The following is a 55,465-nucleotide window of genomic DNA, read 5'->3' on the forward strand; positions in this document are numbered from 1 at the left end:
ACCCCCGCCATCCCCATGCTCCGCCGATGCGCGATGGAGTGGGGCCCAGCTGCGTGGCGCTGCCCAGCCAGGGCGCGGGCAGCCTGCTCGACTTTCTGGTGCAGCGGTTGCCCGCCGTATCGCGCGAGGACTGGGTGCAGCGCATGGAGGCTGGCGAGGTCATCGACGAGCACGGCCAGCCCGTGCGGCCCGACCGCGCCTTCCAGCGCGGCCTGCGCGTGTACTACTACCGCAGCCTTCCGGCGGAGCCGCAACTGCCATTTGCAGAAACGGTGCTCTACCAGGACGAGCACCTGGTGGTGGCCGACAAGCCGCACTTCATGCCCGTCACCCCGTCGGGCCGCTACCTGCACCATACGCTGCTGGTGCGGCTCAAGCACCGGCTGGGCCTGCCGGAGCTGTCGCCCCTGCACCGCATCGACCGGGACACGGCGGGGCTCGTGCTGCTGTCGGTGCAGCAGCGCACGCGCGGCACCTACCAGGCCTTGTTCCGCGACCGGCAGATCACCAAGCGCTACGACGCCATCGCGCCCTGGCGGGCCGACCTGGCGTTTCCCCGCGACCACATCAGCCGGCTGGAGGAAAGCCCGCAGTTCTTTCGCATGCACGAAGTGCCCGGCGCCCCCAACAGCCACACGCACATGCAGGTGATGGAGGTGTCCCCGGCGGGCGACTGGGCGCGCTACCGGCTGACCCCGGTGTCGGGCAAGCGCCACCAGCTGCGGGTGCACATGGCGGCGCTGGGGCTGCCGCTGCGCAACGATCCGTTCTACCCGGTGGTCAACGACCCGCCGGAGGGCGACTATTCCCGCCCGCTGCAGCTGCTGGCGCGGTCGCTGGAATTTGTGGACCCGGTCACGGGCACCGCGCGGTGCTTTGAAAGCGCGCAGCGTCTCGGGTGGTGACCGCGGCGCGCGCCGCGGTGCTCAAGTCAACTCAACTCAGCGGAAGGGAACGGGCCGCACCGGCGCCTTGGCGGGCGCACCCTTGTGCAAGCGGGAGAGAAAGAACTCGCCCAGCGCACGCTGGGTGTCCGGGTGCAGGCGCCAGGCCGTCCAGCCCAGGCCCAGGCTGCGCAGGTACACCGTGACGTGGGCGTCCTCCAGCGGGTACTGGATGGCCAGCGTGGGGTTGTCCTGCGTCATCACCGGCACGCCGGCGCCTTCGCTGTCCTTGGGAGCGGGCGTGACTTCGGGCGTCATCTGCGAACGCAACGTGGCCAGTTCACGGATCAGGCTTTCCAGCTCAGTCGCCGAGAGGGTCTTGTTGATTGCCAGGGTAGCCTGCGTGCGGTCGTCGCTCAGTTGCATGGGGTGTTTCCTCTTCGCGGAGTTTTCAAAAAAGCCTCCATTGTGCGGCCTGGCCGCCCCCGGGTTGCGGCGGCGGGCGCCGGGACGTGGCTACAATACGCCTGCGCTGAAATTCCGGGCCGTCTGTGCCGGGGTTTCAACAGCCGGTTCGTACACCGCAGGCCCTGGCCGGGCGGTGTGCCCCAGGCGGGTGTAGTTCAATGGTAGAACGGCAGCTTCCCAAGCTTCATACGAGGGTTCGATTCCCTTCACCCGCTCCAGCATTTCCCGATCTCTCCCAACCTCTCTTAAGCCCACATACCGTGGGCTTTTTTGTTTCTCTTGGCTCCGGCACCCCGGCAAGCGCGGGCGTCTCTCCTCAATCCATTCTCCGAACGGGCCCTCCGACAGTGGCCGTGGCATAACTATGCCTGTGGCTTGGGGAAACGCGGCCGCAGAATGATTTGCGCAACAAAGCCTCTCCTGGGGAAAACAATGGCCAAAAAGACACCTGAACAGAAAGCGGCAGAGCAATTGCGCTACACCGCTGCATGTGGCGCTGCCAATGCCGCCGAGCTGGAACCATTTTTGACAGATCCGAACCAGGCCGTCCGGGCCACTGCTGCGATGAATCCGGATGCAGACGCGGAGATACTGGATCGCTTTGCGAACGACAGGTTCTGGGGTGTGCGTGTGGAGGTGATCCGTAATGCCAATGTCGGCAAACACACCCTTCTAAGGTTGCTGGAGGCGGATGTTGGAAAGCGAGGCGTGGTACACCACGAGGCGCGCGCAAAGCTGGAACAACTGGGCGTTGCCTTTGGGGAGGATGGGATGCCATCCGGTGCTTAGGGATCCTCCGCACGAATCGTCGCGCAGTGTGCATCTGCGGTCTCGGGCGGTCTGCTGCGCAAGCAAAGCCTCGCAATAGCACCCGCTATTGCTGCGTTTTGCGCCTTGCAGCCCCTCCCGATCCGCAGCGCACACTTTCCGCTCGATTCGTGAAGAGCTTCCCTAAAAGCCCGGACGCTTGACGCAATGCCTCTTCGTCTCTGCCAGAGAGCTGCGGTGGTCACCGCTGCGGCGTTGACAAAGGTCCTGATCGAAGGCATCGCAGAGGCTTGTGCAGCGTTGCTCTCACAGCTTGCACGCTTGCCTCCGGTGGGTTCTTTCCCTTCCCCCCGCTCTTTCGTTGGGTTCCTCACGGGCTCCTCACGTGTTGGCCGCCTGGCGGCGTGGTCGGTCTCCAAGACGGGGCATTGGCCGACGCGGTGCCGGTGGCGTTCTTGCCACCATGCCTGCACGGCACCCGCGGCAGGGTGCCTTTCAGGCAGAGGGAAGGAATGGCGTCGCAGGACCACAACAACACCCCCAAGAAACCTCCGGCCCGCAAGGCCGTGTCCGACCGGGAGGCGCGCGCACAGCGGGAGCTGGGCATCGTGGGACCGCATGGCGAGCTGCAGCTCGCATCCGTCACCATCGACGGCTACAGCCTGGAGCTGCGCGAGGGCGACGGCTTTGTGGGCGACGTGGCCAGCCGCACGGCGTTTCGCCACATGCTGCAGGCGTGGCGCACGCTGTTCACGTCCATGGTGGGCAAGGACCCGCTCGGCCAGCGACCCACGCGGCGGCTGAGCAAGCACCAGCTGGACGCACTGCTGCGCAAAAAAGGCCCGGCTGCGCAGGCCATCCAGGCGGCTGTGGAGGATTACGCGCTGCAGCTGGCCCACGTGGTGCAGCGCTTTTTGCGACACCGCAGCTGGCGCGGGGTGGAGCGCATCATCATCGGCGGCGGTTTTCACCAAAGTGAAGTGGGTCGCCGCGCGGTGGAGCGTGCGCGCCAGATCCTGCGGGAAGAGGGCGTGGGCGCCGAATTGCGCACGCTGCACCACCACTCCGATGAAGGCGGCCTGATCGGCTGGGTGCACCTGGCCCCGGCCGCGCTGCTGCACAGCTACGACGCCATCCTGGCCGTGGACATCGGCGGCACCAACGTGCGCTGTGGCGTGGTGCAGACCCACCTGCACCGCGCCCCCGACCTGTCCCGGGCCGAGGTGGTGCGCCGCGAGAAATGGGCCCATGCCGACGACAAGCCGCGGCGCGACGAACTGCTGGAGGGCGTTGCCGCCATGCTGGAACGCCTGATGGCGCATGCCAGGAAAAAGGAGATCCGCCTGGCGCCGTACATCGGCGTGGCCTGTCCGGGCCTGGTGGTGGAGGACGGCTCGCTCGCGGGCGGCACGCAAAACCTGCCGGGCAACTGGGAAAGCACCCGTTTCCATCTGCCGCGGTACCTGTGCGAGCGGCTGCCGCACATCGGCCAGGGGCGCACGCAGGTGTGCCTGCACAACGATGCGGTGGTGCAGGGCCTGTCCGAGCTGCCGTTCACGCAGGACGTCAGGCGCTGGGCCGTGCTGACCGTGGGGACGGGCCTGGGCAACGCCAGCTACACCAACGTCGCGCCGCAGAAAACTGATTGATTTTGGCCTCTAGCGCTTGACTGGCAAGCGCTGAATGCTATCAATAATGCAGCAAATGAGCGCCGCGCCGCCTCACTTCAGCACGTCGCCCACGCACAGGTACTTGATCTCCACGTAGTCGTCCATGCCGTAGTGCGAGCCTTCGCGGCCCAGGCCGGACTGCTTGACGCCGCCAAACGGCACGTGCTCGGTGGCCAGGATGCCCACGTTGATGCCGACCATGCCGTACTCCAGCGCTTCGCCCACGCGGAAGATGCGGCCCACGTCGCGGCTGTAGAAGTAGCTCGCCAGGCCGAACTCGGTGGCGTTCGCCGCATCAATGGCTTCCTGCTCGGTCTTGAACTTGAACACCGGGGCGAAGGGACCAAAGGTTTCCTCGCGGGCGCACAGCATGTCGGCGCTGGCGTTGGCGATCACGGTGGGCTCGAAGAACTGGCCCGAGCCCAGGCTCTTGAGGCGCTGGCCGCCGGCCACCACCTGGCCGCCCTTGGCCAGGGCGTCGTCCACATGGCGCTGCACCTTTTCCAGCGCGGCTTCCTCGATCAGCGGACCCTGGTTCACGCCGTCCTCAAACCCGTTGCCCACCTTGGCCGTCTTGACCTTGGCGGCGAACTTGGCCACGAACTCGTCGTACACGCCTTCCTGCACGTAGAAGCGGTTGGTGCACACGCAGGTCTGGCCGGCGTTGCGGTACTTGCTGGCAAAGGCGCCTTCCACCGCGCTGTCCACGTCGGCATCGTCAAACACGATGAAGGGCGCGTTGCCGCCCAGCTCCAGCGACATCTTCTTGACCGTGGGGGCGGACTGCGCCATCAGGATGCGGCCCACTTCGGTGCTGCCCGTGAAGCTGATGTGGCGCACCACGTCGCTCGCACACAGCACCTTGCCGATGGCAATGGAGTTGCTGCTGTCGGCCGGCAGGATGTTGAATACGCCGGCCGGGATGCCCGCGCGCAGGGCCAGCTCGGCCGCGGCCAGGGCCGTGAGCGGCGTGAGTTCGGCGGGCTTGATGACCACGGGGCAGCCTGCGGCCAGGGCCGGGGCCACCTTGCGCGTGATCATGGCCAGCGGGAAGTTCCACGGCGTGATGGCCGCGCACACGCCGATGGGCTGCTTGAGCACCAAGAGGCGCCGGTTGTTGTCGAACTGGGGCAGGGTCTCGCCGTTGACGCGCTTGGCTTCTTCGGCAAACCACTCCACGAAGCTCGCGCCGTAGGCCACTTCGCCCTTGGCCTCGGGCAGCGGCTTGCCTTGCTCGGCCGTCATGATGCGGCCCAGGTCGTCCTGGTTCGCCATCAGCAGGTCGTACCACTTGCGCAGCAGGTTGCTGCGTTCCTTGGCGGTCTTGGCCTTCCAGGCGGGCCAGGCGGCGTTGGCGGCGGCAATCGCGGCCTCAGCGTCCTGCGGGCCCAGGTTGGCCACATCGGCCAGCTTGGCGCCGGTGGCGGGGTCGTTCACGTCAAAGCGGCTGGCGCCGGCCACCCACTGGCCGTTGATGAGGCCATCGGTCTTGAGCAGGCTGGGGTCATTGAGCTGTGCGAGGGGAGAGGTCTTCATGTCCATGGGTTTTCTCAGTGTCGTGAAAAAAGAGAGGGCTCACGATAGGTGACGCCGGGCAGCACGCATAGCATCTCATACAGCAGGTTGGCTGCCAGCAAGGCCGTGTTGCCGCTGGTGTCATAGGGCGGGCTGACTTCCACAAGGTCGCAGCCCACCACGTTCAACCCACGGCAGCCGCGCACGATCTCCAGCCCCTGGGGCACGGTCAGGCCGCCAATTTCGGGGGTGCCTGTGCCTGCTGCGTAACTGGGGTCCAACCCGTCGATGTCAAAGCTGATGTACACCGGTTGCCGGGTGCCGATACGCTCACGTACCCGGGCCATCAGGGGCACCAAGGACTGGTACCAGACCTCATGGGCCGGCACCACCGTAAAGCCCTGCTGGCGCGGCCAGTCAAAATCATCCGCCGCATAGCCGGTGCCGCGCAGGCCGATCTGCCACACCTTGTCACCGACCAGCAGGCCTTCCTCGATGGCCCTGCGAAACGGTGTCCCATGGGCGATCTTCTCGCCGAACATGTCGTCATTGATGTCCGCGTGCGCGTCGACGTGGATCAGTGCCACCGGGCCGTGGCGCTTGGCAACAGCCCGCAGAATGGGCAGGGCAATGGTGTGATCGCCGCCCAGCGTCAGGGGGATGCAACCTTGTCCGAGCACTTCGCCGTAGAAGGCCGTGATGATGTCCAGCGATTTGGACAGCGAGTAGGTGTTGATGGGCACATCGCCCAGGTCTGCGACCTGCAAGGCGTCAAAGGGCGCGGCGCCCGTGGCCATGTTGTAGGGGCGCAGCAGGCACGATTCGGCACGGATCTGGCGCGGCCCGAAGCGCGTTCCCGACCGATTGGAGGTCCCAATGTCCAACGGCACGCCGATAAAAGCCGCATCCAGCCCGCGGGCCGAGGTGGCCACGGGCAGTCGCATCATGCTGGCCAATCCCGCGAAGCGGGGCATGCTGTTGCCGCCCAGGGGCTGGTTGAGTTGGGGAGTGGAGGAGGTCATGAAGGATTTCCCGGCTCAGACTTTGCGGCCGCGAAGCCACTCCAACGCCAGCAGCAGGCTGGTGGTGAACAGGATCAGCAGCGTGGCCACAGCGGCGATGGTGGGCGAGATGTTCTCGCGGATGCCGTTGAACATCTGCCGCGGCAGGGTGGACTGGTCGGCCCCGGCCAGGAACAGCGTGACCACCACTTCGTCGAACGAGGTGGCGAAGGCAAACAGCGCACCCGAGATCACGCCCGGTGCAATCACCGGCAGCGTGATGCGGAAGAAGGTGGCCAGCGGCGTCTCGCCCAGGCTCAGCGAGGCGCGCACCAGGTTGTGGTTGAAGCCCGCCAGCGTGGCCAGCACGGTGGTCAGCACGAAGGGGGCGCCCAGCGCCGCATGCACGATGATGAGGCCGAAGTAGCTGTCCGCCAGGCCCAGCGGCGCGAAGTAAAGGTAGGTGGCCACGCCCACCACGATGATGGGCACCACCATCGGGGCGATCAGGATCGTCATGACGGCGCCCTTGAAGCGGAAGTCCGCCCGCGACAGCCCCACGGCGGCCAGTGTGCCCAGCACGGTGGCGATCACGGTGGCCGCCGGTGCCACGATGAAGCTGTTGCGCGTGGCGCGGACCCATTCGGGCGAATCGAACAGGTGCTGGTACCACTTGAGCGACCAGCTGTGGATGGGGTAGGCGAGGAAGGAGCTTTCCGAGAACGACAGTGGCACCATCACCAGGATGGGCGCCAGCAGGAACGCCAGCACGGCCACGCACAGCGCGCGCACGGCCCACCAGCCGAGCTTGTCGGGCAGGGTGGCGTAGAGGGGAAATTGGGGCAGATAGCGGCGCATGGGAAGAGATCGTTGGGTTGTGCGGACAAGTTTGAAAACAGCAGTTCTGATGCTCATGGCCCTTGCAACTGGCGCACCCCGGGGCAGTGCACCCGTGGAACCGGCTTTGCCGGGCCGCCGGGTGCGTCCCCCTGGGGGGAAGGCGCCGTAGGCGACTCAGGGGGGTGTTTCCTTTCTCATCCCAGACTCAGTTCGGCCTTGCCGATGCGGCGGTACACGCCGTAGAGCACCAGCGTGGCGGCCAGCAGCAGCGCGCCCAGCGCGCAGGCCATGCCCCAGTTGACCTCCACGTTGGTGTAGCGCGCGATGTAGTAGCTCAGCATCTGGTCGTCGGCACCGCCCAGCAGCGCGGGCGTCACGTAGTAGCCGATGGCCAGGATGAACACCAGCAGCGCGCCGGCACCGATGCCGGGGTAGGTCTGCGGCACATACACGCGGAAGAAGGCTGCGATGGGCGAGCTGCCCAGCGACACCGCGGCGCGCTGGTAGGTGGGCGGCACGTTCTTCATCACGCTGTACAGCGGCAGGATCATGAAGGGCAGCAGGATGTGCACCATGGCGATCACGACGCCGGTGCGGTTGAACAGCAGCGCCAGCGGCTCGCTGATGATCCCCAGGCCCATCAGGCCACGGTTGACCAGGCCTTCAGACTGCAGCAGCACGATCCATGCGGCCACGCGCACCAGAATGGAGGTCCAGAACGGCACCAGCACCAGGATCATCAGCACATTGGCCTGGCGCGCAGGCAGGCTGGCCAGCCACCAGGCCAGCGGGTAGCCCAGCAGCAGGCACACCAGCGTGACCACCAGGCTGATGTGGAACGTGCGCAGCAGGATGCCGCCGAAGGCCCGTTGCTCCTCGGGCATGCGTTCGACGTGGCCCTGCGCGTCGCGCTGCAGGTCCACCGAGGCGAGCAGGTAGTCCGGCGTCCACCGGGCGCCGTTCTTGGCGATGGCCTGCCACAGCGGGGCTTCGGCCCAGCGCGCGTCCTTCTCCAGCAGCTGCGCGCGGATCGAATCCGGCGTGCCTTCCAGCGGCAGCGCACGGTAGGCTCCCATGATGAGCGAGCGCGCACCCGGCACTTCGGTGTTGAGCCGGCGTGCCAGCGCACCCGCGTCGGAGCTGTCGGGCAGGCGGGCCAGGTCCTGCATCAGGGCCGCGTAGGCCGGGGCGCCGGGGGCGTCCTTGCGGTTCCAGCCATCCAGGGCGTGCACGGTGGCGGGCAGGGCGTTGGCGACTTCGGGGTTTTCCACGGCGCGCTGCAACAGCGCGACGATGGGCACCAGCAGCGTGAGCAGCAGGAACACCAGCAGCGGCAAGGTCAGCGCAAACGCGCGCCATTTGCGGCGGGATTCAGCGCGTGCCAGGGCAGCGTGCAGCGCGCCGGGCGTGCTGCCGCCGGTGGCGATGGCGTGGGGATGGGCCAAGGTGGCTTGCATGAAGGTGTCCTGCTCTCAGCGTTTCACAAGGGGCTCGGGTGCCGTGGCCTTATTGGGTGGCCCAGGCGGCAAAGCGCTTTTCCAGCGCCTCGCCCTGGTCGGCCCAGAAGCCCACGTTGAACTGCAGGGCTTCCTTGGCGTTGGTGGCCGAGGTGGGCAGGTCGTCCAGCACCTTCTTGTCCAGCGACGCCAGGGCCTTGGTGTTGGCCGGGCCGTAGGCGATGTTCTGGGCGTAGGCGGCCTGCTGCGGCGCCTGCATCGTGAAGGCAATGAACTTCACCGCCGCGTCCTTGTTCGGCGAGCCCTTGGGGATAGCCCAGTAGTCCAGGTCGTAGATGCCGCCGGGCCAGTAGATCTTGAGGTTGCGGCCTTCTCGGTTGGCGGCATCGATGCGGCCGTTGAACACCGTGGTCAGCGCGACGTCGCCCGCCACCAGGAACTGGGGTGCCTGGGCACCGGCTTCCCACCACTGGATGTTGGGCTTGAGTTCGGTGAGCTTCTTGAAGGCGCGGTCGGCGCCGTCCTTGGTGGCCAGCACCTTGTACACGTCGGCGGGCTTCACGCCGTCGGCCAGCAGGGCGAATTCCAGGTTGTAGCGTGCGCCCTTGCGCATGCCGCGCTTGCCGGGGATCTTCTTGGTGTCCCAGAAGTCGGCCCAGCTGGTCGGCGGGGTTTTGAGCTTGTCGCCGTTGTAGGCCATGACGGTGGACCACACGAAGATACCCACGGCGCACTCGTTCACGGCGGCGGGCAGCAGGTCGGACTTCGGCAGGATCTTGCTGTAGTCCAGCTTTTCGTACAGGCCTTCATCGCAGCCGCGGGCGGCGTCGGGCGACTCAACTTCCACCACGTCCCAGGTGACCTTCTTGGTCTCCACCATGGCCTTCACCTTGGCCTGCTCGCCGTTGTATTCCACGGCCACGATCTTGTTGCCCTGCTTTTCGTAGGGCTCGTAGAACGCCTTTTTCTGCGCGTTGGCATTGGCGCCGCCAAAGTTCACGACGGTGAGTTGCTGCTGCGCGAAGCTGGGCAGGGCCAGACAGGCAGCCAGGGATGCGCAGGCGATAAGGCTCTTTTTCATGGTTTTTCCTTGGGTTGTGGTGGAACGGAACGGGAACACGAGCGAGGGAGAACGGGGGCAAAAAAAGGCAAACAAGGGGCGTGGCAAGGCGGCAGCTTTCCGGCAGAAAGGAATGCAGCCCGGCGCTACGCGGCGTAGATGCGGGTGGTGGCCGGCGGAAACTCCAGCAGCACCTGATCGCCCGGCTGCGGGTGGCTGCACGGTGTCCCGGCGGGGGACAGCGGCAGCTTCACCGTGGCCTGGTCCTGGCCGTGGCCCAGGTCGCACATCAGGCGCTGGTGGTCGCCGTAGTAGATGGTGCGTGCCACGGTGGCCGGGATGGCGTTGGGCCGGGGGTAGTCGGACGAGGGGTGCAGCACAATGCGCTCGGGGCGCACGCAGGCTTGCACGCGCGCGCCCAGCGCAGCCTGGTTCACATTCACGCCGGGCAGCAGGAAGCCGCCGGGCAGCTGGATGGCAGCGTCGCTGCCTGCGCCTTGCAGGGTGCCGGTGAGCACGGTGCTGTCACCCACGAAGCCCGCCACAAAGCGGTTGCTCGGCGTTTCGTAGAGGCTCTCCACATCGGCCAGCTGCTGGATCACGCCCTCGTTGAACACGGCCACGCGGTCGCTCATGGTCAGGGCTTCGCCCTGGTCGTGCGTCACGTAGACAAAGGTCACGCCCAGCTGGTGGTGCAGTTCCTTGAGCTCGATCTGCATGTGCTCGCGCAATTGCTTGTCCAGCGCGCCCAGGGGCTCGTCCATCAGCACCAGCTGCGGGTTGAACACCAGCGCGCGCGCCAGGGCCACGCGCTGCTGCTGCCCGCCCGACAGGCGCGCGGGAAGGCGGTCGGCCATGCCGCCCAGGCGCACCATGTCCAGCGCCTTCTTCACGCGCTCGGCCTGCTCGGCCTTGGGCACCTTGCGCACCGTCAGCGGGTAGGCCACGTTCTCGCCCACGGTGAGGTGGGGGAACAGGGCGTAGTTCTGGAACACCATGCCGAAGTTGCGCTTGTGCGGTGGCGTGCTCGTGATCTGCTTGCCGTCCAGGAGGATGTCGCCCGCGGTGGGCGACTCGAACCCGGCCAGCATCATCAGCGTGGTGGTCTTGCCCGAGCCCGAAGGGCCGAGCAGGCTGAGGAACTCGCCGCGCTGTATGTCCAGATCCAGCGAGCGCACGACCAGCTGCTCGCCGTCATAAGTCTTTTGCACACCGCTGAAGCGCACCAGGGGTTCGGCTTGGGTCATGGTCGGTGGCATCTGGTAGGTGGAGTGGAGGGCCGGGCGCATGTCATTTCGCAGCCGCGGCCACGGCTTCAAAGCTGGCTGCCAGGATGGCCAGGCCCTCCTGCAGCAGGTCGTCGGACGCCGTGAGCGGCACCAGGATGCGGATCACGTTGCCGTAGGTGCCGCAGGACAGCAGGATGAGCCCGCGCCGTGCGGCCTCGGCCACCACCTTCTTGGTGAGCGCGGCGTCGGGGCGGTGCACGTCGCCGTTCTCGAACAGCTCAAGGGCCACCATGGCGCCCAGGCCGCGCACGTCGCCGATGGCGGGTACTTTGGCCGCGATTTCTTTCAGACCCCTGACCAGCAGGGCGCCCATGTCCTGGCTGCGGGCCAGGAGCTTTTCGCTTTCGAACGCCTCGATCACGGCCAGGGCGGCGGCGCAGGCCACGGGGCTGCCGGCATAGGTGCCGCCCAGACCGCCCGCGGCGGGGGCGTCGATCACGTCGGCGCGGCCCACCACGCCCGACAGGGGGAAGCCGCCCGCCAGCGACTTGGCCGTGGTGATGAGGTCGGGCGCCACCGGCCATTGTTCGCAGGCGAACCAGGTGCCGGTGCGGCCAGCGCCGGTCTGCACTTCGTCGGCGATCAGCAGGATGCCGTAGCGGTCGGCCAGGGCCTTCAGGCCGGTGATGAACTCAGGCGGCGCCACGTAGAAGCCGCCTTCGCCCTGCACGGGCTCGACGATGAAGGCCGCCACGCGCTCGGGCTCGATGTCGTTCTTGAAGATCAGCTCGACCGAGTGCAGGGCCTGCTCCACGCTCACGCCATGCAGCGCGTTGGGGAACAGCGCGTGGTACATCTCGCCCGGGAAGGGGCCGAAGCCGACCTTGTACGGCGCGACCTTGCCCGTGAGGCCCAGCGTGAGGTTGGTGCGGCCGTGGTAGCCGCCGGTGAAGGCGATCACGCCGGGGCGCTTGGTGTAGGCGCGGGCGATCTTGATGGCGTTTTCCACGGCCTCGGCGCCGGTCGTCAGCAACAGGCTCTTCTTGGCAAAGGCGCCGGGGGCCATCGTGTTCAGGCGCTCGCACACCTCCACGTAGGGCTCGTAGGCCACGACCTGGAAGCAGGTGTGCGTGTACAGGTCGAGCTGGGCCTTCACGGCGGCGATCACGGCGGGGTGCAGGTGGCCGGTGTTGAGCACCGCGATGCCGCCGGCGAAATCGATGAAGCGGCGGCCTTCCACGTCCCACAGTTCGGCGTTGAGGGCTTTGTGGATGAACAGGTCATGGGCCTGGCCCACGCCACGAGCCACGGCGGCATGGCGGCGGGCGAGGAGGGCGGCGTTGGTGAAATGGCGGTCTTGCTGCATGGCGATGGTCGGGGGTAGTGGACGGGAAATGAAGGAATGGAACGGATTCTGGAAGTCGCGCCCCGCACCGTCCATGTACAGCGCAGCGCTGTTTTGCGCGCACTGTGCAGGTCTAAAATCCTGTACAGGCAATCCCTAATTTGGTGTGCGCCAAGCAGGTGCACAATTCGGCCCTTTTTCCCTTTCTTGATGCTCAATCTCAGCCCGGATCTCCAGACTCCGCTGGTCAGTCAGATCGTTGACGGACTGCGGGGCCTCATCGCCGGGCAGGTGCTCAAGCCAGGCAGCAAGCTGCCTTCCATCCGCGCGTTTGCGGCGGCCCACGGGGTCAGCGTGTTCACCGTGGTCGAGGCCTACGACCGGCTGGTGGCGCAGGGCTGGCTGGTCTCGCGCGCCAACGCGGGCTTTTTCGTGAAGCGGCGGGGCGACGAAGGCGCGGCGCCCGGTCTTGGTGCGCCCGAGCGTCCGGTGCCCCGTTTTGACGCGCGCTGGTACCTAAAGCAAATTTTTGAAAACCGCAATCTGCCCATGAAGCCCGGTTGCGGCTGGCTGCCGCACGACTGGCTGTTTGGCGACGCGGTCAAGCGCAGCATGCGCCAGCTGTCGTCCGATGGCACCGAGCTGGACGGCTACGGCCTGCCCCACGGCCACATGGCGCTGCGCATGGTGGTGGCCGAGTCGCTGGCGGAGCACCACCTGGTGGTGGACGCGGACCAGGTGCTGCTCACCCAGGGCTCCAGCCAGGCGCTGGACCTGGTGGCGCGCCGGCTGGTCAAGCCGGGCGATGTGGTGCTGGTGGACGACCCGGGTTACCCCAACCTGCACTTCATGCTGCGCTTTGCCGGCGCGCATGTGGTGGGCGTGCCGCGCACGCCGACGGGCTACGACCTGCCCGCGCTGGAGGCGCTGCTGGCGGCGCACCAGCCCAGCGTGTTCTTCACCCAGCCGCGGCTGCAAAGCCCGACCTGCTCGATGGCGTCCGTCGCCCACCTGCACCGCCTGCTGCAGCTGGCCGAGCAGCACGGGCTCCTGCTGGTCGAGAACGACATCTACTCCGACATGGACCCGGGCGTCCGCCCGTCCCTGGCCAGCCTGGACCAGTTGAACCGCGTGATCTACCTGGGCAGCTTCTCCAAGACCATCTCGCCCAACCTGCGCACGGGCTTTCTGGCGGCACGGCGCGACCTGCTGGACGAGCTGGTGCAGCTCAAGATGATCTCGGGCCTGACCTCGTCCGAGATCACCGAGCGCATCACTTTCGGCGTGGTGACCGACGGCCGCTGGCGCAAGCACCTCAAGTCGCTGCGCGAGCGCCTGGCCGACGCGCACCGCACGGTGGGCCGCCGGCTGCTGGGCCTGGGCTTCGAGCTGTTCCACGAACCCGAGGCTGGCATGTACCTGTGGGCGCGGCACCCCGATTTGCCCGACAGCGCCGAGCTGTCCAAAGAGGCCACCGGCGCCGGCATCATGCTGGGCCCGGGCCAGCTCTTCCTGGTGGAGCCGCGGCCCACGGGCTGGCTGCGCTTCAACGTGTCGTTCAGCCAGGACGAGCGGCTGTGGCGCTTTCTGGAGCAGCGCATCCTGCTGGGGCAGCAGGTCGTGGACTGAGCGCCTGGCTGCCGGCCTGCCTGGCGGCAGTTTTGTGCGCTGGTTTGGAGTGTTTTTGGCCTCCAGCGCTTGCTGGATAAGCGCTGAAAGCTATCAAATATATAGCAATCTGACCCAGCTCGGTGTGCCTTCAGCGGTCGATGATGCGCCGCGCAAACCGCTCCAGGTACTCCATCAGCTGTTCGGCCCCGGCCACCGCCTGCGCTTCGTCGCCCGTGGCAATGCCCTGCGCCAGGTGCATGTGGGCGCGCGCGCCTTCCGAGACCTCGCCCTCGTGCTGGTAGGCGTACCAGAAGCGCCGGCACTGCACGATGAGCGGCTGCACGCATTTGACGGCCGAGTGGTTCTGGCAGGCCTGGTGCACGACCACGTCCAGCGCATGGTCGGCCTGCATGTAGTCGTCCAGGTGGCCGCGCGCGGCGGCCTCCACCATCTTCTCGGCGCAGCGCACGATGGCCTGGCGCTGCGGGGCCGTGGCGCGGCGCGCCGCACACGAGGCGATCAGGCGCTCCAGCACGCGGCGCGTCTGGATCACGTCCAGGTGGTCGGCCAGGTCGATGTGCGACACCAGCAGCCCGCGCCGGGGCTGCTGCGCAATCAGCCCGATGGACACCATCCGCAGCAGCGCCTCGCGCACCGGCGTGCGGCCCAGGCCCGTGCTTTCCACGATCTCGGCCTCCACCACCGGCGAGCCGGGCTGCAGCTGCAGGGTGGAGATCATGGCCTCGATGGCGTCGTAGGCCACGTCCGCCGCACGGCGTTTGGGGGCTGGTTCTCGCTTCGGGAAGGCGCTGCGGGTGGTCATGGATGGTGGTCAGGTGGGGCGGGCTGCGGGTGGCATCTTGTGGAGCTGGGGCCTTCAGGCTTGAAAACCCGTTCGGGCTGAGTTGGCCAAAGCCCCGCGTGGCGCTTCGACAGGCTCGGCGTGAACGGCTCCCAGCGGGTGGATGCCGGCTCAATGGTAGCTCGCGCCGGCCCGGGGATCGTCACGCCAGTCCAGCGCCCGCCTTGCGCAGCTCGGCAATCTGCGGGGCCTTGGGCAGCCACAGCTTGTCGAACTCCTGCACCAGCCCTTCGGGGTTGAAGGACGAAGCCGTCTTGAACGCGATGGACGTGCCTTTGAATTTCTCGATCAACCCGGCTTCGGTGGTCACGATGTCGTTGATCTGTGCATCCAGCGACTGGGCCACCAGCTTGCGGATGATGTCCTTGTCCTTGGCATCCAGCCCCTGCCAGATGCGGCCCGAGACCAGCGGCGCGAAGGGCATGAACAGGGCGTTCATCTGCAGCAGGGTCTTGGCGACCTTGTCGAAGCGCTGGTTCCACGAAAACTCGATGTCCGCCTCCAGCCCATCAACCTGGCCGTTGCTCATCGCGTCGAACACCTGGGGCGTGGGGATGGGCGTGGGCGCAGCGCCCAGCATCTGGTAGAAGTCGCGGTACACCGGCGTGGGGTTGATGCGCAGCTTCATGCCCTTGATGTCGGTGGGCAGGCTGATGTCCTTGGTGGAGAACACCGCCCGCATGCCGGTGATGCCCCAGCCCAGGCCGATGGTGCCGGTCTCGCGCGGCAGGGCCTCCAGCAGTTTCAGGGCGGCCGGGTGGCGGACCAGCTTGGCGACCCCAGGGGTGGAGCGCACGAGGTACGGTGCGTTGATGGCCGCAATGCTGGACACGCGCGAGCCCAGCTCGGCCGCCTGGATCCAGCCCATGTCGAGTGCGCCGGACTGCAGCTGCTGCATCATGACCGCCTCGTTGCCCAGCTGGCCCGAATGGAACACGGCCACGCTCAGGCGGCCGTCGGTTTCCTTCTTCAGTGCCTCGCCAAACTGCAGCGCGGCGCGGTTCCACGAGTGACCGGCCGGCGTGATCAGGCCCAGGCGGAACTCCTTGGCGTTGGCCGCGCCGGCCAGGGCCGGAAAGCCCAGCCCTGTGACGGAGGCAGCCGCCACGGCGTGGCGCTGGAGGAAGTGGCGGCGGGTAACAGTGCGGGCAGGCTGGGTCGTCATGGTGAACTCCGTGGGAAGGAAGGTTGCAGGGGGAGGGCGGTTCTGCGCGGCGGCTCGCTACTTGAGCAAGCCGAGCGACAGGCTGGGGAACAGCGACAGCATCACCAGCGCCACGCAGCTGATGATGAAAAACGGCAGGGTGACGATGAACATCTTTCCCGGCTTGGCCCCGGTGACGGCCGAGGCGACAAAGAAGCTCAGGCCCACGGGCGGCGACATCAGCCCCAGCACCAGGTTGATGACCACCACCACGCCGAAGTGGCGCGGGTCGATGTGGTACACGTCGGTGGCAATGGGCAGCAGGATGGGGACGGTCATGATGAGCCCGGGAATGCCGTCGATGACGGTGCCGATCACCAGCAGGATCACGTTGGCCAGCAGCAGGAAGGTGACCGGGTCGTGCGCCACCGTCTGCACCCAGGCTGCCACCATTTGCGGCACCTTGCCGTAGATCAGCAGCCACGAGAACACGGCGGCCGCAGCCACCAGGAACAGCACCACGGCCGAGTAGACGGCCGAGCGCAGCAGGATGCGAGGCAGGGCGCTGAAGTGGAACTCCCGGGTGACGTAGCGGCCCACCAGGACGGAAGCCACGGCGCCCACGGCGGCTGATTCGGTGGGGTTGGCCAGCCCACCCAGGATGGACCCCACGATGACGATGGGGATCAGCAGCGTGGGGCTGGCCTGCACCACCGTGCGCAGGCGCTCACGCCAGGGGCGTTTGGCGCTGCGCGGGTAGTCGTAGACAAAGCCCATGAGCGCGATGACGCAAAAGAACAGCAGCGTGAGCAGCACGCCCGGCAGGATGCCGGCAATCAGCATGTCCCCCACGGCCACCTGGGCCAGCACGCTGAACACCACGAACATGACCGAGGGCGGGATGATGGGCCCCAGCATGCCGCCGTAGACCGTGAGCCCGGCGGCAAAGGTCTTGTCGTAGCCCTGCTTTTCCATCTCGGGCACCATGACCTGCGACATGATGGCCACCTGCGCGGTGGCGGAGCCGATGATGGACGACACCAGCATGTTGGCCAGGATGTTCACGTAGGCCAGCCCGCCCTTGACCGAGCCGACAAAGGCCATCGCCAGGTCCACCAGCCGCCGCGTGATGCCCCCGCTGTTCATCAGCTCGCCGATCAGGATGAACAGCGGGATCGCGATCAGGCCGTAGCTGTCCACACCGCCGAACATCTGCAGCGGAAACGACTGGAACAGCACCGGGCTGTCGATGCTGTAGATGTACACGATGCCCGAGAGGCACAGGCACACGCCGATGGGCACCCCCACCAGGAGCGCCGCCAGAAAGAAAAGGGTCGTGAGCATGGAGGGCCTCCAGGATCAGTTCACGGCGTCGGCGTTGACCACGTCGAAGCCTGGGTGGGCCACGCGCTCTGCCAGGCCCATGTCTTCCAGCAGGTTGGCCAGCGCATGGACGCTGAAAGTCGCTGCAAAGATCGGCAGGATCAGCTGCAGCACCCAGGTGGGCCAGTTCAGCGTCTGCGTGCGTTCGGTGTAGACAAAGTTGAAGCTCTCTGCCGCGTACTCCTTGGCGTCGAACCCGAAGCGGGCGATGCCGACGGGGTCCATCCACACCCAGCACATCCACAGCAAGGCCAGGCCGAACAACAGCACGCAGGAGGTGGCGACGGTCTTGGCGATGCGGGCGCTGCGCGGGCCCAGGTGGTCCGTCAGCATGCCCACGGCAAAGTCCATGCGCAGCCGCGTCATCACCGACGCGCCAAGGAAGGTGAGCCAGACCACCGTGTACACCGCGGCTTCGTCCACCCAGTACAGCGGCATGCCCGAATACCGCGTGGCGACGTTCAGCAGGATCAGCAGCAAGAGCGCAGCCATCAGGAGCATGAGCAGACGGCGCTCGGCACGCAGCACCAGGCTGGACAGTGCCAGTGCCCAGCGCACGGGCGGGCGAGGCGTGGCGGGCGGCACACGGGAGGAGGGGGCGGCGGGCGTGTTCATGGGCGGGTGCGGTGCGTTCAGGGGGGGGACGGCTGCGGGTCCAGGTTTTCAATATCTTTTAAATATATGTAGAAGCAAGATGAATGCCTGTGCAGTGGGGGTGAAGCGGTTTCTGTGCGGCCCGTTAGCCCTGCGCGGGTGGCGGCGGCCCGGCATCCGCCAGGCCCGCCAGCGTGCCGATGCGGGTGGGCGCCAGCAGGTGGTGCGATGGCGCGGGTGTCCAGCCCAGCAGGTGCCGGGTGGCCGCGCCGCAAATGCGACCTTGGCACGGGCCCATGCCGCAGCGCGTGTGCAGCTTCGCATCGATCCAGCCGGTGCGCCCCACCAGTGCGGCGCGGGGCACGTCCTCGCAGCGGCACACCAGCGTGTCGGGCTCGGCCAGATGGGCCAGCGCGGGCTGCAGGGCGAAATGCTGGTGCAGTGCGTCCGCAAAGGCCTGCCAGCGGGCGCGTTCAGGCTCCAGCGCGCGCGCAGCGGCGGTATCGCCGACCGCCAGGAAGCCCGCCATGGCCCCTTCGGCGCGCGAGCGTTCGCTGCCGCCGAAGCCGGTGCATTCCCCGGCCGCCATCACGCCGGGCACGCCGTGCAGGCACTGCTGGGCATCCACCCGCAGGCCGTGGCGGGCGTTCAGGCTGCCGCCCAGCATCTGGCCCAGTTCGGTGTTGGGCACCAGGCCGAAGCCGCAGGCCAGGCGGTCGCAGGCGATGTCGCGCTCGCGGCCGTGGGCACGCAGCGTGACGGACTGGAGCTGGCCGCGGGCGCCGTCGGTGCCATGGGCCCGCGCCACATGGGTGTCGGCGCGGTAGGTGGCGGGCAGCAGCGCCATGGCCTGCACGGCTTTGGCCGGCCAGCGCACCAGGCTGGCGCCAAAGGGCACCAGTGCGCGCCATGGGGCCTGCTCGGCCACGGCGACGACCTGCGCTCCGGCGTCCCGCGCCGTGCGGGCCGCAGCCAGCAGCAGCGGCCCGCTGCCGGCCACCACGATCCGCTGTCCGGCCACGGGCAGCCCGCCCTTGATGAGAGCCTGCAGCCCGCCCGCGCCGGTCACGCCCGGCAGCGTCCAGCCCGGAAACGGCAGCAGCAGCTCGCGCGCGCCGGTGCACAGGATGACCTGGCGAGCCTGTTGCACCCAGCCGCCGGCGGCGTCTTCCAGCAGCAGGGCATGCAGGCCGGGCACGCGCTCGGTGCGGTGGGCCAGCCCGGCCACGCGCGTGCCGCAGCGCAGCTCCACGTTAGCGTGCCGGGCCAGGGCCTCGCGTTGCCGCAGCGCGGCCTGCGGCAGTGTGGCGCCGGGACCGTCGCGCCAGATCTGGCCGCCGGGGGCGGGGTTGTCGTCCAGCAGCACGATGCGGGCGCCGCTGGGGGCCGCGGCAAGGGCCGCGGCCAGGCCCGCAGGGCCGGCGCCCACGATGAGCAGGTCGCATGCGGCGGTGGAGGGTGTGGAAGGCGTGCTCATGGTGTTCCTTCCACGGCGCGCAGCCCGGTGGCCACCTGCATGCCGTCGTGGCACAGGGTTTGGCAGGCCAGGCGGCGCCGGCCGTCGATCTGCACGCGGCATTCCTGGCAGATGCCCATGCCGCACAGCGGTGCGCGCACCTCGCCGCTCACCGACTGGCGCGTGGCGCCGGGGGGATGGGCATGCGCCAGGGCGGCCGCGACGGTGGTGCCAGGGGGCACGCGCACGGCGTGGCCGTCGAGCGTGAGGGTGATGGAAGAAGTGTTCATGCCTGCAGCGATGCAAAGCGGTGGGCCGCGAACGGGGCAGCGTCCAGGGGCAGGGCGCTGCCGGTGATCTGCGCGGCGATCAGCTGGGCGGTGGCGGGGGCGGTGGTCACGCCCAGGCCCTCGTGCCCCACGGCCAGCCACAGGTGGGGGCGCCGGGGATGGGCGCCGATGAGGGGCAGGCCGTCCGGCGTGGCGGCGCGAAAGCCGGTCCAGGTGCGGATGGCGTTGAGGTCGGCCAGGCTCGGCAGGTAGTGCAGCGCGCGCTGCAGCATGCGGCCCAGCAGGGCGTCGTTGACCGCCGGGTCGGTGGTGTCGAACTCGCGCGAGGATCCGATGAGCAGCTGCCCCGTCGGCCGCGGCTGCACGTTGAAAGCCACGGAGGTGCCATCGCTGTGGTGCGCGCTGGTGATGTAGCCCAGCTCCACCAGCTGATGGTGCACGGTGCCCGGGTAGCGGTCGGTGATGACCAGGTGGCCTTTCTTGGGGCGCAGCGGCAGGCCGGGGCACAGCTGTGGTGCGCGGATGCCGCTGGCCAGCACGATGGCGCCCGCGCTGCGCTGGCTGCCGTCGCGCAGGGTGACGGTGCGGCCCTGGATCTGCATGGCCTCGGCCTGCTCGACCCGCAGCGGCGCATGCCGGGCGGCCTGGTCCAGCAGCCACTGGGCCGCGCGCGGGGCATAGACCACGCTGTCGCCGCGCACCTTCAGGGCGCCTGCCAGCCCCGGGCGCAGCGCGGGCTCCGCGCGCGCCAGGGCGGCGGCGTCCAGCAGTTCGCAGTCCACGCCCTGCGCGTGCAGGGCGGTGCCCTTGTCGTGGGCGGCGCGCAGTTCGGCTTCGTTGGCGGCCACCCACAGCGTACCGCAGGGTGTGAAGGCGCAGCCTGCATCCATCTGCGGCGCCCAGCGGTGCCACAGGTCCAGCGACGCCCGGCTCAACGCCAGCTCGGCCGGGTTGTCGTCCATCACCACCAGATGCCCCATGCCCGCTGCCGTGGCCCCGCCCAGCCGCGCGTCCAGGACGCGCACCGACAGCCCGGCCTGGGCGAGCGCGTGCGCGCAGGCAGCGCCGACGATGCCGGCGCCAATCACAAGGGCATCAGTGGTTTGCATGGAGAGAGGCGGCAAGGTGTGACGGGTTGCGGTGTTTGGCGCGGACCCATCACCCGGTAGTGAGTTCGCAACCACTGAAACGGGTGTGGCCACACGGCGAGGGGAAGCGGCACAGGAAGGGCTTCACAGCCGGATGCCCCAGCCGAAGGGGTCGTTGTCTTCAATGAGCAACGTGGACTCGGCACTCATGTGGGCGCGGCCGCGCAGGGTGGGAATGACCTTGCCACCGTCCAGCAGCGCATAGCTGGCCTCGAACTGGCTGCCGATGATGCTGGCCTGGCGCCACACCTGGCCCGGCTGCAGCTTGCCGTCTGCCGCCAGGCAGGCTACCTTGGCGCTGGTGCCCGTGCCGCAGGGCGAGCGGTCATACGCCCGGCCGGGGCACAGCACGAAGTTGCGGCTGTCGGCCTGTGCGTCGTCGGCGAAGAGCTCGATGTGGTCGATCTCGCCGCCGTTGTCGCCGCGGATGCCCTGGTCTTTCAGCGCCTGCTGGATGGCGCAGGTGTAGGCGGTCAACGCCTCCAGGTTGTCGCTGGCCACGCGCTGGCCGTGCTCCGCCACCAGGAAGAACCAGTTGCCGCCCCATGCCACGTCGCCCACCACGCGGCCGTAGCCCGGAACGTCCACGGCCAGCCGGTGGTGCAGGCGGTAGGCCGGCACATTGCGCACGCTGACCGAGCCGTCCGCGTGCAGCGTGGTGGTGACTGTGCCCACGGGTGTCTCGATGCGGTGCTCGCCGGGCGTGATGCGGCCCAGGTAGGCCAGCGAGGCGACCAAGCCGATGGTGCCGTGCCCGCACATGCCCAGGTAGCCGGTGTTGTTGAAGAAGATCACACCGGCCGTGTTGGCCGGGTCTTGCGGTGCGCAGAGCAGCGCCCCGACGATCACGTCGTTGCCGCGCGGCTCCAGCACCGTGGCGGCGCGCCACGCATCGTGCTGGCTCGCCAGCACGGCGCGGCGCTCGGCCATGCTGCCCGCACCCAGGTCGGGAAAGCCGCTGACGACCAGCCGCGTGGGCTCGCCGCCGGTGTGGGAATCAAGGATCTGGATGCGTTTCATGGTGGGGCGTAGGTCCGCAGAAATGAGGTTCTTGGTGAATTCGAAATCGTAGCCGGCGGATGAGCCCGCGCTGCCAACGCCCGGGCCTCCGCGCAAGGGCCGCCCCGCCGCGCCGCAGGCGTCCCCCTCTGGGGGGAAGGCGCCGCAGGCGACTCAGGGAGGCTTAATAACTCGCAAGCGGCACCGGCGCCGCGTTGCGGAAGGTCAGCACCGTGATGGGCGCCTGCTTGAGGTTGCCCTTCTCATCGTAGGCATAGGTGCCCGCCACGCCCTGGTAGCTGGACGCCACCATCTGCGCACCCACCTTGGCCGGCTGGGTGGAGTTGGCCTTCTGCATCGCGTCGGCGATGAACATCATCTGGTCGTAGTAGGAGGCGGCATAGGCGTCGGCGTCCTGCTTGAAGCGCGCCTTGTACTTGGCCTTGAAGGCGGGGCCGTTGGCCACCTTGTCGAGCATGGTGCCGCCCTGGGCGCACACCACCGTGTCGTTCACGGCATCGCCGCCGAGCTTGCCCACCTCGGGGCTGCACAGGGTGTCGCCACCCAGCAGCTTGGCCGTAAGGCCCAGTTGCTTCATCTGCCGCGCCATGGGCGCCGCCTGCGGGGCGTAGCCGCCAAAAAAGATGGCCTGCGGCTGCTTGCCCTTGAGGCTGGTGAGGATGGAGAGGAAATCCGTGGACTTGTCGGTGGTGAACTCCTGGCCCACCACCGTCAGCCCTTGTGCCTTGGCCTCCTTGGTGAACTGGTCGGCCACGCCCTGGCCGAAGGCCGTGCGGTCGTCGATCACGGCCACCTGCTTCACCTTGAGCACCTGCGCGGCATAGACGGCCATGTTGGAGCCGATCTGCGTGTCGCTGGCGATGATGCGGAACAGGTTCTTGTAGCCGCCTTCCGTCACCTTGGGGTTGGTGCCCACGGTGGACACCAGGGCGCCCCCTTCGCTGTAGACGCGCGATGCGGGAATCGCCACACCCGAGCAGTAGGGGCCCAGGACGAACTTGACCCCGCTGTCCACCAGCTTTTGCGCCACGCTCACGCCAGTGCGCGCATCGCACTGGTCGTCTTCGGACACCAGCTCGAACTTCAGTGGCTTGCCTTCCACCACGACCTTTTTCGCGTTGAGCTCCTCGAGGGCCAGGCGCACGCCGTTCTCGTTGTCCCGGCCGGCGAACGCGTTGGGGCCTGAGAGCGGGCCGCTGTGGCCGATCTTGATGACCTGCTCCTGGGCGGTGGCCTGCGGGGCGTGGCCCGCCAGCAGCAGCGCGGCAAGCGCCGCCGGCGTAAGCGTCAGAAATCCGAACGATGCACGTGTCATGGGAAACCTCTTGTGGGTGCGGTGGGGGAAAAGGCCGGTGTCTCGTCCGGCCCGGTGGCGGAAACGGGTGGGGGCGGGTCAGGCCACGGACTGGTATTGCGTGGGGCGCGTTGCCAGCGCCTTCTTCACCACGCGCTCGACAAACGCACGCTCCTCGCCCACCAGCGGCAGGCGGGGGCGGCGCATGTGCTCGGTGCCCACGCCCGCCAGCACGTCGATGAGCTTGAGGTTCTGCACCAGCTTGTTCGACACATCCAGGTGCAGCATGGGCGTCATCCACTGGTACAGCGGCAGCGCCTCGGCAAACTTGCCGGCTTTCATCAGGTCGTACAGGGCCACGGTTTCGCGCGGGAAGGCGCAGCCCACGCCGGCCAGCAGGCCGTCGCAGCCCAGCGCCAGGCCCTCATAGGCCAGGTCGTCCACGCCCAGGAAGAGCTGGTAGCGGTTGCCCACGGTGTTGCGCAGGTCCGTGATGCGGCGGATGTCGCCCGTGCTTTCCTTGATGGCGGCGATCCACTCGCAGTCGGCCAGCTCCAGCATGTGCTCGGGCTTCAGGTCCACGCGGTAGGCCACGGGGTTGTTGTAGATCATCAGCGGGCGCTGCGCGGCCGCGGCCATGGCGCGCACGTTGGCCATGGCCTCGCGGGCGTCGGCCACATAGATCACCGAGGGCATGACCATGAACCCGGCGACGCCCAGCTTGTTGGCGCCGTCGATGTAGCGCAGGGCCTCGCGGGTGCTGGTTTCGGACACGTTGGCCAGCACGGGAATGCGGCCGTCGGCGGCTTCCAGCGCGATCTGGGCGACCTGGAGCTTTTCCTCCAGCGTGAGGGTGCTGGCTTCGCCCAGCGAGCCGCAGGTGACCAGGCCGTGGATGCCGTTGCGGATCTGGAAGTCGATGTGGCGGGCCGTGCCTTCGGCGTCGATGGACTCGTCGGCGTGGAACTTGGTGGTGATGGCGGGGAAGATGCCTTGCCAGCGGGGTTGGGGATTCATGGGAACGGACTCCTGGTGGGTGGTTGATTGGTATGTTTTAAATATATTAATGAGATATTTAAACTTTGCAATGGGGGTTGTGCCTTTTTTGGCAAAGATTTCGGCGCCGAGGGGCGGCGGGGGCGGGGCGAAAGGGGGGGCGAGTGCGTCGCAGCCGGGCCGCGCGCTACGGGCTGGGCAGCCTGTCGCGGGGAACCGCCGGCCACCGCGGGGCCAAACCTATAATGAAAGGTTGGTCCCGCTGGGACGTCTGCAGGCACCGGCCTGCGTGGCGCACCGCCGTGTGAAACCACTCCACCACACCATGAGCAGCACACCCACTTTTACCGTCGCCGACATCCGCAAGTCCTTCCTGGACTTCTTCGTTTCCAAGGGCCACACCGTGGTGGCGTCCAGCCCGCTGGTGCCGGGCAACGACCCCACGCTGATGTTCACCAACTCGGGCATGGTGCAGTTCAAGGATGTGTTCCTGGGCACCGACAAGCGCCCGTACAACCGGGCCGTGTCCGTGCAGGCCTGCCTGCGCGCCGGCGGCAAGCACAACGACCTGGAAAACGTGGGCTACACCGCGCGCCACCACACGTTCTTTGAAATGCTGGGCAACTGGTCGTTTGGCGATTACTTCAAGCGCGAATCGCTCAAGTGGGCCTGGGAGCTGCTGACCGAGGTGTACAAGCTGCCCGCCGACCGCTTGCTGGCCACCGTGTACCAGGAAGACGACGAGGCCTACGACATCTGGACCAAGGAAATCGGCCTGCCGCCCGAGCGCGTGATCCGCATCGGCGACAACAAGGGCGGCCGCTACAAGAGCGACAACTTCTGGATGATGGCCGACACCGGCCCCTGCGGCCCCTGCTCGGAGATCTTCTACGACCACGGCGACCACATCCCCGGCGGCCCTCCGGGCAGCCCCGACGAAGACGGCGACCGCTTCATCGAGATCTGGAACAACGTGTTCATGCAGTTCGACATGAAGGAAGACGGCAGCGTGACGCCGCTGCCCGCGCCCTGCGTGGACACCGGCATGGGCCTGGAGCGCCTGGCCGCCATCCTGCAGCACGTGCACAGCAACTACGAAATCGACATCTTCGACCAGCTGATCAAGGCGGCTGCCCGCGAGACCGGCACTGCCGACCTGGCCAACCCCTCGCTCAAGGTGATTGCCGACCACATCCGCGCCACCGCTTTCCTGGTGAGCGACGGCGTGATCCCCAGCAACGAAGGCCGTGGCTATGTGCAGCGCCGCATCGTGCGCCGCGCCATCCGCCACGGCTACAAGCTGGGCAAGAAGACCCCGTTCTTCCACAAGCTGGTGGCCGACCTGGTGCGCCTGATGGGCGACGCCTACCCCAAGCTGCGCGAGCAGCAGCAACGCATCACCGAGGTGCTCAAGGCCGAGGAAGAGCGCTTCTTTGAAACGCTGGCCAACGGCATGGACATTCTGGACGCGGCCCTGGAAGGCGGCGCCAAGGTGCTGCCGGGCGACGTGGCCTTCAAGCTGCACGACACCTACGGCTTCCCGCTGGACCTGACCAACGACGTGTGCCGCGAGCGTGGCGTGACCGTGGACGAGGCCGGCTTTGCCGCCGCCATGGAAAAGCAGAAGGCCCAGGCCCGTGCCGCCGGCAAGTTCAAGATGGACAAGGCGCTGGAATACACCGGTGAGACCAACCGCTTCACCGGCTACGAAAGCCTGGCAGAGACTGCAAAAATCATAGCTATCTACGTCGATGGGACAAGCGCTGCAGCCCTGAAAGCCGGTCAGAACGGCGTGGTGGTGCTCGACACGACCCCGTTCTACGCTGAAAGCGGCGGCCAGGTGGGTGACGAAGGCCTCATCACCAGCGGCTCCGCCCGCTTTGCGGTGGGCGACACGCTCAAGATCAAGGCTGACGTGTACGGCCACCACGGCACGCTGGAGACCGGCACGCTGAACGTGGGCGACACGGTGCAGGCGCAGGTGAACACCGCCGTGCGGGCCGCCACCGTGCGCAACCACTCGGCCACCCACCTGATGCACAAGGCCCTGCGCGAGGTGCTGGGCAGCCACGTGCAGCAAAAGGGCAGCCTGGTGAACGCCGAGCGCACGCGCTTCGACTTTGCGCACAACGCGCCCGTCACGGACGCACAGATCCGCGAGATCGAGCGCATCGTGAACGCGGAAGTGCTGGCCAACCACCCCACGCAGGCGCGTGTGATGGACATCGAGTCGGCCCAGAAGACGGGCGCCATGATGCTGTTCGGCGAGAAATACGGCGAGACCGTGCGCGTGCTGGACATCGGCAGCAGCCGTGAGCTGTGCGGCGGCACGCACGTGCAGCGCACCGGAGACATCGGCTTGTTCAAGATCGTGGCGGAAAGCGGCGTGGCGGCGGGCGTGCGCCGCATTGAAGCCGTGACGGGTGCCAACGCGCTGGCCTATCTGCAAAGCCTGGAGGACACCGTGGCCCAGGCTGCTGGCGTCCTCAAGACGCCGGCGGCCGAGCTGACCTCACGCATCGGCCAGGCGCTGGACCAGATCAAGCTGCTGGAAAAGGAAGTGGCCGCGTTGAAGGGCAAGCTGGCCTCCAGCCAGGGCGACGAACTCGTGGCGCAGGCCGTGGACGTTGCGGGCCTGAAGGTGCTGGCCGCCAAGCTCGACGGCGCTGACGCCAAGACCCTGCGCGACACGCTGGACAAGCTCAAGGACAAGCTCAAGACCGCCGCCATCGTGCTGGCCGCCGTCGATGGCGACAAGGTGCAGTTGGCGGCCGGGGTCACGGCCGACAGCGTGGGCAAGGTCAAGGCGGGCGAGCTGGTCAACTTTGTGGCCCAGCAGGTGGGCGGCAAGGGCGGCGGCAAGCCCGACATGGCCATGGCCGGCGGCACCGAGGCCTCCAAGCTGCCCGCGGCGCTGGCTTCCGTGCAGGGCTGGGTGGCCCAGCGGCTGGGCTGACCGCGCTGCAGTTGCCGTGGCACCGCCACGCCGCCGGGTGCGTGGTGCTGTGGCGACTTTGATAAAAAAGGGATGACGCCGGTAGGGCTTTCCCCCTACATTGCTGCGCATGGACTCGCCGCGCGCCTCCCCGGAGCCGGCCCCGCGCGCCGGGGCCCATGCCGGCCATTTGGCGCCGGGGGCCGCGCAAGGACCGTGGTGGCGCCGCATCACGGTGCCGTTCGAGGTGTTGATCGCCTCCGTCGTCGTCACGGCCATGCTGCTGCTCACGGCGCTGCTGGTCTACCAGGTGGGCACCAGCGCCCACCAGGCCATCATCACCGCGTCGGACGACAGTGCGCAGCAGATCAGCCAACTGATCGGCGAGCGGGTCCACCACATCGTGGACCCGGCCGACGCCGCCATCCGCCTGCTGGCGTTTGATCCGATTGCCTCTGCCAGCCAGCTGCCCGCCCGCCTGCGCCGCCTGCCGGTGCTGGTGCGCCTGCTGGAGCAGAACAGCCTGCTGTCGGCGGTGTTCATCGGGTATGCCGACGGCCAGTTCCTGCTGGTGCGCCCGCTGCGCCAGGCGGCGTGGCGGGCCCAGCTGGACGCCCCCGGGGACGCGGCGTACCTGGTGCAGTCCATGGCCCGCGAGCCCGGATCGGCCGGCCTGGTGGGGCGGTGGAGTTACTACGATGCCCGGCTGCGCTTGCTGCGCAGCGCGGTGCGCCCCGGGTACCGCTACGATCCGCGCACGCGGCCGTGGTACGCGCAGGCCACGGCGCAACGGGCGCAAGTGCTCACGGCGCCCTACGTGTTTTTCACCACGCAGGAGATCGGGGTCACGCTGAGCCAGCCCAGCGAAGACGGCCAGGCCGTGATCGGATTGGACGTCGCGCTCACCGACCTGGGCCGCGAGATCGGCAATCTGCGGCTGGTGCCGCGCACCGAGATTGCGGTGGTCGACGCGGACCGGCGTGTTCTGGCCTATCCGGACATGGAGCGTGTGGTGGTGCGCGAAGGTGATCAGCCGCTGCTGCAGCTGCGCTCGCTGCAGACGCTGGGCGTGCCCAGCCTGCAGGGCCTGGGCGCTGCGGACCTTGCGCAGGGGGCGCCGCGCCGTTTCGAGGTAGCGGGCGAGGAATGGCTGGCCCGGGCCATGCCGCTCAAATCCCAGCGCTGGCAGGGCCTGTACATCCTCATGGCCATTCCCACGCGCGAACTGCTGGCCGATGTGAACGAGAGCCTGCGCCAGCAGGTCTGGCTGTCGCTGAGCCTCATCGGGCTGATGCTGGCCCTGGGATGGTGGGCGGGGCGGCGCGTGGGGCGCAGCCTGTCCAGGCTGGCCGAGCAGGCGCAGGCGCTGGCCCGGTTTGACTTTCAGCGCCCACCGGCGCGGGCGTCCGCCGTGCGCGAGGTGCGCGCGCTGGGCGAGGTGATGGACCGGATGTCCGGCACCATCCAGGAGTTTTTGCACATCACGCACCACATCAGTGCCGAGTCGCGCATGGACGCCATGCTGTCCAGCGTGCTGTACGAGCTGGTCCGCGCCACGGCCTGCACGGGCGGGGCCGTGTACCTGGTGGAGCCCCAGCGTGCCGGACTGCTGCGCACGGCGCGCTACTGCCAGGATGCCGCGCAGCAGGCGTGGTACCCGGAGCACCTGCCCATGGCGCACTTCACCAACCACGCCGAGCCCCAGTCGGACGACCTGCAGGACGAGGACGGCGAAGGGGGCGCTGCGATGCCGCAGCGCGTGCTGCGCGTGCAGTTGCGCACGCGCGACGGGCAGCCGCTGGGCTTGCTGGTCTTGCGGTACGGGGCGCACGCGCAGCAGGACGATGCGCATTTCCGCGCGTTTGCCGAACGGTTGTCAGGCACCTTGTCCGTGGCGGTCGAGACGCGCAGCCTGATCGAGGGGCAGCGAAAGCTCTTTGACGCGGTCATCCGGCTGCTGGCGGACGCGATCGACGCCAAAAGCCCGTACACCGGCGGCCACTGCGAGCGCGTGCCCCAACTCGCCGAGGCCCTGATGCAGCGCATGTGCGACGCCAGGGAAGGGCCCTTTGCCCCTGTGTCAATGACGGACGCCGAGCGCTACGAGTTTCGCCTGGGCGCCTGGCTGCACGACTGCGGCAAGGTGACGAGCCCCGAGCACATCATCGACAAGGCCACCAAGCTGGAGGCGCTCTACAACCGCATCCACGAGGTGCGGATGCGCTTCGAAGTGCTGTGGCGCGATGCCGAGCTGGACTACTGGCAGCAGCAGGTCGCCGGGGTGGACCCGGAGCGCTTGCAGCGGGAACTGGTGCAGCGGCGCGAACGCCTGCAGGAAGAGTTTGCCTTCGTCGCGCGCTGCAACGTGGGGGGCGAAGACATGGCCGATGCCGACATCGAGCGCCTGGCCGCCATCGGCCGGCAGGTGTGGCAGCGCCATTTTGACGACCGCCTGGGCCTGTCGCTGGCGGAGACGGCGCGGCTGGCGAGGGTGCCCGTGCGCCCGTTGCCGGCCAACGAAGCGCTGCTGGCGGACCGGCCGGAGCACATCGTGCCCTGGGGCGCGCGCAAACCCCCCGTGGAGGCCGGCCATCCGGCCAACCGCTGGGGCTTCGACATGGTGCTGCCCCCGCAGGAGGCGCACCTGGGCGAGTTGCACAACCTGGCCGTCCGGCGCGGCACGCTCACTGCCGAAGACCGCTTCAAGATCAACGAGCACATCGTGCAGACCATCATCATGCTCAGCGGCCTGCCGTTCCCCCCGCAGCTGGCGCGTGTGCCGGCCATCGCCGGGTCGCACCACGAGAAGCTCGACGGCACGGGCTACCCGCGCCGCCTGACGGCCTCGCAGCTCACGCTGGCCGACCGGGTGATGACCCTGGCGGACATCTTCGAGGCGCTGACGGCGTCGGACCGCCCGTACAAGCCGGCCAAGACGCTGAGCGAGTCGCTGGAGATCATGGTGCGAATGGTGCGCGAGCGGCACATTGATGCGGACGTGTTCCGTTTCTTCCTCACCAGCGATGTCTGGCGCGAGTATGCGCAGCGCTTCCTGCCCCATGCGCGGCTGGATGCTGTGGACGTGGAGGCGCTGCTGGCCTCGCTGGATTCAGGGGTTCACGCCTAAGAACGTGTTGACGATCTCCCAGGGGTCGCGCAGCGGTCTTTGCGGGAGGGGATGCAAGGCGCGGTGCGCCGTGGATAGCGCGGCTATCCACAAGCGCCGCAACGCCGCAGACCGCCCGCAAAGGCCGCTGCCCGAAGGGTTGGAGCGAAATCGGATGATTGGACGCCCCGGCTGCTTGCATGGGCATGAGCCCATGCGGCGCATCCGAAGCATCCACTCTTCCCGATTGCGCTCCAACGCGATCCCCTGCGAGATCGTAAACACGTTCTTCCAAGCGGGCAGCCGCTCAGAACAGCTCGACGTCGTCGTTGGCCACCATCTTGCTGGCCAGCTGGCCGCTGGCCACGAGGTCGTCATAGAAGCAGACCTGGTTGCGCCCGTGTTCCTTGGCGTAGTACAGGGCCTGGTCGGCCTGGCCCAGGATTTCCACCGGAGAGCCCCGCGTCGTGCTCACGAAGCCCAGGCTTACAGTGACCTGGCCCACCTGCGGAAAGGCGTACTCCTGCACGGCCAGGCGAAAGCGGTTGAACACCTTGTGGGCCGTGCTCAGCGTGGTGGAGCGCAACAGCACCACGAATTCCTCGCCACCGAAGCGGAAGATGCGGTCGTGGCTGCGGAACGAGCTGCGCAGGATGTTGGCGATGAGGATCAGCACCTCGTCGCCGTACAAATGGCCGAAGCGGTCATTGACCTGCTTGAAGTGGTCGATGTCCACCACGGCCAGCCACTGCTGCACCGGCTCGCCCGAGGGCGGGCCATCTTCCGAGGCCAGCGATTCGGTCACGGCGCCGGGGTGGCCGCCGGCCAGGCCGTTCATGGCGTAGCGCGAGAACTGCTCGTCAAAGGTCTTGCGGTTGAACAGGCCGGTCAGCGCATCCCGTTCGCTGTAGTCCAGCAGGCTCTGGTAGTTCTGGTAGACCTGGAACACCCCCTTGAGCACTTCCAGCTTGTGCGCCGAGAAGGTGCGGGACTGGGTGATCTCCAGGCAGGTGTGGACCTTGTCGTGCATCCACACCGGCAGCCACAGCACGTGCCGGCCCTTGCGGGGCGACGCCAGGGCGCTGTCGCTCTGGTGGGTGATGCATTCGCGCAGGGCGGGGTAGTGCTCCAGCTTTTCGCGCCGCGGGTCGGTGGCGGCCTCGGAGTCGGTAGACACCAGCTGCCCGTTTTCCACCCAGGTGCGCGGGCGCACATGGGGCGTGCCACCGTCGGTGAACAGCTCCAGCGCGCGGACTTCGATCACGCCGGTGAGCTTGAGCAGGGTGGACAACACCGATACCTCCAACCGCAAGTGGTCGCGGTGGCCGGTCATTTCAACCAGGTTCTGAAGAATGGGCTTCATCGAAAGGTACGGTGGAGCGGGGCAGTGGGTGGGTCAACGGCGTCGCACGAACACAACATCCCACACGCCGTGACCCAACCGCAGGCCGCGGTTCTCGAACTTGGTCAGGGGGCGGTAGTCGGGTTGCGGCGCAAAGCCTTGGGCGGTGTTCTCCAGCAAGGGCTCGGCGCTCAGCACCTGGAGCATCTGCTCGGCATAGGGTTCCCAGTCGGTGGCGCAGTGCACATACCCGCCGGGCTTCAGGCGCGCGGCCAGCTTGGCAACCAGCGGCGGCTGGATCAGGCGGCGCTTGTTGTGCTTCTTCTTGTGCCAGGGGTCGGGGAAGAAGATGTGCACGCCGTCCAGGCTGCCTTCGGGCAGCATGTGGTCGATGACTTCCACGGCGTCGTGCTGCAGGATGCGGATATTGGTCAGCCCCTGTTCGCCGATGCGCTTGAGCAACGCGCCCACGCCGGGCTCGTGCACTTCGCAGCACAGGAAGTTGTCGCCAGGGCGCACGCGCGCGATGTGGGCCGTGGCCTCGCCCATGCCAAAGCCGATCTCCAGCACCAGCGGCGCCGTGCGGCCGAAGGCCGCCGCAGCGTCGAAAGGTCCGGGCGCATAGGGCAGCACGAAGCGGGGACCGAAGTCTTCAAAGGCCTTGGCCTGGCCCGTGGTGGTGCGGCCGGCACGGCGCACGAAACTCTTGATGGTCTTGGGGTGGCTGACGCCGGCAGGGACGCCGGCGGGCGCCGCAGAGGCGGCCAGGGAAGCGGGGAAAGCGGGAGAGGTGGTCGGTTCGGTCACGGTGCGCCATTGTAGTTTCGTGGCCACGCTGCAACCCACTGCGACAGCGCTTCCCGCACGCCCGCCTGCGGGTTTTTCGGCGGGGGCAGGCCCAGCACCTGCGCCGCCCCGGCCAGGGCCTGGACGGGGTCCGACAGCTCCAGCGCCCGCGCGCCGTTTTGCTTGGACAGCTTTTCGCCGTTGGGGGCGCACACCAGGGGCGTGTGCAGGTACCGGGGCGTGGGCAGGCCCAGGGCCCGCTGCAGCAGGATCTGGCGCGGGGTGTTGTCCGCCAGGTCCTCGCCGCGCACTACGTCGGTGACGCCCTGGTCGGCATCGTCCACCACCACGGCCAATTGGTAGGCCCACAGCCCGTCCGCCCGCCGCAGCACGAAGTCGCCCACGGTGCGGGCCACGTCCTGCTGTTGCGGGCCCAGCCGGCGGTCCGACCAGTGCACGGTGTTGTTTGCTATTAAATTGGTAGCTGCTTGCGCTTTGCCATCAAGCGCTGGAGCCGATTTTTGCTCAAAATTCGTGGCGTTGAACCGCCAGGAGCGCGCAGCGCGGCCGTGCAGGCCGTTGCGGCAGGTGCCGGGGTAGGGCAGCGCCGCGTGGCGCTCGCGCGCATGGCCCAGGGCGGCCTGGGCATCCTCGATGTCTTTGCGGGAACAGGCGCAGGGGTACGCATTGCCTTGCGCCACCAGCCGGTCCAGGGCCTGCTGGTAGAGCGCACCGCGGGTGGATTGCCACACGGGCGGCTCGTCCGGCACCAGACCACAGGTGGCCAGCTGGTGCAAAAGGAAGGTGTCTGCGCCCGGCACGCAGCGGGGCTGGTCCACGTCTTCGATGCGTACCAGCCACTGCCCTGCGTGTGCCCGGGCGTCCAGCCAGCTGGCCAGCGCGGCCACCAGCGAGCCCGCGTGCAGCGGGCCCGTGGGCGAGGGCGCAAACCGTCCGATGTAGCGGGTTTGCGGGGCGCTGCCGGCCCCGCTCATGCCACGGCGAGTGCCAGTTCCAGGCCGGAGACGAAGGCGTCTTCCACGCGGTGGCCCAGGCACCAGTCGCCGCACGCGCCCAGGCCCGTGGCTGCGTCCCACAGGTGGCTCTTGCCCAGCGGGTGCGTGGTCTGGGCATAGCGCCAGCGGCGGGTGTCCGCGTGCGCCGGGGCGGCGCGGATGCCGGTCACCTCGGCAAAGGCCTTGATGAGCTTGGCCTGCACGCGGGCCTCGTCGTCCTCCAGGTGCTCGGCCGACCAGGCGGGGCTGGCCTGAACGGTCCAGCGCTCCACCACGTTGCGGCCTGGCTTGGAGGATTCGCGCGCCAGCCAGGCAATGCGGTGGTGCGTGCTGCGGGCCGCGTTCCATTGCGGGCCCAGCGTCGTGAGCCCGGGCCGCACGGCCTGTGGGTAGGCCAGCATCAGGGTCCAGCAGGGCGCGATCGCCACCCGCGACAGCGCGTCGGACAGCGGTGTTTCCAGCGAGGAGCTGGCCAGCAGTGCCTGCGCCGGCACGGCGGGCTGGGCCAGCAGCACCGCATCAAAGCCCGCGTAGACGTGCTGGCTGCCGCCGGGGCCTTCGGTGCGCAGCTGCCAGCCGTTGGGGTTCAGCGGGTCGGATTCGATCTGGGTGACGCGGGTCTGGGTGAGCAGCTGGCCGGCCTGCCGCAGTGGCTCGGCCCAGGCCATGACCAGGGACTGCATGCCAGGGCTGGCCACCCAGTGCGCCTCGCGGTGGGGCAGCCCGGCAGCCGCCACGCGGCCCGCCGCGTCGAGCACCTGCACGGAATTGGCGCTCCAGCGCTTGCACACGCCCGGCACGGTGTCGATGGCACGGGCAAAGCGCGGGTCGCGCACGGTGAAGTACTGGGCGCCGGCGTCGAAATTGCCGAACGGCGTGTCGATGGTGGCCGTGCGGCCGCCGGCCTGGGAAGACTTCTCGAACAGCGTGACCTGGTGGCCGGCCTGCACCAGCGTGCGTGCGCAGGCCACGCCGGCCATGCCGGCGCCAATGACGGCGAAGTGCCGGCGGGGTTTGCCCGAAGCGGCCGCGAGTGGCGGCGCGGCGGTGGTCGCCGGGGCCGGGGTGTTCGTGCGTCGATGCCGTTGGGCGGGGAGGGGGGCAGAGGTGCTCATGAAAGGCCTTTCGGTACGGACGGCGGTTGTTGAAACGCAAGGCAAAGCCAACAGGAACCACTCTACACGCGCTGCGGTGGCCTGGGCATCTGATCCTGATCAGAAATGGTGGTGGTTTTCCAGCAGCGCGCGGCGCGTGGCGGGGCTTTGCAACTGCGCCAGCCACCACTGCAGCGCCCGCCCGGGGGCCGTGAAGCCCGGGCCGCCCCAGGCCGCGTGCACGCGCACATTGCGCTCGGGCCGGGCCACGCGCCGGGCCACCAGGCGGCCGGCTTCCAGGTAGGGGCGCACCATGGGTTCGGGCAAAAACCCCCCGCCCAGGCCGCGCAGCTGCGCCTGCACCTTGGCCTGCATGGTGTCCACGGTGAGCACGTCCTGCCCGCCCAGCAGCCCCATGGTGGCGCCGCCGCGCGTGGCCGAGTCGGCCACGGCCACCGCGCGGTGCTGCAGCAGCTGCGCATCGGTGACGGGTTCCGGCGCGGTGGCCAGCGGGTGGTGCGGCGCCACCACGTAGATGAAGAGCACGTCGCCCAGCAGCACCTGCTGCAGCCCCGCCACGTTGGCCCCGGCCACCGACACGCCGATGGCCAGGTCCGCGCGGCCGGAGGTCAGCGCCTCCAGGGTGCCCGTCATGATGCCGTCGCGCAGCTTCAGCCGCGTGGGCGGCGCCATGGCGTAGAAGGCGTCCACCAGCTCCAGCATGGTGTGGGGCGAGATGATGCCGTCCACCGAGATGGTGAGCTGCGGCTCCCATCCCGTGGCCACGCGCCGCACGCGGTGGGCCAGGGCGTCGATGTCCTCCAGCAGCCGGGCGCCTTCGCGCAGCAGCTCGCGGCCCGCCTCGGTGGGGCGGGCCTGGCGGGCGCTGCGGTCGAACAGCAGCACGTCCAGCGCGTCCTCGATCTGGCGCACGCGGTAGGTCAAGGCGCTGGGCACCAGCCCCAGCCGCCGCGCCGCTGCGGCAAAGCTGCCCGCCTCGGCAATCACCTGCAGCATGGTCAGGGCGTCGGGGGTCAGAACATCGCGGGCGTTTTGCATGATGCTGGCATGTTAATTCAGATTATTTGAACAAAGCCATCAATCCATCTGCCCCTGCGGTGGGCACGGCCACCCTACAGTGAAGGCTTGAAAGGAGCACCCACCATGCTGACCATTCGCAAAGCGCAGGACCGGGGCCATGCCGACCACGGCTGGCTGCAGTCGTTCCACAGCTTCTCCTTCGCGGGCTACTACGACCCGGCCCACATGGGCTTTGGCAACCTGCGGGTTATCAACGAGGACCGCATCGCGCCCGGCACCGGCTTTGGCACCCACGGCCACCGGGACATGGAGATCATCAGCTACGTGCTGTCGGGCGAGCTGGCCCACAAGGACAGCATGGGCAACGTCAAGGGCATACCGCCCGGCGACGTGCAGCGCATGAGCGCCGGCTCGGGCGTCATGCACAGCGAGTTCAACCACGCCGTCGGCCAGACCACGCATTTCCTGCAGATCTGGATCGAGCCGAACGTGCGCGGCATCGCGCCGAGCTACGAGCAAAAGAGCTTTCCTGCATCCGACAAGCGCGGCGCGCTGCGGCTGGTGGCGTCCCCCGATGGCGCCGAAGGCTCCGTGACGATCCACGCTGACGCGGCGCTGTACGCCGGCCTGTTCGACGGCGCCGAAGCGGCCACGCGAAGCCTCGACCCGGCGCGCAAGACGTATGTGCACCTGGTGCGCGGCGCGCTCACCGTCAACGGCCAGGCCTTGTCCGGCGGCGATGCGCTGCTGGTGGAAAAGGAAACCACCTTGTCGCTGTCCGGCGGCCGCGACGCCGAGGTGCTGGTCTTCGATCTGGCCGCCTGACCGGGCGCTGCTGGCCCCGTTTTTTACTTCACTGTCCCTTGCTTCCCACAGGAGTTCTCACCATGTCCTCATCCCTGCAAAACCCCCTGGCCCTCGCATCGCGTCTGCTGCTGGCGGCCCTGTTCCTTCCTGCCGGCATCGGCAAGCTCACCGGCTTTGCCGGCACGGTGGGCTACATCAGCTCGGTGGGCCTGCCCATGCCGACCGTCGCCGCGGCGGTGGCTGCCGCAGTGGAAGTGCTGGGCAGCCTGGCGCTGATCTTTGGCGTGGGCACGCGCTTTGCCGCGCTGGTCCTGGCGTTCTTCACGCTGGTGGCGAGCTTCTTCTTTCACGCCTACTGGAGCGTGCCGGCCGACAAGCAGATGGTGCAGCAGCTGATGTTCTTCAAGAACGTGGGCGTCACCGGCGGCCTGCTCGCGCTGGTGGCCTTCGGCGCCGGCGGCTGGAGCCTGGACGCGCGCCGCGCGGAGCGCTGACACTGTCTCTTCGTCGTTGTCTTCTTCCACGTCTGTTTCACAGGAGTTTTTCATGGCAAACATTGCAGTCGTCTACCACTCGGGCTACGGCCACACGCAACGCCTGGCGCAGGCCGTCGCCGAGGGCGCGGGGGCGCAGCTCATCGCCATCGATGCCGACGGCAACCTGCCCGAGGGCGGCTGGGACACCCTGGCCGGCGCCGATGCCATCATCCTGGGCTCGCCCACCTACATGGCCGGCCCCAGCTGGCAGTTCAAGAAGTTCGCAGATGCGTCGTCCAAGCCCTGGTTCAGCCAAAGCTGGAAGGACAAGCTGTTCGCAGGCTTCACCAACAGCGCCAGCACCAACGGCGACAAGCAGATCACGCTGGACTACCTGTTCCATCTGGCCATGCAGCACGGCGGGCTCTGGGTGGGCGCCGGCCTGCTGCCGGCCAACTCCAAAGCCGCCGCTCGCAACGACGTCAACTGGATCGGCGCCTTCAGCGGGGCCATGGCGCAGTCGCCCTCCGATGCCTCGGCCGCCGAGATGTTTGCCGGTGACCTCGAAACCGGCCGGCTGCTGGGCCAGCGCGTGGCCAGCATGGCGGCCCGGCTCGCAGCCTGACGGAAGCTGGTAGGCTGGCGCCTCCCTGTGCCACCAAGGAGTTGTCCATGAGAAGCCCCTGTTTTCGCCGCCGAGCCTGCAGCCCCCAGCGGGAGCTTCGGCCATGACCGGCGCGCCCCTGCGCCTGTCCGGCCATGCCAAGGACCTGGGCGGCGGCTTTACCGTGCGCCGCCTGCTGCCGGCCGTGCAGCGGCAGGCGGTGGGGCCCTTCCTGTTCTTCGACCACTTCGGCCCCGTGACGGTGCTGCCGGACGCGCAGCACGACGTGCGGCCGCACCCGCACATCGGCCTGGCCACGGTGACCTACCTGTTCTCCGGCGCCATCCTGCACCGCGACAGCCTGGGCTCGGTCCAGCAGATCGAGCCGGGGGCCATCAACTGGATGACGGCGGGGCGCGGCATCGTGCATTCCGAGCGCCGTCCGCCCAGCCTGGCGGACAAGCCCTATGTCAACCACGGCATTCAGCTGTGGGCCGCGCTGCCCCTGGCCCATGAGGAAGCCGAGCCCTCGTTCGTGCACACGCCCGCCGCGGCCATTCCGCAACTGCGGGTGGGCGACGCAACGGTGCGCGTGCTGATTGGCGAGGCCTTCGGGCACCCATCGCCGGTTGCCACGGTGTCGCGCACCCTGTACCTGGACGTGCAACTGCCCGCGGGCGCGGCGCTGGAGATTCCGCCCCTGGTGCCGGAAATGGCGGTGTACGCAGTGGACGCGCCCGTGGAACTCAACGGCGAGCCTTTGGCCGCGCAGGTGCTGGCGGTGGCCGAAACCGGGGACGCCCTGCGCCTGGCTGCCCCGGGCGAGAGCGCTGCCCGGCTGGTGGTAATCGGCGGCGAGCCGCTGGACGCGCCGCGCCACATCTGGTGGAACTTCGTGTCCAGCCGCAAAGACCGCATCGTCCAGGCCGCGACTGACTGGGAGAACCAGTCCATGGGACAGGTGCCCGGCGAGTCCGAGCGGATTCCCCTGCCCGAACGCCGTTTGAAGGTCTGAGGATCCTCTGCACAAATCACCGCGCCGTGTGCATCTGCGGCCTCGGGCAGTCTGCCGCGCAAGCAAATCCTCGCAATAGCTGCGGCTATTGCTGCGTTTTGCGCCTTGCAGCCCCTCCCGATCCGCAGCGCACACTTGCCGCTCGATTCGTGCAGAGCATTCCTAAGGATAAAAATGGGCTCTAGCGCTTGTGGAATAAGCGCGGGAGCTCATTTTTTGATAGCAGATTCCGCAGGGGCGCCGGGCGCCTCGGCGCCCTCTGCCGACAGATCGGGGGCCAGCACGGCCCGCTCGTCGAACACGAAGCAGCCGCCGTGGTAATGCGCGCCATCGGTCAGCTCGAAATACTTGAGGATGCCGCCCTCCAGCTGGTAGACGTGCGACAGCCCTTCCTCGCGCATCAGGATGGCCGCCTTCTCGCAGCGGATGCCGCCGGTGCAAAAGCTCACCACGGTCTTGTCCCGCAACGCGTCCTTGTGCGTGCGCAGCGCGGGCGGAAAGTCGGTGAACTTGGCAATGCGCCAGTCGATCGCGTTGTCGAAGGTGCCTTGGTCCACCTCGAAGGCATTGCGGGTGTCCAGGGTCACCACCGGGCGGCCGGTGTCGTCGTGCCCTTGGGCCAGCCAGCGGCGCAAGGTGGCGGGGTCCACGGACGGCGCGCGACCATCCTCGGGGCGGATGGCTGGGTGGTCCATGCGGATGATCTCGCGCTTGACCTTCACCCGCATCTTGCGAAATGGCACGGTGGCCGACCAGCTTTCCTTGGGGTCCAGGTCGGCAAAGCGCGGATCGGCACGCAATGCGTCCACAAAACCCCGCACCGCCCCGGCCGGGCCGGCCAGGAAGAAGTTGATGCCTTCCTCAGCCAGCAGGACCGTGCCCTTGAGGCCCGCCGCCGTGGCGCGGCCGTGCAGCAGGTCGCGCAGCGCGGCCGCATCGGGCAGCGCCACGAACTTGTAGCAGGAAATGTTCAGGATGGGGGCGGATGCAGTGTTCACGGCGTCGGAGGGTTGCTGGACCCGGCGGACCGGGCGGACCCGCGCCACGCCGCAGCGCAGCCCAGGCTAGGCTGCGGGCGCCAGCAGCGTGGTTTCGATCTTGTTGGCCAGCTGGGCCACGGCCAGCGCGGCGGGGCAGCCGGGCGTCTGCAGCAGCAGCAACTGGCGGCGCATGACGGCATCGCGCACCGACGGGTCGGCGGGGATGTCGCCCATGTGGATCAGGCGCACGGGCCGGCCGGACTCCGTGCTCACAAAGCGGTCCAGCACCTGCTGCAACTGGCTGGTGATGGCCCGGCCATCGCCCGCCCGCGCGGCCTGGTTGATGACCATGCGCACGTGGTGGCGCTTTTGCTGCATGGCCAGCACCTTGATGGCGGCGTACGCGTCGGTCAGCGAGGTGGGCTCGGGCGTCGCCACGATGAGCACCTCGGAGGCGAGCGAGACGGAAAACAGCACCACATCCGAAATGCCGGCGCCGGTGTCCAGCAGCACCACGTCGTACTGCGGGGTCAGCGTCTGGATCACGCTCAGGAACTGGTTGCGCACCTCGGGCGTCAGGCGCGAGTACTCCACCATGCCCGAACCTGCCAGCAGCACGTTGAAGCCGCCGGGTGCGCGGATCACCGCTTCCTCGATTGAGGCCTTGCCGGTGAACACGTCGTGCAGGGTGATCTTGGGGTGCAGGTTCAGCACCACGTCCAGGTTCGCCAGGCCCAGGTCGGCGTCCAGCACCAGCACGCGGTGGCCGCGGCGGGTCAGGGCGGCCGCCAGGTTGGCCGAGACAAAGGTCTTGCCGACACCGCCCTTGCCGCTGGTCACGGCAATGATGCGCGCGCCCGCGGCGGGCCGCGCAGGGGTGGCCGACGGACCGCCCGGTGCGGCCGGTGAAGTGGGGGAGGGTGGGGACAGCGCGTCGCTCATCTTCTAACTTTCAGTAGGGCGCTGCCTGTTGGGTGGGGTCCAGCGGGGGGAGATCGCCCCAGCCGGAGGGGTTGTAGAGCGGGCCAAACAACAGGCTTTTCTCTTCGGCACTGACGGTGCTGTCGGGTTGCTCCTCGATGCTGACGCGGTTGCGGCCTGCCGACTTGGCCTGGTAGAGCTGGTGGTCGGCGCGGTCGGTCCACAGCAGGGTGGTGGAGCGGATCCACTGCATGGCAAAGGCGCCGCCCACACTCACCGTGATGTTGAGCTCCACAGAACTGGAAATCTTGATGGGGGTGTTGGCCACGGCGCGGCGGATGCGCTCCGCCACCACGCTGCCAAAACCCGCCTGGCACGCGGGCAGCACCACCGCAAACTCCTCGCCTCCATAGCGGGCCAGCGTGTCCATGGGGCGTACACAGGCGCTCAGCGTGCGCGCGACGGACTGCAGAACGATGTCACCCGCCAGATGGCCGTGCACATCGTTCACCTGCTTGAAGTGGTCGATGTCCAGCATCAGCAGCAAGGCGGCTTCGCCCGAGCGCGTGACGCGGTCGATCTCGCGCTCCAGCACGGCGCGGAAGTGCCGGCGGTTGGCCAGCCCGGTCAAGGGATCCTTGAGGGAGAGTTCGCACAGCCCGTCGATCAGGCCCTGCAGGTAGCGCGACGGGACTTCGCGCTGCAATGCCGCCTCGCTGCCGCCGGCCTGAGCCACCAGTGCGTGGGCAGTGTCCAGGCGCAGGTCGCGCAGGTCTACCAGGTGAGAGGCTGCAGAGTCAGACACAAATGGAGCAAAGAGAGTTTGACAAGTGTACCAGCGCGCCAGCAAGAACAGGGCCATGCTGCGCCCCTGCGGTGCCTTTCTCCCAGAGGGCCCCCGGGGCCCTGCGGTCAGGCGGGCGACAGGCCTGGGGCGCCGTGGGCCTTGGTGGGCGCAAGCTGCTGCAATGCCGCCAGGGCCTCGGTGTCGGTGCGGTAGGTGGCGAGGCCCAGGCCGGGGTCCAGCAGCCCCGCCTGGCGCAACACGTTCTCCACGGGCAACTTGAACCCGCTGACATGCAGCGTGCCCCCACGCGCCCGCACCAGGACGAGCAATTGCGCGAAGGTCTCCACCCCTGTCACGTCGATGCGGTTGATGGGCTGCGCCAGCAGGCACAGGTGCGTGGTGTCCGGATGTGCCGCCAGGTGGTCGGTGACGCGCTGCTCCAGAGCACTGGCGGATGCAAAGTCCAGGTCCGCGTCCATGCGCAGGGCCAGCAGTTGCGGCGCCAGCGGCGGAAGCTGCCAAAGGTGCCGGTCGCGCAGGCTGCCGTCGGGGTGCAGGCCCACTTCGATGATGCGCGGGTGCAGCCGCTGGTACAAAAACAGCACCAGGTTCATCAGCAACCCCACCAGAACGCCCCAGTACATGCGCGGAGCCGTGGCGAGGGTGAGGGCGAAGGTCACGGCGCTGATCACGGTCTCCACGCGGGATATGCGCCACAGCCGCAGGAAGGTGCGCGGCTTGATGAGGCTGGTCACCGCCGTGACCACCACGGCCGCCAGGACCGATTGCGGCACGTGGTAGAGCGCGGGGGTGAGCCACAGCAGCACCACCAGCACCAGGGCGATGGCAAACACCGTGGCCCATCCGGTCTTGGCGCCGGCATACAGATTGATGGCCGAGCGCGAGAATGAAGCGCTGGTGGCAAAGCTGCCCACCAGCCCGCTGCTGATCTTGGCCAGCCCCTGGCCGATGAGGTCCTGGTTCTCGTTCCAGCGTTCGCCCGAGCGCTGGCTTTCCACCTTGGCGCTGGACGCGGTCTCCAGGAAGCTCACCAGGGTGACCACCAGGGCCGGCATCACCAGCGCAGAAAAGCTGGACCACGGCAAGGCGCCGGGCCAGTAGAGGGACGGCAGGCCGGAGGGCAGGGTGCCCACCACGGCGCCGCCGGCGTCGGCGTATTTCAACGCCCAGCTCAGCAGCCCGGCCAGGCCCACGACCACGATCGCTGCCGGAAAATTGGGCCGCCAGCGGCGTGCCAGCACCAGCAATGCCAGGCTGCCCAGCCCGAAGGCAGCGCCCGTCAGGTCGAACAGGCCGGGGGACGGCGTGGTCCACACGGCGCCCCAGTCCGACCGCAGCCCCGTCAGGGACCCCAGTTGCGAGCCCAGGATGAGCAGCGCGGCCGCCTGCGTGAAGCCGCTGAGCACTGGCGAGGTGACCAGGTTGAGCAGCCACCCGAACCGTGCCAGCCCCATGACCAGCTGCAGCAGTCCGGAGAGAATCGCGATCCATGCGGCCAGGGCCACCCAGTGGGCGCTGCCCGGCTCCGCCAGCCCGGTGAGCGACGCGCCGATCAGCAGGCTGGTCAACGCCGTGGGCCCGACACCCAGCCGAGTCGAGGCGCTGAACAGCACGGCCACCAGGGCCGGGACGAGCGACGCATAGATGCCCGCCACCAGCGGCATGCCCGCCAGCGCGGCGTAGGCCACGCCCTGGGGCACCAGCATGAGTCCCACCGTCATCCCGGCCCAGAACTCGCCTTTGAGCAATGCCCGGTCAGGGCGGGGCCATGAAAGAAACGGAAACCAGCGGGCCCAGAACGCGAAAGACATCTGCATGGCAGCGATTGTCGCTGCGCCGCGCCGACGTGGCTGCTGGTGACATTTTGTAAATGGTGGTGCCTGTCCTACAGCAGCGCCCGTTACAAGCCCACGCCCCGGGGGCGGGGCAGCCGTTACAGTCTCAGCGTGTTTTCAACTGCAAGGAGTTTCCGCGTGAACAACTCAAACATTTCGCTTCGTCCCGCCACCCGCATTGCGGGCATCCTCGCCGTCACGGCCATGGCGCTGGGCCTCGCCGCCTGCGGGAAGAAGGAAGAGCCCACCGCAGGCCAGCGCCTGGATTCCGCCGTCCAGAAGACGGAGCAGGCCGCAGCGGACGCCCGCGCCAAGGCGGAAAGCGCCATGAAGAGCGCGGAAACCAAGGTGGAGCAGAGCGCCGCATCGGCGGAGTCTTCCCTCAAGAGCGCTGCAGACCAGGGCATCGTGCTGCTGGACGACGCCGGCATGACCGCAAAGATCAAAGCTGACCTGGCCAAGGACCCCGAACTCAGCGCGCTCAAGATTGACATCGAGACCAACAACGGGCGCGTAACCATGAAGGGCCCCACGCCCTCCGAGGCGGCACGTGACCGGGCGCTGGCTATCGCCAAGGCCGTCACCGGCGTCACCTCCATCAACAACCAGCTGGTCGTGAGCGGGAGCTAAGTCCTCGCCGTGCCCCGCAGCGCCCCTGCGCCGGGCGCCGCAAACTTCGCGCCGCCCGGATTCGCGTCCGGGCGGCGCGCTACCATGGGGCCATGAAAGAAGAGCACGTCCCCGACCTCGCGACCCGCATCGTCCACCACGCCTACGTCCCGCCGGAGGGGTTCGAGGCCCCCCAGCCCGGCGTCTTCAAGGCCTCCACCGTCATCTTCCCCAACGTGGCGGCCATGCGCTCGCGCGAGTGGAAGGACAAGAGCGGCTACACCTACGGCCTGCACGGCACGCCCACCACCTTCATTCTGGAGGAACGCCTGTGTACGCTGGAAGGCGGGCTGCAGTGCGTGCTGGTGCCCAGCGGGCTGGCGGCGATTGCCAATGTTTCTTTGGCCCTGCTCGCGCCGGGGGATGAGGTCCTGATCCCGGACAACGCCTATGGTCCGGGCAAGGACCTCGCCAAGGGTGAACTGGCACGGTTTGGCATCACGCACGGGTTCTACGACCCGCTGGACCCTGCCGACCTGGCCGCCCGCATCTCGCCCGCCACGCGGCTGGTGTGGCTGGAGGCGCCGGGCTCGGTCAGCATGGAATTTCCGGACCTGTGCGAACTGGTGCGCATCTGCCGTGCGCGGGGCGTCACCACAGCCCTGGACAACACCTGGGGCGCGGGCCTGGCCTTTGCGCCGTTCGATCTGACCGGCGACGGGAGCCTGGGGGTGGACATCTCCGCGCAGGCGCTCACCAAGTACCCCAGCGGCGGGGGCGACGTGCTGATGGGCAGCGCCATCACCCGGGACCTGGCCCTGCACATGAAGATCAAGCTCACCCACATGCGGTTGGGGCTGGGGGTGGGCGCCAACGATGCGGAGGCGGTGCTGCGGGCGTTGCCCAGCATCGGCCTGCGCTACCGTGCCCATGACCTGGCCGCCCGCCACCTTGCGCGGTGGCTGCAGGCCCAGCCTGCGATTGTGCAGGTGCTGCACCCCGCGTTGGAAGGCGCGCCCGGCCACGGCCACTGGCGGGCGCTGTGCGGCGGCCCGGGGGGAACCCCCGGCCTGGCGGCAGGTCTCTTCAGTGTGGTGATCGACGCCCGCCATTCGCAGCAGCAGGTGGATGCCTTCTGTGACAGCCTGCGGCTTTTCAAGCTGGGCTACAGCTGGGGCGGACCCATGAGCCTGGTGGTGCCCTATGACATCGCCAGCATGCGCAGCCGCGCCGCACCGCACCTGAAGCCTGGCACCGTGGTGCGCTTCTCGATCGGCTTGGAGGCCGTGGAGGATCTGCAGCAGGATCTGCAGCAGGCGCTGCAGCGCGCGTTCGTGCCGGCCTGAGGGCTTTCTTTTCAGCCGGGGGTGGTAGTTTCCTCAGTGGCGCGGCGCTGGGGGCTGGCTTAGTGTGGGGGCTCGCGTGTTTCTCGTAGCCACTTCCCTGAGTTGCCTGCATGCCCGCCACTCCCTCCCATCCCCGCGCCCCTGGCGCCCCTGAGCCGGACGCCGCCATCGCGCCGCCCATTGCCTTGTGCCCTGTCGGGTGGCTCGACCCGTTCCGGTGGCTGGCCCGCGGGTGGCAGGATGTGCGCAAGGCTCCGGGCATCGCCCTGTTCTACGGCCTGTGTTTCTGGGGCATGGCGCTGCTGCTGGGCTGGGTGTTCCGCACCCGGCCGGAGTACACCATGTCCCTGGCCAGCGGGTGCCTGCTGCTGGGCCCGTTCCTGGCCATGGGCCTGTACGACACCAGCCGCCGGCGCGAGGCGGGGCTCGCGCCGCAGTTGAGCGAGTCGCTCACCTGCTGGGACCGGCACATGGGCAGCATGGGCATGCTCGTGCTCGTGCTGGTGGTGCTGGAACTGCTGTGGGGCCGCGCGTCGCTGGTGGTGTTTGCGGTGTTCTTCAACACCGGCATGCCGTCCACCACGGGCGTGCTGCAGGCGGTGTTCAACCCCGAGAACTGGAGCTTCGTGGCGGTGTACGCGCTGGTGGGCGGTGTGTTTGCCGCGCTGGTCTTTTCCACCTCCGTGGTCTCCATCCCCATGATCCTGGACCGCGACACCGACGCGCTGACGGCGGGCATCACCAGCATGCGGGTCGTTCTGGAGAACCCGCTGGTGCTGTTGCTCTGGGGCGCGCTCATCACCGCCCTGATCGTGGCCTCGCTCTGGTTCTGGGGCGCCGGCCTGCTGCTGGCCGGACCGTTGCTGGGGTGTGCCAGCTGGCACGCCTACCGGGCCTGCGTCGCACAACCTGAGACCCCAGCCGCTGCAGCCTGAGGCCGCCAAGCTGTTACAGTGGGTCTCCACTTCAGGAAGCTACTACCTTGGCAACACCCAACTACGGATACGAAAAGCGCCAGCGCGAACTTGCAAAAAAGCAAAAGAAGGAAGAGAAACTCCGGGCCAAAGCGCAGCGCAAACCGGACGATCCGCAGGGCGTTCGGTCCGAAGATGACTCCGCCGCGGGGGATGCGCCCGGCTCCGGGCAGCCCGCGGGCCCTGCCGGCGGCGCATAGCGCCGTAGCCTGCGCTCTTTCAGCGCAGCAGTTTTTGTAGTTCCGGCCACACATTGGCCAGCATCTGCGGATGCGCTTCCGCACGGGGATGGATGCGGTCGGCCTGGAACAGGCGGGTGGGGTCCGGCCCATCGGCCACCCCCTTCAGCAAAAACGGCACCACGGCTGCCTTGCGGGCCTGGGCCACGCTGGTGAACAGGTTGGCGAAACGGGTGGCGTAGTCGGTGCCGTAGTTGGGCGGCACCTGCATGCCGACCAGCAGCACCTTGGCGCCCGCTTTTTGCGCAGCCTCGGTCATCCAAACCAGGTTGTCCTCGGTGTTTTTCAGCGGCAGGCCGCGCAGCGCGTCATTGCCCCCCAGCTCAATCACCACATGGGTGGGCCGGTGCTGGGCCAGCAGCGCCGGCAGGCGCGAGCGGCCCCCCGCGGTGGTGTCGCCGCTCACGCTTGCGTTGACCACGGTGGCTGACAGCTTTTCCTGGGCCAGCTTCTTTTCCAGCAGGGCCACCCAGCCTGTGCCGCGCGCCAGGCCGTACTCGGCACTGAGCGAGTCGCCCAGCACCAGGATGACCGGCGTGCCGGCGGCCTTGGCTGCGGGCGCCTGCGACCACGCCATCGGCGCACAAACCCCCAGGACCAGTCCGGTGGCGGCGCGCAGGATAAAGTGGCGGCGTTGCCGTGGTTGCAGCAGCAGATCTCGCATCAAAACAAAGAGCCTTTCATGTCCGCATCTTCCCCCGGGGTGCTCCCGGCATCAACGCCCATCATCGCGGTGGAGCATGTTTTCAAATCGGTCACGGATTCCACCGGCACGCTCGACATTCTGCGGGATATCGATTTCCGCCTGGAGGCCAGGGAAACCGCCGCCATCGTGGGGGCGTCGGGCTCGGGCAAGAGCACCCTGCTGTCCATCATTGCCGGGCTGGACGTGCCCACCCGCGGCACGGTGCGGCTGGACGGCCACGACCTCTTTGCGCTGGATGAGGATGCGCGCGCTGCGCTGCGGGCCCAGAAGGTGGGATTCGTGTTCCAGAGCTTCCAGCTCATGGGCAACCTGACCGCGCTGGAGAACGTGATGCTGCCACTGGAGCTGGCCAACCGCCGCGATGCGCGCAAGGCTGCAGCCGACATGCTGGCGCGGGTGGGGCTGGGGCAGCGCCTGGCCCATTACCCCAAGGTGCTGTCGGGCGGCGAACAGCAGCGCGTGGCGCTGGCGCGTGCCTTTGTGGTGCAGCCGGCCGTGCTGTTGGCGGATGAACCCACGGGCAGTCTCGACTTTGCGACGGGCGAGACCATCATGCGGCTGATGTTCGATCTGAACCGCGAGCAGGGCACGACGCTGGTGCTGGTGACGCACGACCGCGCCATCGCCGCGCAGTGCGACCGCCGCATCACCATCGAGGCCGGGCGGGTGGTGTAGGGCGGGGGCGCGTCGGTCCCGCCCGTCCCGCCGATAATCGGGGGATGTCGTCCCCCAAAGTCCTCTTCGGCTTTCACGCCGTGGGCGTGCGTCTGAAGACCGCGCCGCAGTCCATCATCGAGATCTACTACGAAGCCACGCGCCGCGATGCGCGCATGCGCCAGTTCCTGGACCGCGCGCGGGAGGCCGGTGCCCGCCTGATCGAAGCCGACAGCGTGCGCATTGCCAAGCTGGCCGGCAGCCACGGCCACCAGGGCGTGGCGGCGCGGGTGGAGCCGGTGGCGCAGGTCACCTCGCTCGACGAACTGCTGGAGAACCTGGAAGCCGCAGGGGTCGAACAACCCCTGCTGCTGGTGCTGGACGGCGTGACCGACCCGCACAACCTGGGCGCCTGCCTGCGCGTGGCCGACGGTGCGGGTGCCCATGCGGTGATCGCACCCAAGGACCATGCCGTGGGCATCAACGCCACGGTGGCCAAGGTGGCCAGCGGCGCGGCCGAGACCATGCCGTACTTCATGGTGACCAACCTGGCACGCACGCTGAACGAGCTCAAGGAGCGCAACATCTGGTGCATCGGCACCAGCGACGATGCGCCCAAGACGCTGTACCAGGTGGACCTGAAAGGCCCGGTGGCGCTGGTGCTGGGGGCCGAGGGCGATGGCATGCGGCAGCTCACGCGCAAGACCTGCGACGAGCTGGTGAGTATCCCCATGAAGGGCGCGGTGGAGAGCCTCAACGTCTCCGTGGCCAGCGGCGTGTGCCTGTACGAGGCGCTGCGCCAGCGCTTCTGATCCCCGCGATACGCCCGCCCCGGCGCAGGCTGGCCGACCCTGTCGCAGACCGGACAGTGCCCGTGCCGCCCAGACGGTAGCCTCCGCGCTTTTTGCACTCCTGGGGGCGTATCGACTATGAGCCGTAGACACTTTCTTTTGCGGGCCACCCAAGCCGTGGCGGCCACGGGCCTGCCCGCCTGGGTCCGCACTGCCGGGGCCGCCGAAGAGGCGCTGACCGCGCGCACCGTCAACCTGGGCTGCTCCATTGCGCTGACCGGCCCGCTGGGCCAGGCAGGCATCGAGCAAGTGGCCGGCATGAAGGCCGCGTTTGCCGAGGTGAATGCCGCCGGCGGCGTGCACGGCCGCGAAATCCGCCTGGACGCCAAGGACGATGGCTATGTGGCCAGCCGCACGCTCAAGAACGTGACGGACATGCTCGAGGCCCAGTCGGCCTTCGCGCTGATCTCCCCGCTGGGCACGGCCAACACCGCGGCGATCTTGCCGCTGGTGGAGTCCAAGGGCATTCCCACCGTCGGCCCGGTCACGGGCGCCACGTCGCTGCGCAGCGCCGACGCGCGCCACGTCTTCTTCCTGCGCCCCACTTACCGTGAGGAAACGCAGCGCCTGGTCAAGCAGGTGGTGGACATGGGCCTCAAGCGCATTGCCGTGGTGTACCTGGACAACCCCTTCGGCAAGGAAGTGCTCAAGGACATGTCTCGCGCGCTGGACGAAATCAAGGTCGAGCGCGCCGGCGAATTTGCATTGGCCGTGGACGGCAAGAACGGTGCCGAACTGGCCGACAAGGTGGCGGCGGAGCGGCCCGGCGCCGTGCTGCTGGCCACCACCGGCACGGCCAACACGGCGTTTGTGCAGGCGTTCCGCGCCAAGGCGCAGGGCGTGCCGCTGGCGGGCCTGTCGGTCACCGTGGTCGCCTCTGAAATGCCCAAGCTCGCAGCCGCCACGCGCGGCATGGCGCTGGTGCAGGTGTTCCCCGATGCCACGTCGCAGAAGTCGGTGGCGGTGCGCAAGTTCCAGGCCACGATGAAGGCCGTGGGCGCGGACGCGGCCTACCTGGGCAGCGGCAGCGCGCTGGAAGGCTGGCTCAACGCCCAGATCATGATCGAGGGCCTGAAGAACGCGGGCAAGGACCTCACGCGCGAGCGCCTGCGTGCCGGGCTGGCGGGCATCCGCGCGCTGTCGTTTGGCGACTTCACGGTGGGCTTTGGCAACAAGGCGCCTTACATCGGCTCCGACGCCATCTACCTGGCGGTGTACGCGGAGAACGGGCGCCGCATCAGCTGACGCCGGTGCCCGGCCGTGGCGGCCGGCTGCCGCGGCTACAGGCTACACCCAGCCCAGCGCCCCGAGCAGGGCGCCTGCGCCCAGCATCCACAGCAGGTGGAGCTTGGTGCGCCACACCAGCACCACGGTGACGGCGCTCAACAGCCACAGGGGCCAGGCCGTGGCGGGGCTTCCGTGGGCCCGGGCCAGCACCCACGCGGTGGCCAGCAGCAGGCCGATCACGACCGGCGACATTCCCTGCTTGAAAGCGCGCACCGCCCGCCGCTCGCGGTTGCGGTGGCCCCAGCGCGTGGCCAGCCAGGTCAACAGGCTGCTGGGCAGCATCACACCCAGCATGCACAGGCCCATGCCCAGCGCCCCCAGCAGCCAGCCGGACACGCCCGGCCCGCCCGCATTCAGCCCCACGTTCCAGCCCAGCAGCGCGATGAACAGCACGTTGGGCCCCGGTGCCGCCTGGGCGATGGCGATGGAGGCGTTGAACTGCGGGTCGGTCAGCCAGCCCTGGCGCTCGACCAGGAAGCGGTGCATGTCCGGCGCGGTGGCAATGGCCCCGCCCACGGCCAGCAGCGACAGCGACAGGTAGTACAGAAAAAGGTGGAGCCAGTCGGCGGCGTCCAGCGCCACGGCAGGCAGGGCAGCGCCGGCCATCATGGCGCAAGCTTTCGCCAGGTCAGCAGGCAGGCCGCGCCGCCCAGGACCGGCAGGATCCAGAACAGCGGCCACCGCAGCACCGCCATGGCCAGCACGGTGGCGGCAGCGATCGCCACGCACAGCGGGCGGCCCAGCGGGTGGTTGCGGATGGACACGAACAGCTTGATGCCCACCCCCGCAATCAGCCCCGCCGCCACGGCGCCCATGCCGCGCAGTGCGCCGGCCACCGCGGGGTGGGTGGAAAACTGCGCGTACACGGCCGCCAGCGTCAGCACCAGAATGAGCGGAAAGGTGAGCATGCCCGCCAGCGCCGCGAACGCGCCGCGCAGGCCGAAGTAGCGGTCGCCGATCATGATGCTCAGGTTGACCACGTTGGGGCCGGGCATGATCTGCGCCACGGCCCAGTCTTCCACGAACTCTTCGTTGGTCATCCAGCGCTTTTTCTCCACCAGCTCACGCTGCACCACGGCCAGCACGCCGCCAAAGCCCTGCAGGGCCAGCCAGGTGAAGGACCAGAACAGGTCCGCCGGATTGCGCGGCTGGGGCCGCGGTGGCGTGTCGGGCAGGGCGGGAGGGGACTCTTCGGCGGTGGCCATGGGAAAGATATCAATCAAAACGTGGCCTGGCGCTTACGTAGCAAGCGCAGGCAGCTATCAAATCAGGAGCGATTTAAGGGCGAACCGGCGGGTCGTGGCGCCCGGGCGCCATGGTAGCCGGACTGGGCCCGCCCGGGGGCGGTGCGGCTTCGCGTTGCGGCAGGGCGGGGCCGGCGATTCGCGTGCGCAAGCGCCGTGCGAGGCCGCTATGCTGCGGGGGCGGCGCAGGCTGCCTGTGCCGCCCAGTCTTTGAACAAGCTCTCAGGAACTCCCCATGAAACTCCTTCGCTATGGCCCGCCGGGCGCTGAGCGGCCCGGCCTGCTGGACGGCCAGGGCGTGCTGCGCGACCTGTCGATGCTGCTGCCCGACATCGGCCCTGCCCAGCTGAACCCCCGCACCCTGTCAGCGCTGGCAGCGCTCGACGCCGCCCGGCTGCCGGCCGTCGAGGGCGCGCCGCGCCTGGGGTGCCCGGTGGGCGGCGTGGGCAAGATCGTGTGCGTGGGGCTCAACTATGCGGACCATGCCCGCGAGGCCGGCCTGCAGCCCCCCGCCGAGCCCGTGCTGTTCATGAAGGCCGTCACCGCGCTCAGCGGGCCGAACGACCCGGTGCGCATTCCGCCCGGCGCCGCCAAGACCGACTGGGAGGTGGAGCTGGGCATCGTCATCGGTACCCGCGCGCGCCAAGTCACCGAAGCCCAGGCGCTGGATTGCGTGGCGGGCTATGTGCTGGCCAACGATGTGTCCGAGCGCGCCTGGCAGATGGAGCGGGGCGGGCAGTGGGACAAGGGCAAGAGCTTCGACACGTTTGCGCCCGTCGGCCCCTGGCTGGTGACGGCGGATGAGGTGCCGGACCCCCACGCCATTGCGCTGTGGCTGGAGGTGAACGGCCGGCGCATGCAGGACGGCTCCACCCGCGACTTCATCTTCGGGGTGCCCACGGTGGTGTCGTACATCAGCCAGTGCATGACCCTGGAGCCCGGCGATCTCATCCTCACCGGCACGCCGGCGGGCGTGGGGCTGGGGCAAAAGCCGTCGCCCCAGTTCCTGAAACCCGGCGACGTGATGCGCCTGGGCGGTGCGGGTCTGGGCGAGCAGACGCTGTCCTGCGTGGCCGGGTAAGACCGACCGGAACCGACCGGGGCCGACCGGCGGCGGGCTATCCCAGCTTGCCGCGCAGCGGGTGGTCCTTGGTGCGCCAGCCGGCCTGCTCGGGGCTGTGGACCTTGAAGAGCTTGAGGTCGGCCTGGCTCTGGTGCTTGACCGGAAACACCCGGAAGCTCGCCTGGTCCGGGTAGGTCACGAAGAACCACACCCCGTCTCCGCTGGCTTGCGTGGCGTAGGCCACCTCGTGCCAGCACAGGTCGGCCTGGGTCTCGTAGGGGACCTCGCAGATGCGCGCGTCGGCCTGGGTTTCGTACTTCACTTTCAGGACATGGGCCATAAGCTTCCTTGGGCGTGCTCAGGGGCTGATGGTAGCGCGCGCGTGCAGGCTCTTTGCGCCGGCGGGCCATGCCAGGGCTCGCACCGCGTACCCCGGGAAGCCGAGCGCAGGACTGGCATCTGCGTGCCGGGGCGGCGTGCGCGCTGACACCGGGGGCCGGTGCTGCCCGGCAGACACGGCGCCGCGCGGCCCGCACAGTGGGGCGGTGCGCATTCTTCGCAGCGATGGACATGCATGACGAGCTTCTCCCCGCCCTGGCGTTCTTGCTGGTGGGGCTGCTGCTGGTCGTGATGACGCTGACCAGTTCCTTCATCGCGCGGGTGCCCCTGAGTTCGGCCATCCTGTACCTCGCGGTCGGTGTGGGCATCGGGCCGTCGGGGCTGGGCCTGCTCCAGCTGGACCCGCTGCGCCACGCGCCGCTGCTGGAGCGGCTGACCGAGATCGCGGTGCTGATCTCGCTCTTTACGGTGGGCTTGAAGCTGGAGCTGCCGCTGCGCGACCGGCGCTGGCGCATCCCGTTGCAGCTGGCCACGGGGTCGATGCTGCTCACCGTGGGGGCGATTGCCGTGGTGGGCGTGGGACTGCTGCAGCTGCCTTGGGGTGCGGCGGTGCTGCTGGGGGCCATCCTGGCGCCCACCGATCCGGTGCTGGCGTCCGATGTGCAGGTGTCCGATCCGGGCGACCGCGACCGGTTGCGCTTCGGGCTCACGGGGGAGGGTGGCCTGAACGACGGCGCAGCCTTTCCGCTGGTGATGCTGGGCCTGGGCTGGCTGTCGTTGCACGACCTGGGCGACGCCGGGCGGCGCTGGTGGACGGTGGACCTGCTCTGGGCCGTGCTGGGCGGCCTGGCCATCGGCTACGCGCTGGGCGCCTTGGTGGGCCGTGCCATCCTGTACCTGCGCATCCGCCGCCGCGAAGCCCTGGGGCCCGACGAGTTCATGGTGTTGGGCCTCATCGCCTTGTCCTACGGCGTGGCTTTGCTGTGCCAAGCCTACGGCTTTCTGGCGGTGTTTGCTGCGGGCTTGGCGCTGCGCCGCGTGGCAGCGCAGCCGTCCGGGCACGCCCCGGCGACGCAGAGGGACAGTGCAGGCGCGCCCCCGGAGGCCCGCGTCTCCGGCTATCTGATGGAGTCGGTCGAACGCTTCAACGCCCAGCTGGAGCGCATTGCCGAAGTGGCGGTGGTGCTGGTGGTGGGCGCCTTGCTCGCGACCGTGGAGTTTGGTGCAGAGGTGCTGTGGTTCGTCCCGCTGCTGCTGGGGGTCATCCGCCCGCTGTCGGTGTACGCCGGCCTGTGGGGGGCGCCAGTGCAGCGCAACCAGCGCCGGCTGATCGCGTGGTTCGGCATCCGCGGCATTGGTTCGGTGTACTACCTCATGTACGCCATCACCCACGGGCTGCCGCCGGCCCTGGCGCAGCGCCTGCTGTCGCTCACCCTGGCGGTGGTGGTGGCGTCGATGGTGGTGCATGGCGTCTCGGTCACCCCGCTCATGCGGCGGTACGAGCAGCGCAAGCGCGGCAAGGCTGCAGAGGGGTGAGGGTGCGTCACCCGGGAATTTTCAAGAAAAAAAGCCATCCAGGCCTTGGTATACAAGCGCAAGCAGCTATTAAAAAAGGAGCGATTTGATCCGCCGGAAATGGGGGGCGGTCCCCCGTTAAAGCCAGGTCTCGTGGCAGGGTACCTCGGCGGGGGTGAGGTTGATGTACTGCACCAGCCGGGGCTGCGTGCCCGTGTTCGCGCTGGGACCGTGGGGCAGGGCCTGCTGCCAGATGATGAGGTCGCCGGCACCGGCGCCGATGGGCACCGGGTTCAGGGCCTTCAGGTCCTGCATGCGGGGGTTGGCGCCCTCGGGCAGCTGCGCCAGCCAGTCGCCCACCCGGTGCTGGAAGCCGGGCACCAGCGTCAGCGCGCCCTGCTCGGGTGGGGTGTCGGTCAGGTACAGGATGCCCTGGGTTCCGAACGGAATCGGCGGGTGCAGGCTCACGTCCCAGTGCAGGCCCTGGCCGCCGTATGCATAGCCGGGCCGCTCGGGCGGGTTGAAGCCGCAGCGGTCCGTGCTGCGCCACAGATCGGCCGTGCCCCACAGCTGGGCAAAGGCCTTGTGGATGCGCAGCGAGCGCCGGTTGGCCTCGAACGCGGGGTGCTGGAACAGTTGCACCATGACGTTGCGCGGCGCATGGGCGTACCAGGTGCCGGCATCGTCGGGATCGGCGCGCACGGCGTCCCACACCACCTGTGCGGCGGCGGCACTGCCGGCGGGGGACACTGCCAGGCGCACGATCACGTAGCCTTGCGTCTCCCAGTGTTCCAGGTCTGCGGCACTGAGCACCGGGGGCAGGGCGTTCACCTGGGCGTGCAGCTGGGCGATCTCTTCGGGCACCACGCCCGTGCCGTCCACCAGGGCCTGAATGCGGGCCACCGTGGCAGCCGATGGCGCGCCTGCGGTGCGCACGATCCAGTCCTCGAACGCCTCGAAGTCCGGCGCCTGGTGCAGCACATGCTGCAGGGTCTGCTCCAGCCCCACGCCCAGCGCGGACAGCACGATCTGCGTGCGGTGGGCTTCGGCGGCGGCGCCGGGCTGGGCGTGCCCCTGTCGGGCTGCCATCCAGCGCGACCAGCAGCGCTTGAGGTGGGGCACCTGGAGGGCGCCCATCTCCGTCTCGGGCGCCAGGGCCAGCGGGCTCCGCGCAAGGGATGTGTGGGTCATGGGGCGGTCTTTCGAAGGCTCAATGGCTTGGGCTCGTCGGCTTGGGTGCGGGTGCGGGCATTGTGCGTGCAACCCGCGCCCCGGGGATCACCGCATCCGGGGTCACTGCGCCAGGGCCACGCCGCCGGCCAGCCGCTGCGCCACCACGGTCCGCAGGGAGGCCGGAGCGTCCTGCAGCAGCCGGGGCCAGTCCTGCCGGGCGGTGGCCACCGTGTCCCGCAGCAGGGCCAGGTGGCGCGGCACGCGCAGCAGCCCGGCGGACTTCAGCAGCGCCTCCATGTCGGCCCAGCCAAAGGCGCGCAAGGTCTGGTCGATGGCGCGGTTCACGGCGTACTGGTTCTCGGGCACGCCCTCGAAAAAAGCCGCCACGCACACCGGGTCGTACAGCGGCGCGAGCTGCGGCACGCGGCCGTCGGGGTAGATCAGCGCCCAGTTCTTCAGGTGCGCGTCGGTGTTGCCCATCAGGATGAACGCCACCATGCGGGCCAGGAACTCGCGCGTGTCCTGCACCGGCTGGCGGCTCAGGCGGTTGAGCACGCGCAGCATGGTGGCCCAGTCTTGCAGGATGCCCTTGCCATACTTCTGCCGCGGCGTGTAGCCCAGGACCTGGTTGAACTCCTCCATGTGCACGCGCGCGCCGCCGGGC

The 55,465-nt window shown here is 68.5% G+C and carries 52 protein-coding genes and 1 tRNA gene (2 of these 53 cut by a window edge); 20 read left to right on the forward strand and 33 right to left on the reverse strand.

All coding sequences use genetic code 11. From position 1 onward, the window contains the following. Window positions 1-905, forward strand: the 3' portion of a protein-coding gene (locus LWW96_RS11685; protein WP_291487145.1) for a pseudouridine synthase. The gene continues 7 nt to the left of window position 1, outside the view; only the last 905 of its 912 coding nucleotides appear in the window; its start codon lies beyond the left edge, outside the window; the stop codon is at window positions 903-905. 36 nt (window positions 906-941) lie between these two features. On the opposite strand, the gene LWW96_RS11690 is transcribed toward LWW96_RS11685, so the two are convergent. Beyond that, window positions 942-1,310, reverse strand: coding sequence for a hypothetical protein (locus LWW96_RS11690; RefSeq protein ID WP_291487147.1), 369 nt, complete (start codon window positions 1,308-1,310; stop codon window positions 942-944). 186 nt (window positions 1,311-1,496) lie between these two features. On the opposite strand from LWW96_RS11690, the gene LWW96_RS11695 reads away from it, so the two are divergent. From LWW96_RS11695 to LWW96_RS11705, 3 genes are all read left to right on the forward strand, one after another. Beyond that, window positions 1,497-1,570: transfer RNA gene (locus LWW96_RS11695), tRNA-Gly, on the forward strand. 214 nt (window positions 1,571-1,784) lie between these two features. After that, the gene (locus LWW96_RS11700; RefSeq protein ID WP_291487149.1) at window positions 1,785-2,141 is read left to right on the forward strand and encodes a hypothetical protein; all 357 of its coding nucleotides are present in this window, start codon (window positions 1,785-1,787) and stop codon (window positions 2,139-2,141) included. A 491-nt stretch (window positions 2,142-2,632) separates the two neighbouring features. Further along, window positions 2,633-3,769, forward strand: a complete 1,137-nt coding sequence (locus LWW96_RS11705) for an ROK family protein (protein WP_291487151.1) — start codon at window positions 2,633-2,635, stop codon at window positions 3,767-3,769. 72 nt (window positions 3,770-3,841) lie between these two features. Here LWW96_RS11705 and LWW96_RS11710 read toward each other — a convergent pair whose 3' ends face one another. The 7 genes from LWW96_RS11710 to gabT form a co-directional block, all read right to left on the reverse strand. Then, window positions 3,842-5,332, reverse strand: coding sequence for an NAD-dependent succinate-semialdehyde dehydrogenase (locus tag LWW96_RS11710; protein ID WP_291487153.1), 1,491 nt, complete (start codon window positions 5,330-5,332; stop codon window positions 3,842-3,844). Between the two features lie 8 nt (window positions 5,333-5,340). Continuing rightward, window positions 5,341-6,327 (reverse strand): agmatinase, encoded by a 987-nt coding sequence (speB, locus tag LWW96_RS11715; RefSeq protein WP_291487155.1) that lies wholly within the window; start codon window positions 6,325-6,327, stop codon window positions 5,341-5,343. Window positions 6,328-6,342: 15 nt separating this feature from the next. Continuing rightward, on the reverse strand, window positions 6,343-7,164 hold the full coding sequence (locus tag LWW96_RS11720; protein WP_291487157.1) for an ABC transporter permease: 822 nt from the start codon (window positions 7,162-7,164) through the stop codon (window positions 6,343-6,345). A gap of 176 nt (window positions 7,165-7,340) precedes the next feature. Then, window positions 7,341-8,603: an ABC transporter permease gene (locus LWW96_RS11725; protein WP_291487159.1), complete on the reverse strand. Its 1,263-nt coding sequence runs from the start codon at window positions 8,601-8,603 to the stop codon at window positions 7,341-7,343. 49 nt (window positions 8,604-8,652) lie between these two features. Further along, the gene (locus LWW96_RS11730) at window positions 8,653-9,684 is read right to left on the reverse strand and encodes an ABC transporter substrate-binding protein (protein ID WP_291487162.1); all 1,032 of its coding nucleotides are present in this window, start codon (window positions 9,682-9,684) and stop codon (window positions 8,653-8,655) included. Window positions 9,685-9,809: 125 nt separating this feature from the next. Further along, a complete protein-coding gene (locus tag LWW96_RS11735) occupies window positions 9,810-10,910 on the reverse strand; it encodes an ABC transporter ATP-binding protein (protein WP_291487164.1) in 1,101 nt (366 codons plus the stop codon). Between the two features lie 43 nt (window positions 10,911-10,953). Further along, window positions 10,954-12,258, reverse strand: coding sequence for a 4-aminobutyrate--2-oxoglutarate transaminase (gabT, locus tag LWW96_RS11740; protein ID WP_291487166.1), 1,305 nt, complete (start codon window positions 12,256-12,258; stop codon window positions 10,954-10,956). A gap of 189 nt (window positions 12,259-12,447) precedes the next feature. Between gabT and LWW96_RS11745 the strand changes: the two genes are divergently transcribed. Next, complete coding sequence (locus tag LWW96_RS11745; RefSeq protein WP_291487168.1) at window positions 12,448-13,866, forward strand: PLP-dependent aminotransferase family protein; 1,419 nt, start codon at window positions 12,448-12,450, stop codon at window positions 13,864-13,866. Between the two features lie 130 nt (window positions 13,867-13,996). Here LWW96_RS11745 and LWW96_RS11750 read toward each other — a convergent pair whose 3' ends face one another. From LWW96_RS11750 to LWW96_RS11795, 10 genes are all read right to left on the reverse strand, one after another. Beyond that, window positions 13,997-14,671 (reverse strand): GntR family transcriptional regulator, encoded by a 675-nt coding sequence (locus LWW96_RS11750; RefSeq protein ID WP_291487170.1) that lies wholly within the window; start codon window positions 14,669-14,671, stop codon window positions 13,997-13,999. 181 nt (window positions 14,672-14,852) lie between these two features. Then, on the reverse strand, window positions 14,853-15,875 hold the full coding sequence (locus LWW96_RS11755; RefSeq protein WP_291487172.1) for a TRAP transporter substrate-binding protein: 1,023 nt from the start codon (window positions 15,873-15,875) through the stop codon (window positions 14,853-14,855). 57 nt (window positions 15,876-15,932) lie between these two features. After that, window positions 15,933-17,198, reverse strand: coding sequence for a TRAP transporter large permease (locus LWW96_RS11760; protein ID WP_291487174.1), 1,266 nt, complete (start codon window positions 17,196-17,198; stop codon window positions 15,933-15,935). 15 nt (window positions 17,199-17,213) lie between these two features. Further along, window positions 17,214-17,852: a TRAP transporter small permease gene (locus LWW96_RS11765; protein WP_291487176.1), complete on the reverse strand. Its 639-nt coding sequence runs from the start codon at window positions 17,850-17,852 to the stop codon at window positions 17,214-17,216. Between the two features lie 124 nt (window positions 17,853-17,976). Next, the gene (locus LWW96_RS11770) at window positions 17,977-19,308 is read right to left on the reverse strand and encodes an FAD/NAD(P)-binding oxidoreductase (protein WP_291487178.1); all 1,332 of its coding nucleotides are present in this window, start codon (window positions 19,306-19,308) and stop codon (window positions 17,977-17,979) included. Further along, window positions 19,305-19,577: a 2Fe-2S iron-sulfur cluster-binding protein gene (locus LWW96_RS11775; RefSeq protein WP_291487180.1), complete on the reverse strand. Its 273-nt coding sequence runs from the start codon at window positions 19,575-19,577 to the stop codon at window positions 19,305-19,307. Before LWW96_RS11775 ends, LWW96_RS11770 begins: the two co-directional genes overlap by 4 nt. Next, a complete protein-coding gene (locus tag LWW96_RS11780) occupies window positions 19,574-20,686 on the reverse strand; it encodes an FAD-dependent oxidoreductase (protein ID WP_291487182.1) in 1,113 nt (370 codons plus the stop codon). Before LWW96_RS11780 ends, LWW96_RS11775 begins: the two co-directional genes overlap by 4 nt. A gap of 123 nt (window positions 20,687-20,809) precedes the next feature. Then, window positions 20,810-21,745 (reverse strand): 4-hydroxyproline epimerase, encoded by a 936-nt coding sequence (locus tag LWW96_RS11785; RefSeq protein WP_291487184.1) that lies wholly within the window; start codon window positions 21,743-21,745, stop codon window positions 20,810-20,812. Between the two features lie 163 nt (window positions 21,746-21,908). Next, window positions 21,909-23,060, reverse strand: a complete 1,152-nt coding sequence (locus LWW96_RS11790) for a branched-chain amino acid ABC transporter substrate-binding protein (protein WP_291487186.1) — start codon at window positions 23,058-23,060, stop codon at window positions 21,909-21,911. 78 nt (window positions 23,061-23,138) lie between these two features. Continuing rightward, on the reverse strand, window positions 23,139-24,056 hold the full coding sequence (locus tag LWW96_RS11795; protein WP_291487188.1) for a dihydrodipicolinate synthase family protein: 918 nt from the start codon (window positions 24,054-24,056) through the stop codon (window positions 23,139-23,141). A gap of 304 nt (window positions 24,057-24,360) precedes the next feature. On the opposite strand from LWW96_RS11795, the gene alaS reads away from it, so the two are divergent. Beyond that, window positions 24,361-26,991, forward strand: a complete 2,631-nt coding sequence (gene alaS / locus LWW96_RS11800; RefSeq protein WP_291487190.1) for an alanine--tRNA ligase — start codon at window positions 24,361-24,363, stop codon at window positions 26,989-26,991. A gap of 109 nt (window positions 26,992-27,100) precedes the next feature. Beyond that, window positions 27,101-30,097 (forward strand): HD domain-containing phosphohydrolase, encoded by a 2,997-nt coding sequence (locus tag LWW96_RS11805; RefSeq protein ID WP_291487192.1) that lies wholly within the window; start codon window positions 27,101-27,103, stop codon window positions 30,095-30,097. A 286-nt stretch (window positions 30,098-30,383) separates the two neighbouring features. On the opposite strand, the gene LWW96_RS11810 is transcribed toward LWW96_RS11805, so the two are convergent. From LWW96_RS11810 to LWW96_RS11830, 5 genes are all read right to left on the reverse strand, one after another. Continuing rightward, window positions 30,384-31,439 (reverse strand): GGDEF domain-containing protein, encoded by a 1,056-nt coding sequence (locus tag LWW96_RS11810; protein ID WP_291487194.1) that lies wholly within the window; start codon window positions 31,437-31,439, stop codon window positions 30,384-30,386. A 33-nt stretch (window positions 31,440-31,472) separates the two neighbouring features. Continuing rightward, on the reverse strand, window positions 31,473-32,225 hold the full coding sequence (gene trmB / locus LWW96_RS11815) for a tRNA (guanosine(46)-N7)-methyltransferase TrmB (protein ID WP_291487195.1): 753 nt from the start codon (window positions 32,223-32,225) through the stop codon (window positions 31,473-31,475). Continuing rightward, window positions 32,222-33,199 carry a tRNA glutamyl-Q(34) synthetase GluQRS gene (gluQRS, locus tag LWW96_RS11820; RefSeq protein ID WP_291487196.1) on the reverse strand — a complete coding sequence of 326 codons (978 nt, stop codon included), beginning with the start codon at window positions 33,197-33,199 and terminating at the stop codon, window positions 32,222-32,224. Before gluQRS ends, trmB begins: the two co-directional genes overlap by 4 nt. Beyond that, window positions 33,196-34,335, reverse strand: coding sequence for an FAD-dependent oxidoreductase (locus tag LWW96_RS11825; protein ID WP_291487197.1), 1,140 nt, complete (start codon window positions 34,333-34,335; stop codon window positions 33,196-33,198). Before LWW96_RS11825 ends, gluQRS begins: the two co-directional genes overlap by 4 nt. A 99-nt stretch (window positions 34,336-34,434) precedes the next feature. Beyond that, window positions 34,435-35,373: a LysR family transcriptional regulator gene (locus LWW96_RS11830; RefSeq protein ID WP_291487198.1), complete on the reverse strand. Its 939-nt coding sequence runs from the start codon at window positions 35,371-35,373 to the stop codon at window positions 34,435-34,437. Window positions 35,374-35,478: 105 nt separating this feature from the next. Here LWW96_RS11830 and LWW96_RS11835 point away from each other — a divergent pair, with 105 nt between their 5' ends. The 4 genes from LWW96_RS11835 to LWW96_RS11850 all read left to right on the forward strand — a co-directional run bounded on the left by LWW96_RS11835 (window position 35,479) and on the right by LWW96_RS11850 (window position 38,257). Then, window positions 35,479-36,180 (forward strand): pirin family protein, encoded by a 702-nt coding sequence (locus LWW96_RS11835; protein WP_291487199.1) that lies wholly within the window; start codon window positions 35,479-35,481, stop codon window positions 36,178-36,180. A gap of 62 nt (window positions 36,181-36,242) precedes the next feature. Then, window positions 36,243-36,656: a DoxX family protein gene (locus LWW96_RS11840; RefSeq protein ID WP_291487201.1), complete on the forward strand. Its 414-nt coding sequence runs from the start codon at window positions 36,243-36,245 to the stop codon at window positions 36,654-36,656. 52 nt (window positions 36,657-36,708) lie between these two features. Beyond that, the gene (locus tag LWW96_RS11845; protein ID WP_291487203.1) at window positions 36,709-37,263 is read left to right on the forward strand and encodes a flavodoxin family protein; all 555 of its coding nucleotides are present in this window, start codon (window positions 36,709-36,711) and stop codon (window positions 37,261-37,263) included. Between the two features lie 103 nt (window positions 37,264-37,366). Beyond that, complete coding sequence (locus LWW96_RS11850) at window positions 37,367-38,257, forward strand: pirin family protein (protein ID WP_291487205.1); 891 nt, start codon at window positions 37,367-37,369, stop codon at window positions 38,255-38,257. Between the two features lie 209 nt (window positions 38,258-38,466). Here the strand turns inward: LWW96_RS11850 and LWW96_RS11855 are convergent, their stop codons facing one another. The 4 genes from LWW96_RS11855 to LWW96_RS11870 all read right to left on the reverse strand — a co-directional run bounded on the left by LWW96_RS11855 (window position 38,467) and on the right by LWW96_RS11870 (window position 42,777). Next, window positions 38,467-39,255, reverse strand: a complete 789-nt coding sequence (locus tag LWW96_RS11855) for a sulfurtransferase (RefSeq protein ID WP_291487207.1) — start codon at window positions 39,253-39,255, stop codon at window positions 38,467-38,469. 66 nt (window positions 39,256-39,321) lie between these two features. Next, complete coding sequence (locus tag LWW96_RS11860; RefSeq protein ID WP_291487209.1) at window positions 39,322-40,179, reverse strand: MinD/ParA family protein; 858 nt, start codon at window positions 40,177-40,179, stop codon at window positions 39,322-39,324. A 10-nt stretch (window positions 40,180-40,189) separates the two neighbouring features. Next, a complete protein-coding gene (locus LWW96_RS11865) occupies window positions 40,190-40,963 on the reverse strand; it encodes a GGDEF domain-containing protein (RefSeq protein WP_291487211.1) in 774 nt (257 codons plus the stop codon). 107 nt (window positions 40,964-41,070) lie between these two features. Beyond that, window positions 41,071-42,777, reverse strand: a complete 1,707-nt coding sequence (locus LWW96_RS11870; RefSeq protein ID WP_291487250.1) for a SulP family inorganic anion transporter — start codon at window positions 42,775-42,777, stop codon at window positions 41,071-41,073. Window positions 42,778-42,939: 162 nt separating this feature from the next. On the opposite strand from LWW96_RS11870, the gene LWW96_RS11875 reads away from it, so the two are divergent. The 4 genes from LWW96_RS11875 to LWW96_RS11890 all read left to right on the forward strand — a co-directional run bounded on the left by LWW96_RS11875 (window position 42,940) and on the right by LWW96_RS11890 (window position 45,930). Continuing rightward, complete coding sequence (locus LWW96_RS11875) at window positions 42,940-43,431, forward strand: BON domain-containing protein (RefSeq protein ID WP_291487213.1); 492 nt, start codon at window positions 42,940-42,942, stop codon at window positions 43,429-43,431. A 92-nt stretch (window positions 43,432-43,523) separates the two neighbouring features. Beyond that, window positions 43,524-44,756: a PLP-dependent transferase gene (locus LWW96_RS11880; RefSeq protein WP_291487215.1), complete on the forward strand. Its 1,233-nt coding sequence runs from the start codon at window positions 43,524-43,526 to the stop codon at window positions 44,754-44,756. A 110-nt stretch (window positions 44,757-44,866) separates the two neighbouring features. Then, on the forward strand, window positions 44,867-45,691 hold the full coding sequence (locus LWW96_RS11885) for a DUF2189 domain-containing protein (protein WP_291487217.1): 825 nt from the start codon (window positions 44,867-44,869) through the stop codon (window positions 45,689-45,691). 47 nt (window positions 45,692-45,738) lie between these two features. Further along, window positions 45,739-45,930 carry a hypothetical protein gene (locus tag LWW96_RS11890; protein ID WP_291487219.1) on the forward strand — a complete coding sequence of 64 codons (192 nt, stop codon included), beginning with the start codon at window positions 45,739-45,741 and terminating at the stop codon, window positions 45,928-45,930. A gap of 19 nt (window positions 45,931-45,949) precedes the next feature. Here the strand turns inward: LWW96_RS11890 and LWW96_RS11895 are convergent, their stop codons facing one another. Beyond that, window positions 45,950-46,546: an arylesterase gene (locus LWW96_RS11895; protein ID WP_291487221.1), complete on the reverse strand. Its 597-nt coding sequence runs from the start codon at window positions 46,544-46,546 to the stop codon at window positions 45,950-45,952. 105 nt (window positions 46,547-46,651) lie between these two features. Between LWW96_RS11895 and LWW96_RS11900 the strand changes: the two genes are divergently transcribed. The 3 genes from LWW96_RS11900 to LWW96_RS11910 all read left to right on the forward strand — a co-directional run bounded on the left by LWW96_RS11900 (window position 46,652) and on the right by LWW96_RS11910 (window position 49,425). Continuing rightward, window positions 46,652-47,350 (forward strand): ABC transporter ATP-binding protein, encoded by a 699-nt coding sequence (locus tag LWW96_RS11900; protein WP_291487223.1) that lies wholly within the window; start codon window positions 46,652-46,654, stop codon window positions 47,348-47,350. 44 nt (window positions 47,351-47,394) lie between these two features. Then, entirely contained in the window at window positions 47,395-48,141 is a 747-nt protein-coding gene (rlmB, locus tag LWW96_RS11905; RefSeq protein WP_291487225.1) for a 23S rRNA (guanosine(2251)-2'-O)-methyltransferase RlmB, read from the forward strand. 117 nt (window positions 48,142-48,258) lie between these two features. Further along, complete coding sequence (locus LWW96_RS11910) at window positions 48,259-49,425, forward strand: ABC transporter substrate-binding protein (protein WP_291487226.1); 1,167 nt, start codon at window positions 48,259-48,261, stop codon at window positions 49,423-49,425. A gap of 42 nt (window positions 49,426-49,467) precedes the next feature. On the opposite strand, the gene LWW96_RS11915 is transcribed toward LWW96_RS11910, so the two are convergent. Beyond that, window positions 49,468-50,076 carry a chromate transporter gene (locus LWW96_RS11915; RefSeq protein ID WP_291487228.1) on the reverse strand — a complete coding sequence of 203 codons (609 nt, stop codon included), beginning with the start codon at window positions 50,074-50,076 and terminating at the stop codon, window positions 49,468-49,470. Then, complete coding sequence (locus LWW96_RS11920; RefSeq protein WP_291487231.1) at window positions 50,073-50,672, reverse strand: chromate transporter; 600 nt, start codon at window positions 50,670-50,672, stop codon at window positions 50,073-50,075. The genes LWW96_RS11915 and LWW96_RS11920 overlap by 4 nt, the downstream gene beginning before the upstream one ends. Before the next feature lie 274 nt (window positions 50,673-50,946). On the opposite strand from LWW96_RS11920, the gene LWW96_RS11925 reads away from it, so the two are divergent. Further along, entirely contained in the window at window positions 50,947-51,792 is an 846-nt protein-coding gene (locus LWW96_RS11925) for a fumarylacetoacetate hydrolase family protein (protein ID WP_291487233.1), read from the forward strand. A gap of 37 nt (window positions 51,793-51,829) precedes the next feature. Here LWW96_RS11925 and LWW96_RS11930 read toward each other — a convergent pair whose 3' ends face one another. Next, entirely contained in the window at window positions 51,830-52,114 is a 285-nt protein-coding gene (locus tag LWW96_RS11930) for a DUF6150 family protein (RefSeq protein WP_291487235.1), read from the reverse strand. Window positions 52,115-52,344: 230 nt separating this feature from the next. Here LWW96_RS11930 and LWW96_RS11935 point away from each other — a divergent pair, with 230 nt between their 5' ends. After that, on the forward strand, window positions 52,345-53,649 hold the full coding sequence (locus LWW96_RS11935; RefSeq protein ID WP_291487237.1) for a sodium:proton antiporter: 1,305 nt from the start codon (window positions 52,345-52,347) through the stop codon (window positions 53,647-53,649). A gap of 117 nt (window positions 53,650-53,766) precedes the next feature. Here LWW96_RS11935 and LWW96_RS11940 read toward each other — a convergent pair whose 3' ends face one another. Beyond that, window positions 53,767-54,819 carry a phytanoyl-CoA dioxygenase family protein gene (locus tag LWW96_RS11940; RefSeq protein ID WP_291487239.1) on the reverse strand — a complete coding sequence of 351 codons (1,053 nt, stop codon included), beginning with the start codon at window positions 54,817-54,819 and terminating at the stop codon, window positions 53,767-53,769. A 102-nt stretch (window positions 54,820-54,921) separates the two neighbouring features. Beyond that, window positions 54,922-55,465, reverse strand: partial view of a HipA domain-containing protein gene (locus tag LWW96_RS11945; protein WP_291487241.1) — the 3' portion only. 776 nt of this gene lie beyond the right edge of the window; the window shows 544 of its 1,320 coding nt (coding positions 777-1,320); its start codon lies beyond the right edge, outside the window; it ends in the stop codon at window positions 54,922-54,924.

The organism is Acidovorax sp. (genome assembly GCF_021287135.1).
GTDB lineage: Bacteria > Pseudomonadota > Gammaproteobacteria > Burkholderiales > Burkholderiaceae_C > Acidovorax.

Excerpts from the sequence above, each read along its gene's own strand:
- LWW96_RS11920 (WP_291487231.1), bottom strand. The coding sequence starts at position 50,672 with ATGGCCACCGCCGAAGAGTCCCCTCCCGCCCTGCCCGACACGCCACCG.
- LWW96_RS11755 (WP_291487172.1), bottom strand. The coding sequence starts at position 15,875 with ATGACGACCCAGCCTGCCCGCACTGTTACCCGCCGCCACTTCCTCCAG.
- LWW96_RS11850 (WP_291487205.1), top strand. The coding sequence starts at position 37,367 with ATGACCGGCGCGCCCCTGCGCCTGTCCGGCCATGCCAAGGACCTGGGC.
- LWW96_RS11750 (WP_291487170.1), bottom strand. The coding sequence starts at position 14,671 with ATGACCACCCGCAGCGCCTTCCCGAAGCGAGAACCAGCCCCCAAACGC.
- LWW96_RS11835 (WP_291487199.1), top strand. The coding sequence starts at position 35,479 with ATGCTGACCATTCGCAAAGCGCAGGACCGGGGCCATGCCGACCACGGC.
- LWW96_RS11860 (WP_291487209.1), bottom strand. The coding sequence starts at position 40,179 with ATGAGCGACGCGCTGTCCCCACCCTCCCCCACTTCACCGGCCGCACCG.
- LWW96_RS11745 (WP_291487168.1), top strand. The coding sequence starts at position 12,448 with ATGCTCAATCTCAGCCCGGATCTCCAGACTCCGCTGGTCAGTCAGATC.
- LWW96_RS11880 (WP_291487215.1), top strand. The coding sequence starts at position 43,524 with ATGAAAGAAGAGCACGTCCCCGACCTCGCGACCCGCATCGTCCACCAC.
- LWW96_RS11900 (WP_291487223.1), top strand. The coding sequence starts at position 46,652 with ATGTCCGCATCTTCCCCCGGGGTGCTCCCGGCATCAACGCCCATCATC.
- speB (WP_291487155.1), bottom strand. The coding sequence starts at position 6,327 with ATGACCTCCTCCACTCCCCAACTCAACCAGCCCCTGGGCGGCAACAGC.
- LWW96_RS11885 (WP_291487217.1), top strand. The coding sequence starts at position 44,867 with ATGCCCGCCACTCCCTCCCATCCCCGCGCCCCTGGCGCCCCTGAGCCG.
- gabT (WP_291487166.1), bottom strand. The coding sequence starts at position 12,258 with ATGCAGCAAGACCGCCATTTCACCAACGCCGCCCTCCTCGCCCGCCGC.
- LWW96_RS11770 (WP_291487178.1), bottom strand. The coding sequence starts at position 19,308 with ATGAGCACGCCTTCCACACCCTCCACCGCCGCATGCGACCTGCTCATC.
- LWW96_RS11895 (WP_291487221.1), bottom strand. The coding sequence starts at position 46,546 with ATGGCGTGGTCGCAGGCGCCCGCAGCCAAGGCCGCCGGCACGCCGGTC.
- LWW96_RS11825 (WP_291487197.1), bottom strand. The coding sequence starts at position 34,335 with ATGAGCACCTCTGCCCCCCTCCCCGCCCAACGGCATCGACGCACGAAC.
- LWW96_RS11925 (WP_291487233.1), top strand. The coding sequence starts at position 50,947 with ATGAAACTCCTTCGCTATGGCCCGCCGGGCGCTGAGCGGCCCGGCCTG.
- LWW96_RS11735 (WP_291487164.1), bottom strand. The coding sequence starts at position 10,910 with ATGACCCAAGCCGAACCCCTGGTGCGCTTCAGCGGTGTGCAAAAGACT.
- LWW96_RS11790 (WP_291487186.1), bottom strand. The coding sequence starts at position 23,060 with ATGACACGTGCATCGTTCGGATTTCTGACGCTTACGCCGGCGGCGCTT.
- LWW96_RS11760 (WP_291487174.1), bottom strand. The coding sequence starts at position 17,198 with ATGCTCACGACCCTTTTCTTTCTGGCGGCGCTCCTGGTGGGGGTGCCC.
- LWW96_RS11705 (WP_291487151.1), top strand. The coding sequence starts at position 2,633 with ATGGCGTCGCAGGACCACAACAACACCCCCAAGAAACCTCCGGCCCGC.
- LWW96_RS11720 (WP_291487157.1), bottom strand. The coding sequence starts at position 7,164 with ATGCGCCGCTATCTGCCCCAATTTCCCCTCTACGCCACCCTGCCCGAC.
- LWW96_RS11840 (WP_291487201.1), top strand. The coding sequence starts at position 36,243 with ATGTCCTCATCCCTGCAAAACCCCCTGGCCCTCGCATCGCGTCTGCTG.
- LWW96_RS11845 (WP_291487203.1), top strand. The coding sequence starts at position 36,709 with ATGGCAAACATTGCAGTCGTCTACCACTCGGGCTACGGCCACACGCAA.
- LWW96_RS11725 (WP_291487159.1), bottom strand. The coding sequence starts at position 8,603 with ATGCAAGCCACCTTGGCCCATCCCCACGCCATCGCCACCGGCGGCAGC.
- LWW96_RS11765 (WP_291487176.1), bottom strand. The coding sequence starts at position 17,852 with ATGAACACGCCCGCCGCCCCCTCCTCCCGTGTGCCGCCCGCCACGCCT.
- LWW96_RS11930 (WP_291487235.1), bottom strand. The coding sequence starts at position 52,114 with ATGGCCCATGTCCTGAAAGTGAAGTACGAAACCCAGGCCGACGCGCGC.
- LWW96_RS11870 (WP_291487250.1), bottom strand. The coding sequence starts at position 42,777 with ATGTCTTTCGCGTTCTGGGCCCGCTGGTTTCCGTTTCTTTCATGGCCC.
- LWW96_RS11730 (WP_291487162.1), bottom strand. The coding sequence starts at position 9,684 with ATGAAAAAGAGCCTTATCGCCTGCGCATCCCTGGCTGCCTGTCTGGCC.
- LWW96_RS11775 (WP_291487180.1), bottom strand. The coding sequence starts at position 19,577 with ATGAACACTTCTTCCATCACCCTCACGCTCGACGGCCACGCCGTGCGC.
- LWW96_RS11810 (WP_291487194.1), bottom strand. The coding sequence starts at position 31,439 with ATGAAGCCCATTCTTCAGAACCTGGTTGAAATGACCGGCCACCGCGAC.
- LWW96_RS11700 (WP_291487149.1), top strand. The coding sequence starts at position 1,785 with ATGGCCAAAAAGACACCTGAACAGAAAGCGGCAGAGCAATTGCGCTAC.
- LWW96_RS11910 (WP_291487226.1), top strand. The coding sequence starts at position 48,259 with ATGAGCCGTAGACACTTTCTTTTGCGGGCCACCCAAGCCGTGGCGGCC.
- LWW96_RS11795 (WP_291487188.1), bottom strand. The coding sequence starts at position 24,056 with ATGAATCCCCAACCCCGCTGGCAAGGCATCTTCCCCGCCATCACCACC.
- LWW96_RS11935 (WP_291487237.1), top strand. The coding sequence starts at position 52,345 with ATGCATGACGAGCTTCTCCCCGCCCTGGCGTTCTTGCTGGTGGGGCTG.
- rlmB (WP_291487225.1), top strand. The coding sequence starts at position 47,395 with ATGTCGTCCCCCAAAGTCCTCTTCGGCTTTCACGCCGTGGGCGTGCGT.
- gluQRS (WP_291487196.1), bottom strand. The coding sequence starts at position 33,199 with ATGAGCGGGGCCGGCAGCGCCCCGCAAACCCGCTACATCGGACGGTTT.
- LWW96_RS11710 (WP_291487153.1), bottom strand. The coding sequence starts at position 5,332 with ATGGACATGAAGACCTCTCCCCTCGCACAGCTCAATGACCCCAGCCTG.
- LWW96_RS11785 (WP_291487184.1), bottom strand. The coding sequence starts at position 21,745 with ATGAAACGCATCCAGATCCTTGATTCCCACACCGGCGGCGAGCCCACG.
- LWW96_RS11780 (WP_291487182.1), bottom strand. The coding sequence starts at position 20,686 with ATGCAAACCACTGATGCCCTTGTGATTGGCGCCGGCATCGTCGGCGCT.
- LWW96_RS11690 (WP_291487147.1), bottom strand. The coding sequence starts at position 1,310 with ATGCAACTGAGCGACGACCGCACGCAGGCTACCCTGGCAATCAACAAG.
- LWW96_RS11940 (WP_291487239.1), bottom strand. The coding sequence starts at position 54,819 with ATGACCCACACATCCCTTGCGCGGAGCCCGCTGGCCCTGGCGCCCGAG.
- alaS (WP_291487190.1), top strand. The coding sequence starts at position 24,361 with ATGAGCAGCACACCCACTTTTACCGTCGCCGACATCCGCAAGTCCTTC.
- LWW96_RS11830 (WP_291487198.1), bottom strand. The coding sequence starts at position 35,373 with ATGCAAAACGCCCGCGATGTTCTGACCCCCGACGCCCTGACCATGCTG.
- LWW96_RS11805 (WP_291487192.1), top strand. The coding sequence starts at position 27,101 with ATGGACTCGCCGCGCGCCTCCCCGGAGCCGGCCCCGCGCGCCGGGGCC.
- LWW96_RS11915 (WP_291487228.1), bottom strand. The coding sequence starts at position 50,076 with ATGATGGCCGGCGCTGCCCTGCCTGCCGTGGCGCTGGACGCCGCCGAC.